Consider the following 57,671-nt stretch of genomic DNA (forward strand, 5'->3'; position numbering starts at 1 on the left):
AGATATTTAGCTCTTTTGATTTTGTGTATTCGCCGTTTTTGAAATATACTGCGCGCATATTTTTCTCTTCGATTAAGAAAAATCTCCTATCTTTGTCGCAAAAAACAAACGCCAAATTCTCGCCCTTTAATGCGTCTTTGACCGCGATTGCAGAGATTATGCTAATCTCGTGTTCGTAACTTTGACCACCAAAAACTATACCGTATTTCATTATTTCTCCTTGTAAATTTTAAATTTATGCTAGTTTTTTCAATGCCTCTTTGATCAAATCAGCCGTATTTGTGCTGACGCAATCAAGCAAAATTTTACTGATTCTATCGCGTTTAAAGCCTAGACTTTCAAGCGCGCTCATCGCCTCTGATTTATATACCTCGCTCTCGCCAAACTCCATTAGTTTCGCGTCCCCTAGCTCGGCGATTATGCGCCTAGCTGTCTTTGGGCCGATCCCTGGCACGCTCGTTAGTAGCGCGCTATCGCCTGTGATAATCGCGCGAGAAAAGCTCTCTGCGCTAAGCGATGAGCACACAGCCATTGCCGTGCTAGCCCCTATTCCGCTTAGTTTGATTAGCATTTCAAACATATTTTTCTCTTTTGGCTCCAAAAATCCATAGAGCAAATTTGCGTCCTCTCTGATAATCTGAGTTATCAAAAACTCCACCTTTTCGCCCCGCTCTACCCTAGCGCCACACCCTAGCGAAATCGCCACAGCATAACTTACGCCACTAGCGCACTTTATCACGCATTTAGTGGGCTCTTTGTGCGTGATGATTCCTTCTAATCCTACTATCATTGAATTGCCTTTAAAATTTCATCAATTGCCAAATTTAACGCCGAATTTGTCGCGTTATAAATGCTTTGCGAGCTTGGATCTGGCACAAAAACTCGCTTTGTAATCACGCCAGATTTTATGCTTTGCACAGTGTTTAAAAACTCGTAGCCAATCGTGATTTTAGCATGATCGCCATCGACTTGAAGCGTGATAAGCGTGGTTTTGAGCCTCAAATCTCTCTCTTGTGGCACAAAAATCGGATTTAGCGCACATGTCGAAAACGCCGCGTCGATTAGGGCTTTATAAAGCATTTCGCTTGGCATTGTTATGTATTTAGCGTCGCTTGCGTATCTCGTGCGAGATTTCCAATCCACGATTAAAATATCGCGTCTATCGACCAAATTTGTCGCAGTTACACTCTCGATATAGATATTTTTGCGTGAATTTGACTTCGCGGCGCAGTGTTTGTGGTCGTATTTAAGCTCGTAATAAGTATATGGCTTGACACTCTTTGCCAAACAGCCTCCCAGCAAAGCTCCTGCCAAAACTGCGCTAAATGCGCATAAAATTTTTCTCATTTTCAGTCCTTTTTGGTATCTCTAAAAAAGAATTCATACGGATTTTCTTCTAGCCTAAACATAGCCCCTTGAAACTCTCTTAAAGCCTTGTTAAACTCGGTTAGCGTGGTTTTGGCCTCGTTTAGGGTAGGATCTAGTATGGCTTTGAGATTGTATTCGCCCCGCTCTACGCGCTTTGCCATAATCTGACTTGTTTTTTCGAGCGAATTTGAAAGGCGCGTCGCACTGCTAGCAAAAGCATTAAATTTATCCAAAATTTCGTCTAATTCGTGCTCTCTTTCGTTTAAATTTGTCATTAGGGTGTTGAAATTCGCCATTAATGCGTTTAGTTCGTTAAATTTCTTCTCATCGCTAAGTTCTGCGCTAAATTTGTTAAGCGAAGTTAAAATTTCATCGACTTTTTTCATATTATCTTGCGATAAAAGCGAGTTGATTTTAAATATCATCTGCCCTACACTATCTGTGATAACTTCTGCTTTGGAGCCGATTTTATCGAGCAGGGTTTTATCTAGCTCGATGATTGGCTTTTCTTCATTTTCGCTAAATAGCTCGCCACTTCCCTTTGTGATATTTAAAAACGAAATTCCGCTAATGCCTTGCGTTTCGACCTTGGCGATACTATCTCGCGAGATAGGGAGTTTGCTTTTAAGCGATACTTCGATTTCGATTATTGCATTTTCGATATCGACAAAATCTATTTTTTTGATGATTCCAGCATTTACGCCGATAAATTTGACATCTGAATTCTCGCGAATTCCAGTCGGAAGCTCCTTAGTATGGATATAATACGATCTGTAAGTCTCCCTAGTATCGGTGCGAGTTAGCATCCACCACACGAAAGCTGTAAGCGCAAACACACACGCCATAACAAATGCGCCCACGATTGTATATGAGGTTCTATTTTCCAAATTTTGCTCCTATTTCGCTCTCATTTTAAATAGCTCTTCAAGCGGGTTGTTTTCTAGCTTTTCGATTTCGCTCAAAGCCCCTTCGAAGATGATTTTTTTATTATCGACTATCAAAAATCTATCAAGTATATCAAAAATACTATCCACATCGTGCGTTACCATTACCACGGTTACGCCAAGATTATCTCTTAGCTCGCACACTAGCCTATCAAGGGCGCGTGAGCTAAGCGGATCGAGCCCCGAGTTTGGCTCGTCTAAAAATAAAATCTCAGGGCTTAACGCCAATGCCCTAGCGAGCGCGACACGCTTTTTCATACCGCCACTTAGCTCGTTTGGATTTAGCATTGCGCTCTCTTTTTTCAGACCTACCTTTTGTATCCAAAACATAGCAAGCTCGTTAATCTCTTTGTCGCTAAAATTCGAGTATTCGCGCAGTAGCACGCCTACATTTTCTAGCACATTCATCGAGCTATACAGCGCGCCGAATTGAAACATCACGCCACATTTTAGGCGAATTTCATTGCGTCTATCCTCGCCCACGCTCCAAATATCCTCGCCAAAAATTTTAATCTCGCCGCTTTTTGGCTGATTTAGGTAAATCAGCGTTTTCATTAGAGTGGTTTTTCCACTTCCACTTCCGCCCAAAAAGCCGTAAATTTCAGCCTTTTTCACGCTAAAACTCACATTATCGTGCATTATGCGCGTCCCATACGCTGTGGTTACATTTTTTGCGCTTATTATCTCACTCACAGCCCAATCTCCGAGAAGAGTATCGCAAAAATCGCGTCTATGGCGATGACCCAAAATATCGCATTTACCACGCTGATTGTGGTGTATTCACCGATACTTTGGGTATTTCCCTTGACCTCAAAGCCTCTCATACAGCCAATTATTGCGATAAATGCGCCAAAAAACGGAGCCTTTATCATACCGGCGAAAAAGTGGCGAATTTCGACATTTGATTTAAATCTATCCAAATAATCCAAAAATCCTATCTCCAAATACGCCTCGCAAACTATCATTTGAGCGAAAATACATATCGAATTTGCGATAAAAATGATAAATGGCATACAAATCACCATAGCCAAAATTCGTGGCATTGAGAGGAAATAAAACGGATCAAAGCCCATTGTTTTCATCGCGTCGATCTCTTCTGTGATTTTCATAACGCCAATTTGCGCCGTAAAACTCGACGCAGAACGCCCAGCAATGACAATCGCTGCGATTAGCGGGGCAATCTCGCGCATGGTTAGAGCGCCCATAATATCTATAATATAAATACTAGCCCCAAACTGCGATAGCATATCTGCGCCAATGTAAGCTAGCACCACGCCAATTAAAAACGCGGTCAAAGCCACGATAAAAAGCGAGTCAATGCCGTTGTCTTTGATAAAATTTACGGTCTCTTTGAGGCGAAATTTGCGCGGGTGCAAAAATAGCGAAAATACCTTGCAAAAAAACTCCCCCAAAAATGCGGCTAGATTTACAATCCCAGCCCAGCCTGTGCAAAAATACAGCCCGATTTGAGCCAAAACCCCCATACCATGCACTTTTGGCATAAAATTATGGTCTATGCTCTCATCGCTAATAAATTCGAAAATTTTCTCTATTTTTGGATTTTGGCTCCTAAATTCCACGCTTTTGCCACGCATTAAATTTTTAATGCTATAAGCCATGAAATAATCCAGCTTTTCGACATTTGTAAAATCTGCTACGAAATTGTCTAAATTTGATAGTGTTTTTTTAAGTAAATCAAGCTGTTTTTTTCCGCTTCGATATGTCCAGCTACCCTCAAATTTTAGGGTTTTGATGAAGTTTTGCGTATCGAGCGAAAATGGCAAATTTTGCAAAATATCCTCTTTCAAAATCAAAAAATAGGCGAAATTATATTATAATCTATCTTTTTATTTTATAAAATTTAACGAGGAATTATGTTTAGAGGGTTTTTTACAAACAGCGTCGGAACGCTAGCTTCTCGCATTTTGGGCTTTGTGCGCGATTTGCTGACGGCTTCAATTTTGGGCGCTGGTGTGTATAGCGATATATTTTTTGTGGCGTTTAAACTGCCAAATTTATTTAGACGACTTTTTGGCGAGGGTGCCTTTACACAGGCGTTTTTGCCAAATTTTACCGCTTCGAAAAAAAAGGGGATTTTCGCAGCTTCCGTGCTGATTAGATTTTTTCTTTTTATTGTGTTTTTAACTGCGGTTGTGTGGGTGTTCGCGCCGTTTTTTACTAAAATTTTAGCTTATGGTTTTTCGGACGAGCAAATCACGCTAGCAACGCCATTTGTGCGCATAAATTTCATATATCTAGCTTTTATTTTTATCGTTACGCTTTTTGCCTCTATGCTTCAATACCGCGATCATTTCGCCACTACGGCGTTTTCGACCGCTTTATTAAATTTAGCTATGATTGCTGCCTTGCTTTTGGCTCGCGGCAAAGATGAGCGAAGTATCGTTTTGTATCTATCTTGTGGCGTCGTAGCGGGCGGGTTTTTGCAGTTTTTGGTGCATGTGTATGCGCTGAAATTTACCGGTATGCTAAGAGTGCTATTGGGCGGATTTGCTAGGCTAAAAAACGGCGCAAAAGCGCAAACTAAGGGCTTTTATAACAACTTTTTTGCCGGGGTTGTAGGGGCTAGCGCTTTGCAACTTAGCTCATTTATAGATACATTTTTTGCTAGCTTTTTAGCCAGCGGAAGTATCAGCTATCTATACTACGCAAACCGCATTTTTCAGCTTCCGCTCGCACTTTTTGCGATCGCGCTTAGCACGGCGATTTTCCCGCGACTAACCAAACAAATCAAAACAAACAACCAAAAAGAGGCACTAAATTTAATCGAGCGCGGATTTTACATGCTTTTGGCACTTTTGGCGCTTTCTACAATCGGCGGAATCATGCTCTCGCACGAAATCACCAAAATTTTATTTGAGCGCGGAAATTTCACCGCCACTAACACAGCCCAATGCGCGGCTGTTTTGGCAGCATATATGGTGGGACTGCTACCGTTTGGGCTATCGCGCATTTTTTCGCACTGGCTGTATGCGCACATGAAACAAAAGCTAAGTGCCAAAATTTCGCTTTGGTGCGTGTTTATAAATGTAGTTTTGTGCGCACTATTCTTTAAACCATTTGGGGCTGTGGGTTTGGCGCTTGCTAGCTCGATTACAGGGGGATTTTTGTTTGTTTTCAATCTCTATTTTTTTGGATTTAATAACTTTTTAGCTATAATCAAGGCTAAAAAAATCCTTCTAATTCTAGGGCTTTGCGCGCTTGAAATAGGAATTTTATATGTTTTAAAAGGTTTATATTATGGTAATTTATGATACTGCAAGTAAAAAAAAGGTCGAATTTATCCCGCTTAACGAAGACGAGATTAAAATTTATGTCTGCGGGCCGACTGTGTATGATGACGCGCATTTGGGGCACGCTAAAAGCGCGATTAGCTTTGATTTGCTTAGGCGCGCGCTAGAAGCGCAGGGCAAAAATGTGAAATTTGCTAGAAATTTCACCGATATCGACGATAAAATTTTAAAAAAAATGAGCGAGAGCGGAAAAACTCTAAGCGAGATTACAGAATTTTACACCAAGCGATATTTGGACGATATGAGTGCGCTAAATGTCCGTGACGCCGACATTTCGCCCAAAGCGACCGAAAATATTAATGAAATTTGCGCCCTTGTTTCAAATTTGCTAAATTTGGGCTATGCGTATGAAATTTCAGGCGATGGGATTTACTTTGATACCACCAAAGATAGCGATTATTTAAGCCTTAGTGGCAAAAAAGCAGAGGATCAAAACAGCGAGTTTGCGCGCGTGGTTTCAAACGAGCAGAAAAAAAATGAAAAAGATTTCGCGCTGTGGAAATTCGACGAGGCGTGGTTTGAGGCGCCATTTGGGCGTGGCAGACCTGGCTGGCATAGCGAGTGTGTGGCGATGATTTTAGCCCATTTAGATAGCCATGACGCCGAATTTTGCATTGATATCCACGCTGGCGGGGCTGATTTGCTCTTCCCGCACCACGAAAACGAGGCTGCGCAGTGCAGATGTAGCGAGCATAGAGCCTTGGCTAAATACTGGATGCACAATGGCTTCGTGCAGGTAAATAACGAAAAAATGAGCAAAAGTCTAGGCAATAGCTTTTTTGTCAAAGACGCCCTAGCCCTCGTGCCTGGCGAGGCTTTGAGGTTTTATTTGATGAGTTCGCATTATAGGGCAAATTTCAACTACACAATCGATGATTTGCTCGCCTGCAAAAAACGCCTTGATAAAATTTACCGCCTTAAAAAAAGGGTAAATATGGCGCAAAATTTGCCTTGCGTTGAAGCCAAATTTAGGGGCAAAATTTTAGAGTTTTTAAATGATGATTTAAACACATCTGGCGCGCTTGCCTGTGTCGATGAAATGGTGTCTTGCGCAAATGAAGCACTCGATAAAAGCCCAAAAGATAAGGCTCTAAAAGCGCAAATTTTAGCAAATTTAGAATTTGTCAAAAATACCCTTGGCGTGCTTTATATGGACGAGGTTAGCTATTTTCAATTTGGCGTAAGCGATGATGAAAGAGCCGAAATTTTGCGTCTAATCGAGCAAAGAAGCGAAGCTAAAAAGCAGAAAAATTTCGCCCTAGCCGATGAAATTCGCGCCAAACTTACAGCGATGAAAATCGAGATTATGGATACGCCAAATGGCACGATTTGGGAAAAAAGCGCGCAATAAGTAAATTTAAGGAAGAGTTTTGAACGATTTTAAGACCATTTTGACAAGATTTAAACCATTTTTGATTGATTATAAAATCCAGTTTGCGCTGGCATTTTTAGGTATGATTATGACCTCGCTTGCGACATCTGCGAGCGCATATTTGGTAAAACCGGTGCTTGATTATATCTTTGTCGAGAAAAACACCCTCTATCTCTATCCGCTTGCGTTTGCGATTATAGCGGTGTTTGCGATGAAAAGTGCCGGCACATTTATCCAGACATACTACACTTCATTTATCGGGCAAGATACCGTGCGCAGACTGCGCGATTTGCTCGTATCAAAGCTAATTAGGCTAGATTTAAAATTTTTCAACACTCACAGCACGGGCGAGCTGATTTCTAGGACCATGAACGATATCGAGCGAATCCGCACGGTGGTTTCAAACATGATACCTGATTTTGTGACGCAAATCATCACCATTTTTGGGCTTCTTGGCGTGGTGATTTACAATAGCCCTAAGCTTTCGTTTTTTGCGCTCGTGGTCTTTCCGGCTGCGATTTATCCGCTATCGCGCCTAGCCAAACGCATGAAAAAGGTCTCGCGCCAGTCCCTTGAAAAGACCTCTGATATCACATCGGCTCTAAATCAAATTTTTACAAATATCGAAATCGTAAAGGCTAGCAACGCCCAAAATTTCGAGGTAAAACACTTCGAGGAAGAAAATTCAAAATTTTTCAAGCTAAATTTAAAGGCAATAATTACAAACTCGCTCGTAAGCCCCGTAATGGAGATGCTTGGCGCACTTGGCGTGGCTGTGGTTATCATCGTAGGTGGCAAAGAGGTCATCGAGGGCAAAATGAGCATAGGAAGCTTTTTTAGCTTTTTGACCGCGCTTTTTATGGTCTATACGCCGATAAAAAAGGTCTCATCACTGCATAATAAAATGCAAGACGCCACGGCTGCTACTGAACGGACTTTCGAGTTAATTGATTTAGAGCCAGCCATCATCGGCGGAAGCCTAAAAATGGGCGATATATCCACGCTCTCTTTCGAAAATGTCTCGCTTAGCTATGATGAAAAAATCGCGCTAAAAGATATAAATTTTAGCGTCAAAAAGGGGCAAATTTTAGCCCTTGTGGGAAACAGCGGCGGCGGCAAAAGCTCGGTAGTAAATCTCATAATGCGCTACTACGACGCCAAAAGCGGAAATATACTTTTCGACGGCAATGAGATTAGCGAATTTGACATCGCAAGCCTGAGGGATAATATCGGCTTTGTGAGCCAGCGAATTTATATTTTTAACGATACAATCGCTGCAAATGTCAGCTACGGCGCGGAATTTGACGAAGAGCGCGTCATAAATGCACTGCGCCTTGCCAATGCTTATGAATTTGTCGCCAAGATGGAAGACGGCATAAACACGCTTTTAAGCGAGTTTGGCGCGAATCTCTCAGGCGGACAGCGCCAGCGTATAGCGATTGCGCGCGCGCTGTATAAAAACCCGCAAATTCTCATTTTCGACGAAGCCACGAGTGCGCTAGATAACGCCAGCGAAAAGGAAATCTCATCTGTCATCGAAAAGATAAAGGCCGATAAAATCGTCATTGTCATCGCTCACCGCCTATCCACTATCAAAAACGCCAGCCAAATCGCCGTGGTCAAAAACGGCGAGATTATCGCAATGGGCGATGATGAAACACTAAGCGCGAATTGCGATGAATACAGGATTTTAAAGGGTCTAGCGAAGGATTAAATTTTGCAAAATTTGTCCAAATTTCGCGCCAATTTGTCATTGCGAGAATTTAAAATTCCTTGCGATAAATTCACTGTCATTGCAAGAATTTTGCGCCCAATTTGTCATTGCGAGAATTTTGCGTTAGCAAAATTCGTGGCAATCTACGACTTTAAAATTTAAGGTCAGTATTTTTGTAAATTTATCGTTTATAAATTTCTAATTCTTAGATTGCTTCGTCGCTATCGCTCCTCGCAATGACAAATCAAACAACGCCCACGCTATTGTCATTGCAAAAATTTTGCGCTCGCTTGCTACGCTAAAACAATCGCAAATTTTGCAAATTTAACCTTGAATTTTTCAAAATTCGAGTAAAATACCAGCTTGAATTTCAATTTTTAGGATATTTATGTTTAAAAGCCTGCGTGCGGCAAGGACGCTAAGTGCGCTATTTCTAGCGATTTTTTTTATGTTTATCGGGGACGCGCTAGCCCTATCATCAGCTGGCGTTATACTCAAAATGCGAGGCCAAAGCGACCTAATCATCGGCATTATCTCATCATTTTTCTTCCTAGGCGCCATTTCTAGCGTGTTTTTCACGCCCACGATTATCGGACGCTTCGCCCATGTGCGCTCGTATTATATTTTTAGCGTGGTTTTCGCGCTGTGCGCCCTAGCCCACGATATCAGCGCAAATTTGGCGTTTTGGGCGATACTTCGCTTCGGGCTTGGGTTTTGTTACTACGCACTTTTGATGATAATCGAAAGCTGGATCAACTCCAAAATCACAAACTCTATCCGATCACGCGTCCTAGCCGTGTATGAGATCGTATTTTACGGCGCATTTACCGTGGGTGTGGGGATAATCGCGCTAAATTTAAGCGCAAATTTAATCTTTTTTCTAAGCGGATTTTTCATACTTTTTGGGCTAGTGCCTTTGAAATTTATGCGTTTTAACCCGCCCGCAAAAGCGCAAAAAGCCACAATCTGCATGCCAAAAATCTCGGTTCTACCGCCACTTGCACTTGCGACGGCAGTTTGCGGCGGGATTTTGATAAACGGATTTTTTTCAATGGCGAGCGTGTATGTGCTTGGAAGTGGAAATGTCAGCCAAGTGGGCTGGTTTATGGGGCTAGCCATGGTCGGGGGCTTCATTTCGCAGATTTTTGCCAGCCCTGTGTCTGATTTTTTCGGCAGGCGCAAAGCGATAATGCTAGTGTGCGCAATCGGCGCATGCTCGGCACTGGGGCTATTTGCCACCGGGAATTTCGAGGTCAAATGCGCCCTAGCCTTCTTGCTAGGATTTGGCGTTTTTCCGCTATACTCGCTCGCGATCGCGCGCGCGAACGATTCCTTTACAAACAGCTCCTCAATCTCGCGCGTGCAAATCTCGGCCTCGCTTTTATTTTCGTATTCGCTCTCATCGTTTTTCTCGCCCATAATCATAGGCGGGGCGATGAGAGTTTTCGGCGCAGAGGGATTTAGCGCAGTGTTTTTCGTAGCAATGGTGTTTTTGCTCGTTTTCGCATACTTCCGCCCCGAAATCGCCCCGAAGATTTGAAAAATCCAATCGAGAGAAATGCGAAGCATTTCAGTAAAAATAAAATCAGCTAAATTTTAAAAAGCAACGCTTTTTAAAATTTAGCCACCTCTAAGGTTTTACAGGGGTTGGGGGGGGTTGTAAGGGGGAAGGGGCGCGACCTCGCAATTGGGGCTCCCTTCCCACTTACGAGAAAAGCAAAATTTTGCTTAAAATTTTAAAAATCATTCAATACTAAATTTAGGTTGAATTTTGAATTTAAATTTTTCTGGATTGCCACGCGCGCGCGGTGCGCGCTCGCAATGACAGCAAATTTACATTTAGAAAATTTTTTACTCGTAGATTGCTTCGTCGCTTCGCTCCTCGCAATGACAAATTAGGCAAAATTTGTATAATCTGTCATTGCGAGAATTTTGCGTAGCAAAATTCGTGGCAATCTACGAATTTAAAATTTAAGGTCAGTGTTTTTGCAAAATTTAAGTAGAATTTAGAAATTAAATTTTACTGGATTGCTTCGGCATTATCACGCCTCGCAATGACAGCAAAAAGACAAAATTTTTTAAATTTTACCCGCTAACTCTTTGGCAAGAGCGATAAATGCCTTTTCGATTTTGCTTAATTTTTTGTCTTTTTTATAAGCCAAAACCAAAGTTTTTTTCTCGCTAAATTCTGAAATTTTAAAAAGTTTTATCAAATTTGCCTTATCGCTTTTTATCATTTGCGGTATCGTAAAGCACGCTCCCACGCCGTTTGCGACGATAGTATTAGCTATCTCAAAGGTTTCGATTTCGCACAAAATTTTTGGCTCTATCTCACACTGCGCAAACAGCTCATCATAGCCCTTTCGTGAGCGCAAATTTTGCGTTGGTAGGATAAATTTCTCGTTTTTTACCAAATTTATCGAAATCTCTGGGTATTTTTCGTCCCTAAATTTCAGCGACAAAGGGTGAGTGCTAGGCAGAGCCAAATAGACATTTTGCGTCAAAATTTCAGTGTATTCCAAACCCTGCGTATCGATAGGCAGTATCAGCATGCCTACATCTAATTCGCCATCAAGTATCATCTGCCTAATCCTCAGCGTCGAGCCATACTGCGTGATTTTGGCGTCGATATCTTTGTATTTTTTTACAAAATTTGAAAGCAAATTTGGCAAAAGTATATGGCCGTTTTGCGAAAAACCGAGAGAAATTTTGCCTTTTCTTAAAGAGTTAAAATTTGAAATTTCAGTGTGCAAATCATCTAAAATTCCCAAAATCAACCTTGTTTTTTCGAGATAAATTTCACCTGCTTGGGTCAATCCTATGGGATTTTCTTTGCGATTAAAAATCTCAATCCCTAGCTCTTTTTCAAGTGCCGATATGCTTTGCGAAAGCGATGGTTGCGGGATTTTGAGTGCATTTGCGGCTTTGGTGAAGCTTCTAAGCTCTGCTACTTTTAGCACGAGTTCCATGCGTCTAAATCTCATTTTCTACCCCCTGTGATATAAAAAATCTTATGAGATTATATCATTAATAATATTTGACTTATATTAAATATTAGGCTAAATTTCGCTCATTAGTTTTATTTTTTAAGACTGATTTAAAATTCCCTGTAAGGAGAGATAATGAAAGAGCAAAATTTCAGCAGACGCGATTTTATCAAATCTGCCTGTATCGGCGTTGGTGCGCTTGGTATGGCAAGCAATGGCCTAGCTAGCGACGCACCAAAAGACGAAAATGGCAACCCAAAACCACTTGGCAACGCTAATGGCTTACCAAGCGTCGATGTTTTGGTAATCGGCTCAGGTGGCGCAGGTCTAAGAGCAGCGGTCGCAGTCCGCAAGAAAAACCCAAATCTTGGCGTCGTCGTCGTAAATAAAGGTATGCCTTCTCGCAACGCGACCTGTATGGCTGAGGGCGGAATCAACGGCATTATCGACTTCGAGCACGGCGACAACCACGAACTTCACATGTTTGATACTATCAAAGGTGGCGATTACCTAGGCGATCAAGACGCAATCGAAAATTTCGCTATTAAAGCCACAGAGGCAATCCACGAACTAAACAACGCAGGTATGCCATTTAACCGTATGGCTGATCGCACAGTCGCGCGCCGTTTCGCAGGTGGCGCGAAATACGAGCGCTGCAACTACGCAGCCGATAAAACAGGCGCTAGTATGATGCACACATGCCTAGATCAGGCGATTTCAAGCGGAGTAAAATTTTTGCTCGATCACTATTTACTAGACATTAGCGTGGAAGACGGCAAATGCGAGGGCGTAGTCTTGCTAGATATCAAAACTGGCGATGTAGTCCCAGTGCTAGCCAAAGCCGTAGTTTTGGCTACTGGCGGTTATACTAGGGTGTTTTTCAACCGCACATCTGTGCCATTTAACGCCTCAGGCGATGGCATAGCAGCAGCACTTCGCGCAGGTCTAGCTTTCAAAGATCCTGAAATGCTTCAATTCCACCCAACAGGCGTTAGAAACGGTGGCGCGCTAATCACAGAAGCAGCCCGTGGATTAGGCGGAATTTTGCTAAATAATCAAGGTGAGAGATTTATGGAGCGATATTCGGCTAAAAAAGAGTTAGCCCCACGCGATATCGTAGCGCGTTCAATTGAGACAGAAATCCGTGAAGGTAGAGCATTTGGCGAGGGTATGGGCGCGTATGTATTGCTAGATGTATCCTTCCTAGGCGAAGAAAAGATTATGAACGAACTACCGCAAATTCGCCATGTCGGCATGCTTTTTGAAAACATGGACTTGGTAAAAGAACCAATCAAAATTCGCCCAACCGCGCACTACTCAATGGGTGGAATCGAAACCGCTGATTATAAAGTAATGAGCACTCAAATGCCAGGACTTTTCGCTGTGGGCGAGACAAGTTGTGCTTCGATTCACGGCGCAAATCGCCTAGGCGGCAACAGTCTAACAGACGCAGCCGTAACTGGCAAAATCGGTGGCGAGGGCGCAGCAGCGTATGCAGATGCTAATCCTACATTTGGCTCAGGCAAAAGAGCGCAAGAAATCGCAAACGCTTGGCGAGAAAAAATCAAAGATATCACTAGCGGAAATGGCGACGCAAACGAATTATATGCGCTAAGAGAAGAATTTGGCAAAGCAAACTGGGATAATATGGGAATTTTCAGAACTGGCGAAAAACTAGAAAAACATGTTGAGGATTTGAAAGAATTCCAAAAACGCCACGCAAATTTAAAAATCGCAAACCCAAATTTGAAATTCAACACAGCGCTTATTGATTATTTAGAGCTTGGCAACCTAATCACACTTGCAAGATGTGCTTGTATCGGCGCTCTAAGACGCGAAGAGAGCCGTGGGGCGCACACCAGAGAGGATTTCCCTAAACGAGATGACGCGAATTTCTTAAAACACACATTAGTTACGCTACAAGACGGCGAACCGCAAGTTGATTACACCGAGGTTAGAATAACTAAATTTCAACCACAAGAAAGGAAATACTAATGAAAGTTATCATTTATAGATTTGACGGCACTAAAAAATATGTAAGCACTTACGAAGTAGATAACGAAAAAGCCAAAGAAATGACGCTTTTAATGCTACTTCAATACATTAAACAAAATTTAGACATTACGCTAAATTTCACAGCAGCGTGCCGTATGGCGATATGTGGCGCTTGTGGTGTAAGAGTAAATGGCCATGCGTATCTAGCGTGTGATACCAAAATGACAGAGTTGCTCGAAGAATACGACAACGCAGATGAGTTTAGAATTTCGCCACTTGCAAATTTTACGGTTATTAATGATTTAGTAGTAGATTGGGAGCCTAGCATTGATAATTTGCGCAAGGTTCGCCCAGGAATCAACCCGGGCAGCGAATACAACAGCCAAAAAGGTGTCGAGCAATCCCAAGAGCAGATAAATTTCATCAAAAAATCCTGGGACTGCATTTTATGCGGGTGCTGTGCGTCAGAGTGTAACAAACTAGGCGCGGACGCAAGCGATTATATGCAACCATTTGTCTTTGTCCATGCGTTTCGCTCGGCTTACGATTCACGCGAGTCTAAACCACTCGATCACCTAAAACCAGCCATTACAAACGGCCTTTGGAACTGCGTGCATTGCCAAGAGTGTATGGATAGATGTCCGAAGGGAATCAGCGCATGGCAAGATATCTCAATGCTAAGAGCTATGTCAATGCAAAAAAATGTAATGACAGATGTCAGCGGACCAGGACACGCAGAAGCCTTTTTACTCGATATGGTCGAAGGCGACGGACGCTTAAATGAAATCAAACTCGCCCTTCGCTCAGAAAGCATTTGGGGCAATGTCGGCAAAACAGGTATTGCAGTGGATTTGATGATGGCTGGCAAGATGAATCCACTCCATGTCTTTGGTGGCGAAAAAATCGAAGGACACGACGATTTAGTCAAAATGGTAGAAGCTGCACGCGCGGCGCAAAACAAAAGCAAATAAAAGGATAAATTATGAGTAAAGAATTTGCATTTTTCCCAGGCTGTGTTTTAAGCCAAGCAGCAAAAGAGTCAAAAATTTCAATCGAAGCAATCGCGCCGATTTTAGGATACAAACTAAATGAGATTAAGGGTTGGAGTTGCTGTGGTGCCTCTCAGGCACAATGCGTCGATCCAGAAGCCGCACTCGTAGCAAATGCGCGAAATTTAGCCCTTGCAGAGGGTATGAATATGCCAGTGCTAACTACTTGCTCGACATGTATGCTAACCCTAAGCAAGGCAAAACAATCCCTAGATATGGGGGCAAAAAACCGCATAAACGAGTTTTTGAAAGTCGGAAATATGGAGTATAAAGGCTCGGTCGAAGTTACAAGCCTGCTTTGGGAGCTTTATCAGGATTTAGACAATCTCAAATCAAAGGTGAAAAAACCGCTTTCTGGGCTAAAAGTAGCGCTTTTTTATGGTTGCCACAGCTTGCGCCCAGAGCGAGTGCTTAAAAAAGAGAGCTCAACAAACCCAAAAAGCTTTGAAGCCGTAGTTAGTGCGCTTGGAGCTACAATCGTGCCATTTGAAAAAAGGCTTGATTGCTGCGGTTTCCACGCTAGCTATCCAGCGGTAAAATCAGTGCAAAAAATGTCTAGCGAGATCGTCGGCGACGCCGATAAAAACGGCGCAGATGTCGTGGTAACCCCATGTCCATTGTGTCAAATGCAGCTTGATATCTACCAAGACCGCTATCAAGACGCGCAAGGTAGCAAAATCCGCAAGCCGATTATCCACCTATCTCAGCTTGTTGGCCTTGCACTCGGACTTAGCGATAAAGAGCTTGGTCTTGATATAAATATCCAAGACGCGACAAAATTAGTGTCGTAAATGTGAAATTTGGGGCGAATTTGACTAAAATTTGCCCTGAATTTGGCTAAATTTCACCCTGAATTTTGCCAAAATTTAAAATTTGATAAATTTTGGCAACCTCCCGCTAACGCGGGAGAGTTCAAAGTATCCTTCCTTTCAATTTACTTTTTCTCGCAATGCTTACAACCCGCATTGCGAAAAATGTTTTTTATTGTCATTGCAAGCAAAATTTGCATAATCTATCATTGCGAGAATTTTGCGTAGCAAAATTCGTGGCAATCTACGACTTCAAAATTTAAGGTCAGTGTTTTTGCAAAATTTAAGTAGAATTTTGAATTTAAATTTTACTGGATTGCTTCGCTTTCTGCGAAAGCTCGCAATGACACGAAATTTGCGTTTGGATTATTTATACTCGTAGATTGCTTCGACCACTTCGTGGTCTCGCAATGACAAATTAGGCAAATTTGCTCGCTATTGTCATTGCGAGCGAAGCGAAGCAATCTACGAGTATAAAATTCCAAATTTGCAAATTTGCTGTCATTGCGAGGAGCTGTTTTAACAGCGACAAAGCAATCCAGGGAAATTCAAATAAATTTTAATAAATTCTCTATAAATTTCCCTGTATTGCCACGCTCATTACACTCGCTCGCAATGACAGCAAAATTAGTAAATTTTACGCCAAACCTCACTCCTTGCTTAGATACCTATCATACACGATAAATTTATAATACACCGCAGCGATTATAAACATAAATCCCATTAGAAATGTTATCTGCCACAGCGCCAGCCCTAGCGAATACAGCGCACCGATAGCCGCTGAGGTCAGAGTTGCGACGATGAAATACGCCATATCGTTATACGCAATCACCCGCCCGAAAAACTCCCTATCGACATGGCTTTGGAGTTGCGTGAAAGAATACGACCACACCGTCGTGATAAAAAATCCAGCCATCACGATACCGATAAACGAAAGCCAGTAATTAAACTCCAACGCCGCCCAAAGCATGATTCCACCGCCCTGCCCTAGCAAAAGCCAAAAATACCGCTTCAAATTTACAATTCGCGTCAGCCACATCTGCCCAAAAAACGCCGCGGCTGAGCGCGCCATATTCATCAGCCCAATCACCAGCGACGCGCTTAGGATTTCCTTGTATTCAAATTTGGCTAATAGCGCGATGAGATTATCATAAGTCGTAACCGCCACAAAGGCGTGAATTACGATTAAATGCACCACCAAAGGGCGCGAGCGTATGTAAGCAAAGCCCTCTTTTAGCATTTTTATCGCGCCTTGCGTGCTACTTCCTGCAATATCTTTAAAATTTAGGCGAATTAGGATAAAAAACGAAAAAACATACAAACAAAAATCCAAAATAAACGCCGCTCTAACCCCAAAATAGTGTATAAACACCCCAGCTAGCGCCATACCAAGGGTATAAGTAATCGTCCAGCTAATGCTAGTTAGCTCATTTGCTAGCTTCAAATACGGCTTTGGTAGAAATTTCGGCAGGGTCGAAGACTCGGTTTGATAAAAGAGCGTCCCAGCCACGCTTCGCACCACGACGATACCCAAAAGTAGCCACAAATACGCCAAATCATTGATAAAAATCAGCATGAAAATCGTCGCAATCTCTATGGCGAACATGCTCACCATTAGGGGTTTTGGGCGAAATTTATCCACGATAATGCCATTAATCGGGGCTAAAAATATATTTGGTATAAACGACACCACGCCCACAGCGGTGATCGCCCACACAGGCGCGCCCAGCTCGATCAGTAGCGTAGCGATACCTACGATCGAAAACCACACGCCAAACATGCAGATAAATCCCGCGCTAAATAGTAAGCGATAGTTGCGAAAATTGCGAAGTAAAATATAATATCTAACCATTTTTGCCTTTCAAAAAACCTCGCATTTTAGCCAAATTTGGCTTAATTATGTGTTTTGGATTTGTTAAATAAAACTACCAAAAATCTTAAATTTAGTATTAAACATTAACTTGCTATAATCGCCAAATTTAAATTTTAGAAATTTTAGGAGAAAAAATGGAAGGTTTCGCAGCTACCGTTGTGGTGATTTGTGCGCTAATCGCGCTGGTTTTGAAGCTTGGTGTCAAAATCGTATCGCAATCTGAGATTATGATTATCGAGCGACTTGGTAAATTTCACAAGGTTTTAGACGGCGGATTTCATGTAATTGTGCCGTTTTTTGACAGCGTGCGCGCTAAAATGAGCGTTCGCGAACAGCTAGTAGATATCACAAAACAGCAAGTCATCACCAAAGACAATGTCAATATAATGGTCGATGGAATCGTATTTTTGAAAATCGTAAATGGCAAAATGGCGCTTTATAATGTCGAGGATTATCGCAAAGCAATATCAAATTTGGCTATGACTACACTTCGTTCAGCAATCGGCGAAATGAGCCTAGATCAGACCCTATCAAGCCGCGATCAGTTAAACTCAAAACTCCAAGTCGCCCTTGGCGATGCAGCCGATAACTGGGGCGTAAAAATCATGCGTGTCGAAATTTCAGAAATTTCAGTCCCAAAAGGCATAGAAGATGCGATGAATATGCAAATGAAAGCCGAGCGCGAAAAACGGGCAATCGAGCTAAAAGCCGAAGCCGAAAAAGCCGCTCTAATTCGCACAGCCGAAGCGCAAAAACAAGAAAAAGTGCTAGAAGCTGAGGCTATCGAGCGCATGGCAGACGCGAAAAAATACGAGCAAATCGCCCTAGCAGTGGGTCAAAAACACGCTATGGATAATATCAATATGGCTATGGCTGCGTCGAAATTCGCCGCTGAATACCTGCTCGCGCAAAGTCGCGTAAATGCCTTTAACGAGCTAGCAAAAAGCGCAAGCAAGGACAAGGTCATCATACCGTATGAAACCAGCGAAATCATCGGCTCGCTCTCTGTGCTAAGCGAATTTTTAGGCAAGGCTGGGGATAAAAATTTAATCACGGAAAACAATCAATGAGCCCACTTATTTTTATCATAATTGGCGTTATTTTGGTGATTATCGAGCTTTTGGTGCTTGATTTCACCTTTGTGTTTTTTGGCGCAGGATTTTTGATCGTGGGGCTATTTAGCTTCGCGCTTCCGCTATCATGGGAGGTGCAAATCCTAGCCTCTTTCGTGCTATCTTTCGCGCTTTTGCTCGCCCTAAAAAAGCCACTAAAATCAAAATTTTTCAAGCCAACCGAGGAGATTAAAGACAATTTCTTAGACGAGAGTGGCGAGGGCTATGTCAAAGAGGGCATGGTCTATTTCAAGGGCACGCTATGGCAAAGCGATGAGATAAAAAACATGGCAGAAGGCACGAAAGTGCGCGTGCGTGGCGTCAAAGACGGACAAATCATACTAGAAAAATAAATCAAAAAGAAGGTTAAATTTGAGTAGAATTACTAAAACACAGGCATTAAATTTGATAAAAAACGCCCCACTTCACGAGCTTGGGGCTATGGCGTATGAAAAAAAATTAGAGCTTCACCCAGAAAAAATCACGACTTTTGTAGTCGATCGCAACATTAACTACACAAATATCTGCTTTGTGGATTGCAAATTTTGCGCGTTTTGTCGTAAAATCAATGAAAAAGACGCCTATATTTTGAGCTTCGATGAAATCGACGCGAAAATCGATGAGCTAATCGCAATCGGCGGGACGCAAATCCTTTTCCAAGGCGGCGTTCATCCGAAACTAAAAATCGATTGGTATGAAAATTTAGTCGCTCACATAGCGCAAAAATACCCACAAATCACAATTCACGGCTTTTCTGCAATCGAGATTGATTATATCGCAAAGATTTCAAATTTAACGCACAAAGAAGTCCTACAAAGGCTTCAAGCAAAGGGACTTTACAGCATTCCAGGTGCTGGGGCTGAGATTTTAAGCGATAGAGTTAGAGATATAATCTCGCCTAAAAAAATCGGCGCAGATACTTGGCTAGGCGTGCATAAAGCCGCTCACGAAATCGGTATGAAAACCACAGCCACGATGATGTTTGGCACAGTAGAAACTGACGAAGAAATCATCGAACACTGGGAAAAACTGCGAAATCTGCAAGATATTACGGGCGGATTTAGAGCTTTTATATCATGGAGTTTTCAGTCTGCAAACACAAAACTAATCGCCGAATACCCAGAAATCAAAAAAACAAGCTCAAATCGCTATTTAAGGCTTTTAGCTGTGGCAAGGCTATTTTTGGATAATTTTAAAAATATCCAAAGCTCGTGGGTTACGCAAGGCAGCTACATAGGGCAACTCGCACTTAAATTTGGCGCAAATGATTTGGGTTCAACGATGATGGAAGAAAATGTCGTAAAAGCCGCCGGTGTGTCATTTCGCATGAGCCAAAACGAAATGATAAGCTTAATCAAAGACATCGGCGAAATCCCGGCTAAACGCAACACAAACTATGATATTTTGGAGATTTATAAATGATAAAAAGCGAAATTTTAGCAAAAAACACCAAAGTAGATTTTCTCACACAAATCGAAAATTCCCTGCCAGTGGCGAGTTTTAAGCTCGTTTTCAAAGCTAGTGGCGCAGTGAGCGAAAAGATAAATGGCCTAGCCAAACTCACCGCAAAAATGCTAAATGAGGGCACAAAGAGCCTAGGTGTAAATAAATTTTACGAAAAGCTCGATATCTATGCGATAAATTTCGATATCGACGCAGGGTTTGAGACCTTCGTAATCGAGGTAAATTCGCTCAAAGAACACTTCGAATTTGCCCTAGAAATGCTGGATAATTTGCTAAAAGAGCCAAATTTCACAGATGAAATTTTAGATAAAATCAAAACCCAAATTTTAGGCGAAATCGATATTTTAAAGAGCGAATTTGACTATATCGCAACCCAAGGCTTGCAAAACTGCCTTTATTCGGGCACCAAACTAGCCTCCCCACTAATCGGCGACGAGGATAGTATCGCGCAAATCAGCCTTGACAATGTCAAGGAATTTTTCGCCTCGCTTGATCTTGCAAACGCCTATGTCCTCGTAGTGGGCGACGCGCAGGGCACAAGCGATGAGGCTAGCCTTGTGCGCAAAAATATAACCAAAATTTTAGAAAATTTCGCCGCCACAAGCGCGCGTGAACTACCCGTTTTTGTGACAAATTCTACGCCAAAATCTCAAATCATCGCCCAAAAAAGCGAGCAAGCCTATATCTATTTTGGCGCGCCATTTTACGCCGAGATTGCAGAAAAATATATCGCAAATGTGGCGCTTTTTATCCTTGGTTCGAGCGGATTTGGCTCACGCCTCATGGAAAACATCCGCGTCAAACACGGACTTGCATACTCTGTGTATGCCAGAGCGAATTTCGACCTGTCTAAGCGCGATTTTTGGGGATTTTTGCAGACCAAAAACGAAAATTTAGCCAAAGCCTACGAGCTAATCAAATCCGAAATCGCAAATTTCGTCCAAAACGGTGTCAGCGAGAGCGAGCTAGAAAGTGCGAAAAAATTTATCCTAGGAAGCGCAGTTTTGCAAAAAGAGACTATGTTTAAGCGCGCAAATATCAGCGCCAACGAATACTATCAAGGCTTCGAATTTGGCGAGTTTGAGCGAAATTTAGAGCGCACAAAAAACCTAGATTTGCGCACGCTAAATGAATTTATCGCCTCGCACGCTGAAATTTTGAATTTAAGCTTTTGCGTGGTTTGCTCAGAAGTCGCAAAGTCAAATTTTAAATTATGAAATTTAGCCCCAAAGACAGCGCAACGCTCGCTAAAATCGGCGTTTTTTCACTGCTTGATTTAGCCTTGGCACTTCCAAAAAGCTATGATGATTTAAGCGTCAAAGATGAGCCAAACACCGGTGAAAACACGGTTTTGATCGAGTGCAAAACCGCTAGCCGTCGCGCCAATGGCATGCTCATCATCAGTGCATTTTGCCTAAGCTGGGAGTGCGAGATCAAAATCGTCATCTTCAACGCCAAAAGCTGGCACCACAGCGTCTTTAAAATCGGCAAGCAGATGTTTATCCACGGCAAAAGCGACAACGCTTACGGCGCGTGGCAGTTCGTAAATCCCAAAATCGTCACCAAAGTAGGCGAAATTATCCCCAAATACAAAAACGCCCTCACGGACGCTGCGACGCAAAAGCTCATTTCAAGCTACATTTCCAAGCAGGCCTTGCTTGATGAGGGGCTTAGTGAAAATGAGGCTGAATTTTTAATGCAAATTCACCAAAACGACCAAAACAGCGTGCGTTTGGTGCAAAATTTAGAAGAAAACGAAAACGGGCTTGAAATTTTAAAATTCGTTGAAATTTATAATTATTTAAGAAAATTAAAAGCCAAAAAAATGGATTTCAAGGCGCAAATTTACCCTTTAAACGACATTTCCTCGTGGCTTAGCACCCTACCTTTTACCCCCACAAACGACCAAATAAAGGCACTTGATGATATCAGAGCCGACCTATCTAGCCCGCTTGCAAAGCGCAGAGTGGTAATGGGCGATGTGGGTTCGGGCAAGACGCTAATAATCCTTGGCGCAGCCTTGCTAAACTATCCGCGCACCAGCTATTTAATGGTGCCAACCTCGATTTTAGCCGATCAAATTTACGCAGAAGCGGTGCGACTTTTGCCAGAGTTTATGAATATTTTGGAGGTCAAAGGTGGCGAGAAATCGCTAAATTTAGAGGGCGCGAACCTAGTCATCGGCACGCACGCCCTGCTCTATCATGATTTGACGCCATCAAATCTCATCATGGTCGATGAACAGCACCGCTTCGGCTCAAATCAGCGCGAAAAAATCAATGCCCTCACCCAGTATGGCGAGTATCGCGCGCACTTCGTGCAATTTAGCGCCACGCCGATCCCGCGCACACTCTCGCTAATCCAATCCGAGCTTGTAAATTTTAGCTTTTTAAAGCAAATGCCTTACAAAAAGCATATCCACACGCTAATCTTACAAAACGCAGGATTTGAGGGCTTTATGAGCCATTTAAAGCGCGAAATCGACAAAGGAAATCAAGCAATCATCGTCTATCCGCTCGTCGAACAATCCGAAAAGCTGATTTACCAAAGCGTCGAGGAAGCCGCGCCGTTTTGGCAGGCGAAATTCTCTGGCGTATATGTTACACACGGGCGCGACAAGGAAAAGGAGGAAATTTTGCTGAAATTCCGCGACAATGGCTCACTGCTAATCACCACAACCGTCGTGGAAGTGGGCATTTCGCTACCAAGACTTAGCATAATCTTAATCGTCGGAGCCGAGCGCATGGGGCTAGCCTCGCTTCACCAATTGCGCGGTCGCGTGGGGCGAAACGGCGGCGAGGGCTGGTGCTATCTCTACACGAAATTAAAGCAAGCGCCAGAAAGGCTAAAAGAATTCGCGCAAACGCTAGATGGATTTAAGGTCGCAGGAATTGATCTGAAAAACCGCCAAGGCGGGGATTTGCTCGATGGCTCGGTTCAGCATGGAGCGACATTTTCGTGGTATGATTATGAAGAAGATATAACCGAACGAGCCAAAAGCAGAGCGCAAAATTTCGCCGATACGCAAACAAGTAGCGAGATTAAATTTTAAAATCGCCAAATTTGCCCGATATTGTCATTGCGAGCTAATGGAGTAAAATCGCCCTAATTTGTCATTGCGAGATTTCCGCTACCGCAAGTTTTTCAATACTGCCCCGATTTTGTCATTGCGAGGAGCTGTGAAACAGCGACGAAGCAATCTACGAGTTTAAAATTCCTAACAATAAATTTGCAAAAACACTGACCTTAAATTTTTCACTCGTAGATTGCCACGAAACGGCTTACGCCGTTTCTCGCAATGACAAATTATGCAAAATTCGCCCGCTATTGTCATTGCGAGCATAGCGAAGCAATCCAGGGAAATTCAGATAAATTTTGATAAATTGAAATTTTATCTAAAATTTACTGGATTGCTTCGAAAACTTCGTTTTCTCGCAATGACATATTTTTTTGTCATTGCGAGCGAAGCAAAGCGACGAAGTGTTGTTTTTGTCATTGCGAGGAGCTGTGAAACAGCGACGAAGCAATCTACGACTTTAAAATTCAAAGTGCGTGTTTTTGCTGTCATTGCGAGCCCAGCGTTGCAATCCAGGGAAATTCAGATAAATTTTGATTAATTTTGAAATTCTCTCTAAATTTTACTGGATTGCTTCGAAAACTTCGTTTTATCGCAATGACACGGATTATAGCGTTTTGGTAATTTTAGCTCGTAGATTGCCACGGCGACTGCGTCGCCTCGCAATGACAATAAAAGGCGTAAAATTTTAAATTTTGAAATTCTCTTTAAATTTTACTGGATTGACTTCGCCTATGGCTCGTCCAAACCTGCCCAGCTTCGCACGCCACCGCTACGCTTGTTTTGCTTCGAAAACTTCGTTTTCTCGCAATGACACGAAATTTGCGTTTGGATTATTTATGCTCGTAGATTGCCACGCTCGTTACACTCGCTCGCAATGACAAATTAGAGATTAAAGAATTTTTCTGAATTGCCTCAAAAAACTTAGTTTTCTCGCAATGGCAGATTGGATAGATAAAATTTTTAGCCATAAAAAAAGGCGCCTTAAAAAAGGCGCCCAAGTATAGTATCAAAAAGCACTAATTATAGTAATGCTTCATAAATATCATCTAGAACGAACATTTTCTCTTCTAGCTCACCACGATAGAATAGCTCGAAAGTTTGCTCATACATATCAGCAAAGAAGCCTTCTTGTGATAGAGATAGGATTTTGCTATCTACGATTTCCATTAAATCGCGGTTGCCTTTTTGAGTGCCTACGCAGTTGAAAGCGATAGCTCCTACGCGTTTGATAGCAAGCTCGAATCTATCATCAACAAAAGGAATAGTAGCGATTGCTGTGATTTTTCTAGCATAGCCGTCAGCTTCGCCAGCTCTTAGCTTATCCAAGCACTCTTTTGATGTAGAGCAAGGGACTTGTTGGATTTGTGGTTCTTTGTTAAGAGCGACTTCAGCTGATGTGCCTGGAACAACTAGAACTCTTCTACCTCTTAAATCGCTTAGTCTTTGGACACCTAAATCTTTTTTAGTAACAACAGCATCCGTTGTTGAAAGATAAGGCATAGAAAAGTCCATTGATTTCTCGCGCTCAGGTGTTCTTGAATAATTGTGGATTAGCAAATCAACTCTGTTTTGAGTTACTGCGTCCATACGCTCAGCATCTTTAACAGCGACAAATTCTACCTTACCGCCGTCACCTAAAATGGCTTTTGCTAGTTCTTTCGCCAACTCAATTTCAAAACCTTGAAATTTGCCACTTTTTGAAATAGAACTCATTGGAGCATCGTGCTCACCTACACCAATTCTTAGCGTATTGCTCGCTTTGATTTGTTCTAGTGTGTTAGCACCAGAAAAAGTCACTGCGCCTGCTAATGCCAAAAGACCTAAAAACTTTTTCATTTTAACTCCTTAAAAATAAAACCGAAAAATACCTAAAAAAAGTAAATAAAAAGACAACACGCGCCCATTTACCAAAATTTTAGATAAATTTGGAAACTTTAACCTAAAATTTTCAAGTGATTTTAATCTAATAAAACTTAAATTTTAAGAAAAAAAATCAAAATTTGCATTTTTCAAAAAAAAATTAAATTACACATTAAACCTAAAATGCATTACATCGCCATCATTTACTACATAATCCTTGCCTTCTAGACGCATTTTTCCTGCCTCTTTTGCCCTACTTTCGCCTCCATGCGCCACGAAATCATCGTAACTAATGACCTCTGCACGGATAAAGCCACGCTCAAAATCATTATGTATCACGCTAGCCGCCTTTGGCGCTTTCCAGCCTTTGGTTATCGTCCATGCGCGCACTTCCATAACCCCAGCGGTAAAATAGCTTATCAAATTTAGCTTCGCAAAAGATCTTCTGATGATATTATCTAGTCCGCTTTCTTCTGCGCCTAGGCTTTGAAGCATTTCGTGCGCCTCATCATCACCTAGACCGATTAACTCCTCTTCGATTTTAGCGCAAAGCTTGATAACTTCGGCATTTCTCGCATTTGCATACTCTTTTACAGCTTTTACATACTCATTATCCTGCGCTATGCCGTCCTCATCGACATTTGCACCATAAATCACCTCTTTTGCAGAAAGCAGGCGCAACTCTTTGTTTAAGCTCGCAAAGACTTCGCTGTCTTTATCTGCGAAATTTGAAGCAGGTTTGCCTAAATTTAAATGTTCTAAGAGCTCATTTGCGAGTGCTAAGGCCTCTTTGGCGCCTTTGGCGTTTGCTTTGGCCTCTTTGTTTAGTCGCTCGATTTTTCTGCCTAGCTGCTCGATATCGGCTAAAACAAGCTCAGTTTCGATGATTTCGATATCGCGGATAGGGTCGATACTGCCCTCGACATGGGTAATATTGCCGTCTTCGAAGCAACGCACTATATGCAAAATAATCTCAGCTTCACGGATATTTGAGAGAAATTTATTTCCCAAACCCTCGCCCTTGCTAGCACCCTTTACAAGACCTGCGATATCGACAAATTCGATTGTCGAGTGCATAATGCGCTCTGGATTTACAATTTTGGCTAACTCATCAAGCCTAGTATCAGGCACCGGCACGATAGCCTTGTTTGGCTCGATTGTGCAAAATGGATAGTTTTGCGCCTGGGCATTTTGCGCCTTTGTTAGCGCATTAAAAGTGGTAGATTTGCCCACATTTGGCAAACCTACGATTCCAACAGAAAGCCCCATTAGCCCCTCTTTTCTAGCTCTTTTTGCAGAGCCATTAGGTAGTATAGATTTGCTCTAACTGCCGCACCTGTCGCGCCGAATTGGTTATATCCCCACGCTTTTTCGACATAGGCTGGGCCTGCGATATCGAGATGGAGCCATTTGTCTTTAAATTCAGGTTTGATAAATTTATCGAGGAAAAGTCCTGCTGTGGTCGTGCCACCGTATCTGCTAGACGCTGTATTTGAGACATCTGCGATATTTGATTTGATAAGTTCTCGCAAATAATCGTTAAATTCTAAAATTGTAAAAAGCTCACCACTAGCTTTGGTTAAATTTTTAAATTTTAGCTTTAACTCTTCGTTATTTCCTAAAATTCCGCTTGTGTATTCGCCAAGTCCCACTACGCAAGCCCCTGTAAGCGTCGCCATATCGATTAGCAAATCAGGGTTTAAATCCTGAGCGTAGCTTAGACAATCAGCCAGCACCAGCCTGCCCTCTGCGTCTGTGTTTCGCACCTCGATACTCACGCCAGAGCGAGAGATTAACACATCGTCTGGTTTGTAGGCGTTGCCACCTATCATGTTTTCGGTAGCGCCGATTATAGCGTGTATTTCAAAAGGCAAATCAAGCTCGGCAGCGCCTTTGATAATCGCCATAGCTGCAAGCGCGCCACTTTTGTCAGCTTTCATTGTCAGCATATAATCGCTCGGTTTTAGGCTAAGTCCGCCACTATCATAAGTCAAACCCTTGCCCACGAAAACGACCTTTTGAAGGCATTTTTCAGGTTTGTAGGTAAGGTGGATTAGGCGCGGGCGATGAGCTGAGGCGCGATTGACAGCCAAAAACGCATTCATTTTCTCTTCTTCTAAAAATCTCTCATCATACACAGCTACGCTGACATCATCATAGTTTGAAGCCAAAATTTCAGCCTCGTCCGCCATTTTGTGCGGAGTGTAAATTTCAGGGATTTCATTGACGCCGTTTTTGGCGAAATTCGCCGCGTCCGCCATAATAGTGCCAAATTTCACGCCACGACCAGCTTTATCGGCTTCTAGCGTTGAGCCTGTATATGTGTCGCTAGCGATAAAAATTTCATTTAGAGTGTAGGATTTTTTTTCGCTTTTGTATTTGTTAAATTCATACGCGCCCAGCACTGCGCCCTCAGCCATAGCCATTGCGCTTTTTTTCGTGCAACCGCAATCATAAAATGCGATTTTAAAATTTGAAATTTTAAGATTTTTTAGCGTATTGTATGCCTGTGCCACGCCCACTCTCACGCGGTCATATTCTAGGGCTTTTATGCCTATATATAGCCTTTTTTGCTCGCTTAAAAGCAAATTTCCCTCGCCTTTGTAATCAAAAAAATCAAATTTATCGCCGTCTTTGACAAAGCGGTGAGCCGTGTCGCCACCGACGATAAAAATCACTTCAAAATCCGCATTTATCGCGTCAAAATTTTGATTCAATAATGTTACTTTCATCTCTATCCTTTCTTAAATTTATAAAATGATTTTCTAATCTTGCAAAAATTTTATAAAACCCAAAGACAATTCCGGCAATCAGCGGTATCGCAAAATACCAGTATTGCTCGATCAAATTTATCGCTTGCCAAATTTGCTTGCCGAAATACCACGCAGGTATCATCGTCATACTCGCCCACGCAACCGCGCTTATAAAATTTATAAATGCAAATTTTTTGGCACTATAACGGGTAATGCCGATACTCATCGGAATTATCATACGCAAACCATACATATATCGCTGGATAAATATCAAAATCCAACCCCAACGCTGTAAAAGCAGGTGCGCGATAGCAAATTTACGGCGTTGGGTGGCGAGCTTTTTGCTAATGTAGTTTTTATTATACCTGCCGATATAAAAATAAAATTGATCGCCCGCAAACGCCCCACACGCCGCGACAAAAATACCAAGTGGTAAATTTATATGCCCCTCATGCGCCAAAATCCCGCCCAAAACTAGCGCGATTTCGCCCTCTAATGCGCACCACGCAAAAAGCACAATATAAGCGTATTGATGATACTGGGTTAGAATTTCTTTGAGCGTTTCTTCCAAACTAAGCCTCTAAAACACAATAAACTTTCGTTCTTGCTTCAAATTCGCCCAGATCGTTTAATGCGCGCAAATTTAGCAAAAAGCATGCTTCCACGCAATCGGCATTTGTTTGCGCAATCAAATCAAGCGCGGCTTTGGCAGTGCCACCAGTAGCGATTAAATCGTCGATTAAAAGCACTCTGGCTTTGCGGTTTTGCGTATTTGCGACTGCGTCAAAGGCATCGACATGCATTTCAACTTGATCGAAGCCGTATTCGAGAGAGTATTTTTGCGAAATGGTGATATATGGAAGTTTTTTTGGTTTGCGAATCGGCACGAAAGCCAAATTTAGCCTAGCCGCAAGTGCCGCACCAAAGATAAATCCCCTGCTCTCAATCCCTACGATATAATCAAGCTCGTAATCCTTGTAGCGATCTACGAGATGATCTAGCAAAAAGCTAAATGCTTTTTTATCGCCCAAAAGCGTCGTTACATCGTAAAACAAAATCCCAGGTTTAGGGAAATCCTCGATAGTCCTTAATGATTTAAAAAGATAAGCTTTATCATCATTGCTTAAAGTTTTCATCCTCTATCCTTTAATAATTTTGCATTTTGCAATCTTAAATTTAACTTTTCTGCTTCGTCGCTTTGCAAGGCTTGTATGCTAAGCTCCAACGCAGATTTTAGCTTTTCTTGATTTTCTTTTAGTTTTGAAATTTCATCTTCGCATTTTGCCAATTTATCGTAAATTTTCATATTTTTACGGATCGAAAGCACCAACAATACAGCCAAAACAAAGCTTAAAATTTCAAAAACCACTATCATATCTCGCCCTATTTTGCGCTCATATCGCAGGCAATCACGCCTAGCTTATTCACGCGTCTTTCGTGTCTGCCGCCGCTAAATTTTGTGCTAAAAAATGTCTTTATCATATCCTCAATCTCTGCGATTCCTAGCACTCTTGCGCCAAATGCAAGCACATTTGCGTTATTATGCTCCCTGCAAAGCCTAGCAGTGAGGCTATCGTGGCAAAGCGCGCAACGAATATGTGTGTGGCGGTTTGCCGCAATCGAAATCCCAATGCCTGTGCCACAAATTAAAATTCCATAAATTCCAAATTTTGTGCTATCTTCGCCGTTTTGCTCGCCGTTTGCGCTAGCTAAATTTTTGCTTTCAACCAAAATTTTATCAGCCAAAATTTTCGCGAAATCAGGATAATCCACGCTGATATTTTCGTCATTTGTGCCTAAATCCTCGAACTCATAGCCCAAATTTGCGATTATTTTTTTGACCTCTTCCTTCACAGCCGGCGAAGCGTGATCGCCCGCAATAAAAACCTTTTTTATCTGCATATTTTCCCTTTATTTTTGCTCATAAATCAAGCTCTCATCGCTTTGAAGCGTGTAGATGAAGCGCCCTATTCTCTCCCAGCGGATTTTTTTATCTGGGTCGATACTAAAATAAGTAAACCACGGCTTGCCTACGATTAGGCGATACGGCACGGTGCCCCAATACCTGCTATCGCCTGAGTTGTTGCGGTTATCGCCAATCATAAAAAACTCATCTTGCGGAACTTTGATATAAAATGCGTTAAATTTCACACTGCCGTATTCATAGACCTTCTCGCTCTCAGCCACCATTATAGGGCGCATTGCTAAGCTTTTGCGCTCTAAATTTCCAAGCATGCTTGCCCGCATGGCGTTTCTAAAATGCGGATTATAATTTATGCCTTTGAATTTATACGGCTCTTTGACATATTTTTGTCCGTTTAAGATGACAATGTCGCTTTTATCGTAGTTTTGCTCTATAAATTCATCGCCCTCGTTTGGTCTGAGGTAGAAATTATCTAAATCAAAAATAACTTCATCTCCACCAACGGCGAAATTTCGCTTGACATAGTGAATTTTCTCATCTTTTGGATAGCGAAATACCACGATATCCCCACGAGCTGGGCGTTTGCCTTGGATTAAATGTCCGTCTCCGTCGCTATCAGGGGCAACTGGAACCTCGATAAATGGGATATGAGGAGTTGGTATTCCGTAGCTAAATTTTTTCACAAACAAAAAATCGCCCTCTAAAAGAGTAACTCTCATCGATCCGCTTGGAATCACAAAAGCTTGCGCCACAAAAAGTATGATAAAAAGCACAATGCAAATCGTGCCAACCCAGCTAGATGAAAAGCGATAAAGCGAACCTAAAAATTTCATTTATTTGCTTCTTTTTAGGCGGTTGCGCGCCGATGTGATTGTGTTTTGAAGTAACATTGCGATCGTCATAGGACCCACGCCACCAGGAACTGGCGTGATAAACGAGCATTTAGGTGCGACTGCGTCGAAATCCACATCGCCAGTTAGTTTGCCGTTTTCTAGGCGGTTTATGCCTACATCAATGACCACCGCGCCATCTTTTACCATATCAGGGGTTACGAAATTTGGCTTTCCAATCGCTGCGACTAGGATATCAGCCTGCGAGCAAATTTCGGCTAAATTTTTGGTGCGAGAGTGTGTGATAGTAACGGTAGAATTCGCGTTTAAAAGCAAATTTGCCATAGGTTTGCCGACTATATTGCTTCTGCCAATTACCACAGCGTTTGCGCCATTTGTCGCTATGCCGTATTCAGCCAAAAGTCGCATAATGCCAAGTGGCGTGCATGGCACAAAAGCCTCTAATCCGCTAACTAGCCTGCCGACATTTACAGCGTGAAATCCATCGACATCTTTGCTAGGATCGATTTTTTCTAAAATTTTATTTGTATCAATGTGTTTTGGAAGCGGAAGTTGGACAAGTATGCCATCGACATTTTCATCAGCATTAAGCTCAGAAATTAGCTCTAATAGCGCAGTTTCGGTAGTTTGCGCGCTTAGATGATATGGGTAAGAATTTATCCCGCACGCTACGCACGCCTTTTCTTTGCTAGCCACATAAGTAGCACTAGCCTTGTCCTCGCCCACTAAAATCACCGCAAGCCCCGGAGTTACACCCTTCGCACTAAGCCCTGTGGCTGCGATTTTTACCTCTTCTTTGACCTTTGCGCTTATCGCTTTTCCGTCGATTAAAGTCATAAAAAACCTTTAAATAAAAATTTAAGCTTCAATTTTACCTTAAATTTAATAAAAATCAGATTTATTTTTGGGCTAAATTTGGGAATTTTAAGTAGAAATGGTAGTTAAAAAACTACCATTGAAATTTATCTTTTTATATTTTTGTTTGCTTCTTGGGCTTTGATTACAGCGTCCATACAGCCTGTGGTGCAACCAGCGCTATTTTGGTTGAAATTTGGCTCGATTTTTTTCTGCTCGATTGGCGCGCTCTCGCTCACGCCCGGCTCTTTTGTGCCACCACAACCGATAAAAAACCCAGCCACTAGGGCGCATAAAATTAACTTTTTCATAAATTCTCCTTTATTAAATTTAAATTATTCATTACGCAAAGTTTGCAAAACATCGACTTCGGTGGCCTTTTTGGCTGGATACCACGATGAGAGTGCTACTATTATCACAGCTCCTACCACGGTAGAAATCAAATCGCTAAATGAGAGCTCCATAGGCAGTTTGCTACTTCCATAAACATCGGCTGGCAGGTCGATGATATCGAAATTTCCAAGCAACCAAACCCCAAAAAGCCCCAAAATAAGACCAAAGATTATTCCGCTTCCGCCAATCGTCGCCCCAAGCGAGAAAAATGTCTTTTTCACCTCTTTTTTGCTCGCTCCAAGGCTAAGCAAAAGCGCGATTTCTTGGCGACGATTCATCACGGTCATCAAAAGCGAACTAACGATATTTAAGCTAGCCACTAAGATTATTAGCAAAAGCACCAAAAAAAGCGCCCGTTTTTCAAGCGCAAGGGCTGAGAAAAAGTTGCCGTTTTGTTGCCACCAGCCAACAGCGCGCGCGCTCGGCGGGAGATTTTCTTTTATGATTTCTAAGTCCTTAAATGGATCGTCCGAGAAAACATGCACCCCGTCATATCGCCCCTCGTCATAGCCCAAAATTTTCGCCAAATCGCCCACGCTAGCGTAAGAATACGCCTTGTCATAAGCAATCAAACCAGAATCAAAGCTAGCGCGCACCTCAAATCGCTTCATTTTTGGAATCAGCGCAAATCCGCCTGGGTCGTTTTTGGTAAAAATCATTGTGATTTTATCGCCCATATCCAGCATAAATTCGTCCTTTATCCCCTTACCGACCATAATGCCAAATTCGCTCAAATTCGCGTCTTTTGCCCCCTGTGCGACGACTGAGTTTATTTGAATTTCATCAGCCAAATTTACGCCAAAGATTATTCCACCCTCTAATCTATCGCCGTTTTTGGCGATGACTTGCGAGCTGATATATGGGCTAAATTTTAAATTTGGGAAATCACCCTTTAAAATTTCGACATCATCGTTTGTGATACCACCGCGAAACTGGCTGTGTATCGTGATAGGATAATTCATCGTAAAGAGTTTGCGTTGAAATTCTTTATCGAAACCGTTCATTATCGCCATTGCGATGATTAGCACCATTAGTCCAATACTCACGCCCAAAAACGCCAAAATCGCAGAAAGCGTGATAAATGGCTGTGATTTGTCGAAACGCAAATATTTAAAAAGTAGATATTTTATCAAAGTCTGCCCTGTGAATTTTGAAATTAGGCGTTTGCAAGTTACCTTGCAAAACCGCCTTTTTTAGGGCCACCTTTACCGTGGCAGTCTTTGTATTTTTTACCGCTTCCACATGGACATGGGTCGTTTCGTTTAGGTTTTTTCGCGCCTAGCGAAAATTCGTTATTTTCTGTGCTTGGATTTTCACTCGAATTTGAATTTTCGCTTGAATTTGAAATTTCGTCCTCATTTGTGTTAGCTTCGTTTATTTCGTCCTGCGCTTCGCTACGCATTTGCTCTTGCATAGCCTCTCTTTCGGCGTCGATTTCCTCTTGGGTTTTGAAGCGAATTAGTTGCAAGGTGCGGATACTATCGCTTTTTAGGCGCAAAACAAGCTCCATAAAGAGATTGTAGCTTTCTTTTTTATACTCGGTTAGCGGGTCTTTGTGATTGTATCCTCTTAGTCCAATGCCCGTTTTTAGGGTATCCATTTGGTATAAATGCTCACGCCAGTCGCGATCAACGATTTGCAAATAAAGCATTTTTTCAATCTCTTTGCGCTGAGCCTGATCGATTTGGCTCATTTTTTCCTCGTAAGAGCTTTGAAGTTGCTCTACAATCACGCTTTTTAGCTCGCCATAATCATTAGCATTTTTCAAATTCGCCTCATCTAGCGTTTCGCCAGTATCATTTAAAATGCGGTTTATTATCGCCTCATAATCGAATTTTTCCTTCTCATCTCCGTCGAAAATCTCCAAATCATCTAGCACGCTTGCGATATACTCTTCGCGGTTTTGCAAAATTTTGTCTTTTAGGTCAAATTCTTTATCCAAAAGCTCGTTTCGGTATTTATAAATCGTCTTTCTCTGCTCGTTTGCGACATCATCGTATTCTAGGATATGTTTTCTAGCCTCGAAATGCAGGCTCTCGACCTTTTTTTGCGCATTTTCTACGGCACGAGAGACCATTTTAGACTCGATATGTTCGCCATCTTTTAATCCCAAACGCTCCATGATATTTTTAATCTTATCGCTACCAAAAATTCGAAGCAAATTATCCTCTAAGCTTAGATAAAATCTACTCTCGCCTGGATCTCCCTGACGGCCTGAGCGACCGCGGAGCTGGTTGTCGATACGGCGGCTTTCGTGGCGTTCTGTGCCTAAGATATAAAGCCCGCCAAGCTCTCTGACTTCATCATTTATGCGAATATCTACACCACGACCCGCCATATTTGTGGCGATTGTTACAGCGCCCTTCGCACCGGCTTCGGCGATGATTTGCGCCTCTTTTTCGTGGTTTTTGGCATTTAGCACAGAGTGAGCGATTTTTTCTTTAACCAAAAGCTCGTGCAGTAGCTCTGATTTTTCGATCGACGCGGTGCCGACTAAGACTGGCTGACCTTTTTTGTTTAGCTTTTTTACTTCCTCGATTACTGCGTTAAATTTCTCACGCTCTGTTTTGTAAATCAAATCGTTTTGATCTAGTCTTTGCACAGGGATATTTGTAGGGATTGAAACGACCTCTAATTTATAAATTTGAGAAAATTCAGTCGCCTCGGTTTGGGCTGTGCCGGTCATGCCTGCTAGTTTTTCATACATTCTAAAATAGTTTTGAAATGTAATATCGGCTAGGGTTTGGCTCTCTTCTTGGATTTGCACACCCTCTTTGGCTTCTAATGCTTGGTGCAAGCCCTCGCTAAAACGGCGTCCCTCGCTTAGTCTGCCTGTAAATTCATCTACGATGATAATCTGTCCGTCGCGCACGACATAATTGACATCTTTTTTAAATATATAATTTGCCTTTAATGCTTGATCCAAATAGTGGCTAAGCACGGCATTTTCAAGCTTGTATAGGTTATCTACACCAAAGAGTTTTTCAGCCTTTGCAATACCTGCTTCGGTAATTAGCACACTTTTGTTTTTTTCATCTAGGATAAAATCGCCAGTTGGTTTTCCTTTTGGATCGTCTGGTGCCTCGCCTTGCACCATTTGTTTGGCTACTTCATTTGCTTTGACATAGCCATCAAGTGTGCGGTTTGTAGGACCTGAGATGATTAGTGGAGTTCTAGCCTCGTCGATTAAAATACTATCGACTTCATCGACGATTACGAAATGATGACCTCTTTGCACTTTGTCATCTGCACTAAATTTCATATTATCACGCAAATAATCAAAGCCAAATTCGTTATTTGTGCCGTAAGTTATGTCGCAAGCGTAAGCCTCTTTGCGCTTAGTATCGTTATACTCGCCACCGACTACTACGCCAACGCTAAGTCCTAAGAAATTATACAAAACCCCCATTTGCTCGGCGTCGCGTTTGGCTAGGTAGTCATTGACCGTCACGACATGCACGCCCTTGCCACTCATAGCATTTAAAACCACAGGAAGAGTTGCGACCAGCGTCTTTCCCTCGCCTGTTTTCATCTCAGCTATCGCGCCGTCGTTTAAAACCATACCGCCGATTAGCTGGACATCGAAATGGCGCATATTTAGCACCCTTTTTGAGGCCTCTCTGACGATAGCAAAAACATCATACAAAATTTTATCAGTCGTTGTTTCGCCATTTTGGATTTGCTCTTTAAGCGCGTTAAATTCAGCTTTTAACGCCTCGTCATCGAGTGCTTCGTATTTTTTTTCTAGCGCGTTTATCTCTTTTGCGCGTTTTGCGTATTGTTTGACCACACGATTGTTTTTCGTGCCAAAAATCCCTCTAACTACTCTTTTAAACATTTCAAACCTTCATTTTAAAATTTTAACCGAACATATTACCATATTTTTAGTTTTTATTTAATTAAACTTAATAAAAACAGCTATAATAACGCAAAATTTTAAATTTAAAGAGGTTTGAGATATGAAAAAATCTGTTTTTGCATTGGCACTTTGCGCTTCGTTTTCGCTCGCAAATCCGCTCGAATTCGACACTCTAAGCGCAAATTTCACCCAAAGCGTCCAAAGCGAAGACGCCAAAATCAACTACACAGGCGATTTTAGTGCGACCAAAGAGCATGCTGTGTGGCACTACACAAGCCCTACGAAAAAAAATATATTTTTTAGCTTCACAAAGGTTACGGTCATCGAGCCTGATTTGAAGCAAGCTATCATCACAAATATCAAAGAAACGCCGAATTTAGTGGCGATTTTATCTGGCGCGAAACAAAACAAATCAGGCACTTACGAAGCCGAGCTTGACGGCGTGAAATACTTCATCACTACCCAAAACGACGCCCCTAGCCAGATCTCATACACCGACAAACTCGATAATAAAGTCGTGATAAATCTGCAAAGCGTGCGCAAAAACGAGAAAATAGACGAGAAAATTTTCGCGCCAAATATCCCTAATCACTACGACATAATCACGCAATAAAGGGCAGAAATGAGAATTTTATTCGTTTGTCACGGAAATATTTGTCGCTCGCCAATGGCGCAGGCCGTCATGGAAAATTTAGTAAAAATTCGCGGTTTGCAAGATAAAATTCATTGCGATTCCAAAGCCACTCACACCGATGAAATCGGCTCTGCGCCCTACTACGAAACCAAGCGAGTATTACGCGAAAAGGCCGTGCCTCTCATGGCTCATGTTGCCACGCAAATCACAAAAGCTGATCTTGAAAAATTTGATTTGATTTTGTGTATGGACGAAGAAAACATGCACTCATTAGCCCGAATTTTTGGGCTAAATTCGCCAAAAGTAAAATTCTTGCTCGAATTTGCGGTAGGCCAAAACGCGCCAAAATCGCAAAAAATCATCACAGATCCATACTACACGCGCGATTTTGAGAGCTGTTATGACGATATCGCCAAATCGTGCGAAGCGCTAATGCAAAAAATAGAAAATTTAGAAAGCTTTTGATAAAATTGGCGCTTTAAATTTCAGCAAGGATAGAAATGTTTAGGTTTTTGATACTTCCGTATTTGGTGCTAGAAATGGTAATCACATACCATTTTTTGCACGCAAACGGATTTGTGATTTTTGTCATCGAAGTCCTTGCCAGCACGATTTTGGGGCTATTTTTGATGACAAAACGCCCAATGGTAAATTTGGCAAATTTCGCTCGTATCACGCCAAAATATATTTTAAGTGAATTTGGCTTTGTCGCAGCTGGTTTTGCGCTATGTGTGCCACTCATACTTAGCGATATTTTGGGCGTTTGCTTGCTCGTAGCGGCAGTAATTTTATACCTGAAAAACCCCGCTTTCAAAAACGACACATTTTATCGAAACAGCAGCGATTATAGCGCGCAAAACAGCACCTATTACAGACCCAAAAACCACGCAAACGACGATATAATCGACGCTGAAATCATCGAAGAGAAAAAAGGAGAATAAATGCAAAATTTAATCATAGCCACCCGCGGAAGCGTGCTAGCTCTGTGGCAAAGCGAACACATAAAATCGCTAATCGAGCAAAAACACGGCGTTAAGGTCGAACTAAAAAGCATGAAAACCAAGGGCGATAAAATTTTAGACACACCGCTTGCAAAAATCGGTGGCAAGGGGCTATTTACCAAAGAGCTAGAAGAGTGTATGCTCCGAGGCGAAGCCCACCTAGCTGTGCATAGCCTAAAAGATGTGCCAGTTGTGTTTCCCGAGGGTCTAGTTTTGGCTGCAATCGGCGCTAGGGAGGACGAAAGGGACGCGATGATTAGCGAAAAATACGCTAAATTTAGCGACCTGCCAAAGGGTGCAAAAATTGGCACCACGAGCCTTCGCCGCAAAATGCAACTTCTAAAAATGCGCCCTGATTTAGAGATTATTTCGCTTCGTGGAAATGTCCAAACACGCCTCAAAAAGCTAAAAGACGGCGAATTTGACGCGATAATTTTAGCAATGGCTGGGATAAATAGGCTAAATTTAAGAGCCGAAGTGGCGCATGTTTATACCTTCGAGCTCGATGAAATGGTGCCTGCAATGGGTCAAGGCGCACTTGGGATTGAGTGTGCCGACAAAAAAAAGTTGCTCGAAATTTTAAATTTCATAAACGACGAAAACAGCGTGCTTGCGACAAATTTAGAAAGGGCGTTTGTGGCGAGATTGGAGGGCGGTTGCCAAGTGCCAATCGGCGTAAATGCGCAAATCTCAGATGATAGCGTAATCGTGCGCGCAGTCGTAGGACTGCCTGATGGAAGCGAGTTTATCGAGGACAAACTCTGCCTTGCACGCGCAGGAATCGATGCGAAAATGGCGCAAAAAATCGGTGCAGATTTTGCCGATAAATTTATCGCCAAAGGGGCAAAAGAGCTTTTAAAACGCGCTGAAGCAATGGTGTAAGTCGAACCACGCAAATTTGGCATATTAAGAAATATGAAAAATATTTTATTGTTTTTGTTGTTTTTGGTGGCTTGTATATTTCTTATAAAGGGGATAAATTTGCCTATGAGCCTAAAAGGCACAACTTTGCATCAAGGCAAATTTGTCAATTATTACCAACCACAGCAATCTAGCAAAAGTTCAAATAGGGGAATTATTTGTGAAATAACTTTGGATAACGAAACTATTTACGCAAGCAATTGTCCCATTTCGCCTGAGTTGTTTAAAAGTTACGGCAAAACAATGAAGATATATACACACAAAGATTTTTTCAAAGACAGAGAAAGAATTTACAAAATTTCAATTTTGGAAAATAACAAAGAGCATACCATTGGCGAATTTCCGAAAATTTTTATTGTTTTTGAAACAATTATAATTTTTATGCTATTTGCTATATTTTTTAAAATCATTTTTAAACATTATAAATTTACATTTTCAAATTTCACAAAATACTAAGTTTAAATTTTGTTTTTTGGATAATTTGCACTTATTTTGAAGAATTCATCGAATTTTACTCGCTACAACCGCCCAAAAGAGCCAAAAAGCCTAAAATCGACCAGCCAGTCGGCAAATCAAAAAACCTTTTTCCCACCCATGAAATTAAGCCGATTATGATAAACGCATATAAAAGTCCTAGCGCGACATTTTCCATAAATTTGCCTTTGTATCATAAATTTGCTCTGCTTTGGCTACGCCTTTGCTTTGCTTATTTAGATTATATAAAATTTAAATCTAAGAGCGGTAGGACTCGCACCTACAATACGCAATCTTATCCTGCTTTTAAAGGGATTGCCCGGACTACTATGTTACTGCCATCAACTCTTAGATTTTAAAAGAGCTAGCCAAGCTCTTGGCATTTATGTTTGCGGTAAAGACCTATACCCGCGACCCTAACAAAAGGGCTGAACTTACCCAAAGTGGCTACTTTTGGGTGGCAATCGCAGTCTTAATTCAACATAAAGCTTTAATAAAAATTTCAAAGGTAATAAATGGTGACGAGAGTTGAACTCGCGATGGCACTATTTAAACGGCACAACACGACCACATGGTATATCTGCCACTTATTACGCTTATATTGTATCAAAAAAGTGAAATTTTACCAAAATAAAGAATTTAAAAACAACTCACAAGAGCGAGAGCTTAACGCATAGTATGATTAAAAGTCTGTATCATACTCTCCACCAAAAATGGCTAAAAACAACGCAAAAACCAAAGAGCCATATTTTTTTATCAAAAAAATAAGATGATAGAAAACAAAATGACCAAAAACATTTCAACTCCCATTTTCTGCGGTTTTACAAAGATTATAGCAAGAAAATAGCAAAGATTAAAGATAAAAAAATATATAAAAGCCAAAATATCGCTTTTGCAATGATAAATTTGTAAAATTCTACGCTAAATTTTGCGTAGAATTCAAATTTCACCCTTTATCTTTTTAAGCCACTCATCTAGCGTTTTTTCAAATCCGATTTGTTTGCTGTGGTAAAATTTCACTCTCGCGCTAGTGTATTCTTGCTCCACCCAGCCACCGAAATCATGCGGATAAAGGTAGTTTGCAATCTCTTTGTCCGAGTTTATCAAATGCCTTGGCGTAGGCAAAATTTCCCCCTCTCGCACGAATTTCAAAGCCTCGTTTATGGCGTTGTAAGCGGAGTTTGATTTTGGCGAGTGTGCCAAATACACCGCGCATTGTCCTAGTATTATGCGAGCTTCTGGGTAGCCGATTTTGCTGACTGCCAAAAGTGTATTAACCGCCATATTTAGGGCATTTGGATTGGCGTTGCCGATATCTTCACTAGCTAAAATCACCATGCGCCTAGCGATGAAATCCGCACTCTCGCCAGCCTCGATTAGGCGCGCCACATAGTATAGGGCGGCGTCCGCGTCGCTTCCACGCAGGCTTTTTATCATCGCGCTTGCTAGCTCGTAGTGCGTATCGTCCGAGCTTACCCCCTGTGCTACGGCACTCGCGCGCAGTGTTTTTAGAGTATCGAGAGAAATTTTACTATCAGCCAAAATCGCAAATTCGAGCAAATTTAAAAGACTTCGCCCGTCCCCTGCGCTAGTGTGTATGAGATACTCTCTGGCATCATCATCGCACACGAAGCCCAGCTCGCCCTGCACCCGCTCAAAAAGCTCGCTCATTTCCTGCGCTCCCAAAGGCTCAAACTCAAAAATCATCGAGCGAGAGCGAATCCCAGAGCTTATGACAAACTGCGGATTTTCCGTGGTCGCGCCGATTATTATCGCTTCGTAATTTTCCATTGGAATTAGCAAAACCTCTTGCTGGGTTTTGCTTAGGCGGTGGATTTCGTCGATGAAAATCAGCGGTTTGGCTAGCACGCCAGAGTGCGCAGATAGGATTTTGCGGATATCTTCGACTTTTAGGCTCGTGGCGTCAAGCTCGTAAAAATCGTAGTTCAGCTCGCTTGCGAGCACGCGCGCCATAGTGGTTTTGCCACACCCTGCCGCGCCGAAAAATATACTATGCGGAATTTTGCCAGAGGCGATAAATTTTTTAAAAAGCTCCACGATTTTTTTCTGACCTAGAATTTCATTTAAGCTTTTGGGACGAAATTTTAGCGCTAGACTTTGCATAACCTGCCTTTGAAATTTGATGCGTGATTGTAGCGAAGTAAGGATAAATTTTAAGTTACACGCCAAATTTACGAAGCGCAAAGGCTTCGTAAGCTAGCGTTTAATGAGCTTAAAAATAAATGAAATTGCAAAAAGCACAAGAAATACAAAAAACAGGATTTTCGCAATACCTGCACTTGTGCCTGCAATCCCGCCAAAGCCGAAAATTCCAGCCACGATTGCGATGATTAGGAAGATTATGGCGTATCTTAGCATTTTAGCCTCCATTAAAAATTTCGCCAAAGCGATTGGGGAAATTTTAACTCTATTTGGTAATGAAATGATAAATTTTTGTGAAATTTTGACAAATTTAGGTAAATTTTAAAATTCGCTACCGCAAGCGAGGCAGTATTTCGGGCTTGCGGCAGCGTGGAATTTCAAGTAAATTTCGCAAAATTTTGCGCTAAATTTTACGCAAAATTATTTCACAGGCAAGACATCATCGACATCGATTTCTACGCCGACTAAATCCTTATCCACCTCGCCAACTATGCGGATTTTGGTATCAGGGCTCACGACTAGGCCGTTCCAGTCATCATCGTCGATATCGACGGTGATAGAGGCGCCACTTTTATCCACGAATAGATATTTATCGTCGTTATTTAGGCGTTTTTTGATATTTCCCACTAGGGTTACCTTCGTATCATCGCGCAAAGATTTCGCCTCTTTGACGCTAGTTACGCGGTATGATTTGGCGCCGTATTCGACGAACTCACCCTTGCTACTGCCATCACCTCCGACAAAACCGCCCTTTGCGAAAGCAAATGCACAAACTGCGCTAAGGATTAGAAATTTTTTTACCATAATTTGCTCCTTTTAAGAAATTTTTTGTGTGATTTTACAATATTTGAATTAAATCTAAATTTAACGAATTTTTTTAATTTTAAAATTTGAAATTTTATACATTTTCGACGCAGCGCGCTCACTAAATTTCTCATCTACGATGATATCTGCGATATCTCTGGCATACTCTTCATCGAATTTCTCCCCGTGCAAATTCGCCGAGCTCGAATACATCGCGCCAAATTGACGCAAAAATTTCGCATGCTCACAGCCTTGCACATAGCGAAGTGAAATTTGATTTGGGTAGATGAAGGTCGATTTTTTCGCCCTTCGCACGAGATTTTTAAATTTTTCTGGCACGCGCGCTAAGGTTTTTAGCTCGTTTAAATTCGCCGTGGTTAGCACGCATGGAGTGTTTTCAGGGCGCATTTTCGCGCGGTTAATCTGCGTAAAGTCCTTGCTTAAAAATCCGGCTGTGGTGTCTGTCTGGGCTAGGTAAATCATAGCGGAAGTGAAATTTCGCCCGAAATTTGGGCGAAATTATTATTTGTAGTTTGTGATTGCGCGAGATAGGATTGCCTCGGCCTTGCTAGCGTCCTCGAAATCCTTGACCTTCACCCATTTACCCGGCTCTAATGCTTTGTAAGTTTCAAAGAAATTTTTGATTCTATCAAGGGTGATTTTTGGCAAATCGCTTAGAGATTTGATATTGTCATATCTAGGGTCGATTTTGCTAACCGGCACGGCTAGGAGTTTTTCATCCATTCCGCTCTCATCTTCCATAACCAAAACGCCGATTAAGCGGCATGGGATAACTGAGCCTGCTTGAAGCGGATATTCATTTAGCACCAAAATATCAGCCGGATCGCCGTCATCTGCTAGTGTATTTGGCACGAAGCCGTAGTTTGCAGGGTAAAACATCGCCGAATACATCACGCGATCGACGCAAACCGCACCGCTTTCTTTGTCGATTTCATATTTTATGTTTGAGCCGTAAGGGATTTCGATTACAGCGTTGATTTTATCAGGGTTTGAACCTACTTTGATTTTAGAAATATCCATTTTTTATCCTTTGTTTAAATTTTAAATTTACCACGCATTTATAGAAAATCCCGTGAAAACTCCCCCGCCGCCGCTGTTTCCCGCCGCAGTAACTGATTTTTTGGCTTCACAACCAGCACAAAAAACCAAAACAGCAAAAATAGCGCAAATTCTAAGGCTAAATTTCAAGCCAAATTTGGGGCTAAATTTCACAGGAATTCCCTAAATTTCACTCTTAGCCGATGATTTTTTTCGCGATTATATCGTTAATATCTTCGACGATTTCTTCGATTGTGCGTTCGCCATCAACTGAGTAAAAAATCTCTTTTTTGCCGTAAAATTCGCGGATTGCGCCGATTGGTTCGTTGAAGACTTTCATGCGGTTATAAAAGACTTGCTCGTTATCATCAGCTCCCCTTGCACGACCCAAAACGCGCTCTTTGGCTGTGTTTTCGCTGACAGCTACTTCGATTACTGCGCTAAGCTCGATCTCATCATCGCTTTTTAAAACTTCGTCGAGTTTTGTCATTTGCTCCACGCTTCGTGGGTAGCCGTCGATGATGATAAAATCTTTTGGCGAGCTTTTAATCGCAGAAGTTATCGTGCCTACAACCACTTCAAGCGGGACTAAATTTCCAGCTGAAATAAAGCTGTCGATTGTTTTGCCTAGTTCGCTACCGCTTGCTACCTCTGCGCGAAGCAAATCGCCAGTAGAGTAGTGAGCGATACTCTCGTTGTTTTGCGCAATCAAGCTAGCGTCTGTGGTTTTGCCGCTGCCCGGTGCGCCGATGATTAAAAATAGATTTTTCATTTTTTATCCTTTAAATTTATTCTAAGTCCTAATTCTTGGAGCTGTTCGCTACTAACCTCGCTTGGAGCCTTTGTCATAGGGCATTGCGCTCTTTGAGTTTTAGGGAAGGCAATGACATCTCTAATGCTACTTGATTTGGTTACTAGCATCATAAGTCTGTCAAAACCAATCGCGATACCACCGTGTGGTGGCGCACCAAAGCTAAGCGCGTCAAGCAAGAAGCCAAATTTTTCTCTTTGCTCGTCTGGCTCGATTTTAAGCAGTTTGAAAACCTTTTCTTGGATATCAGCTTTATGTATTCTGATACTTCCACCACCAAGTTCCACGCCATTTAGCACGACATCGTAAGCGATAGAGGTGATTTCTTCCATATCTGGCTCATCGACATTGTTTGGCATAGTAAATGGGTGATGCATTGCAGAGTAGCTTCCGTCGTCGTTTTGCTCGAACATTGGGAAATTTACAACCCACAAAAATTCGAGTTTGTTCTCGTCGATAATGCCAAGCTCGTTTGCAAGGAAAAGTCTAAATCTACCCATATAATCAAGCACGATTTTTTTCTTTCCAGCACCGAAAAATACAACATCACCGACTTTTAAATCGCAGCGTTTGACTAGCTCAGCCACATCTGCTTCATCGAAAAATTTAACCAAAGGTCCTTTTAGTCCGTCTTCTTTGACTTGGATAAATGCTAGTCCTTGTGCGCCAAATTTACGCACATATTCTTCAAATCTTTGCATTTGGCGTTTGCTAAATTTCAAATCTCCACCCTCGACGACAAGGGCTTTTACGCGGTTTTTCTTAGTGTCTTTTGCGATATTAGCGAAAATTTCATTATTTGAACGCGCGAAAATATCAGCCACATCGATAAATGGCATACCAAAGCGAAGATCTGGCTTATCGCTACCGTAATTCTCCATAGCGTCTTTATACTCCATTACGCGAAATGGAGTTGGAATATCGTGACCACAAGCAGCGAAAATATCTTTCAAAAATGTTTCAGCGACCTTCATTACATCGTTTTGATCGCAAAAGCTCATCTCGACATCTATCTGGGTAAATTCTGGCTGACGATCTGCGCGCAAATCCTCATCGCGAAAGCATTTTGCCACTTGGAAATATCTATCAAATCCAGAGCACATTAAAAGCTGTTTAAAAAGCTGTGGGCTTTGCGGAAGCGCATAAAAACTACCCGGATAAACACGACTTGGCACCAAATAATCCCTCGCACCCTCTGGCGTAGCGCGAGTTAGCACAGGGGTTTCAACCTCGACAAAACCAAGTCTATCAAGCGCATTTCGTGCCGCAATGGCTGCTTTTGAACGCATTGCAAAGCGCTCAAATTTATCGCTCGTCCTTAAATCCAAAAATCTGTATTTTAGGCGAATTTCCTCATTTACACTTTCATCTCCGATGACAAATGGCAATGCACGGCTTGGATTTTCGATGATTAGCTCATCGACTACGATTTCAATCTCTCCGGTTTTTAAATTTGGATTTTCCAAACCCTCGCCTCTGGCGCGCACTTTTCCGTTTGCGCGCAAAACATATTCGTTTCTGACATCGTTTGCTATTTCGTAAGCACTTTTGCTATCTTTTGGATCGCATACTAGCTGTAAAAGTCCGCTTCTATCGCGCAAATCGATGAAAATAACGCCACCATGGTCGCGGTAAGAATTCACCCAACCACAAACGCTAACATTTTCGCCGATATTTGCTTTGCTTAGATCGGTGCAATAATGACTTCGCAATGTGTTCTCCTTAAAAAAAATAATTAAAACCAATGATTATATTTAAATTTTGCTTTTACAAAGCTAATTTTTTATAAAATCGCGCCATGGAAAATTTAATCGCATTACAAAAAAATTTAAAATTTGTCGGAATCATCGCCAAAACAGAGGCGGGAATTTTGCCTATTATGGAGGAAATTTCTAAAATTTTGTGCTTGGGGGGCATTGAAATTTTATGCGAAAAAACCTGCGCGCAGTATTTTGGCAAAACTGGATTTAGCATAGATGAGATTTTATCTCGCACCAAAGTTTTAATCAGCCTTGGAGGGGACGGCACGCTAATTGGCGTAGCTAGAAGCGTGCTAAAAAAAGGGGCATATATAATAGGTGTGAATGCTGGCACACTTGGCTTTCTAACAGACATTAAAAATAGCGAATTTAGCGCATTTTGGCGCGAATTTATGGCTGGGAAATTTAGGCTAGATAAACTGCCTGTTTTGAGCGTGAGTTTGGAGCGCAAAAATGGCGAGAAGCTCGAAATCAGCGCATTTAACGATATGGTTATCACGCGCTCTCATATCTCGTCAATGGCGAAAATCGACGCGTTTTTGGACGATACGCACTTTAACACATACTATGGAGACGGCGTCATAATCAGCTCGCCAGCGGGTTCGACAGCGTATAATATGAGCGCAAACGGCGCGATAATCTACCCGCTTTGCGAAGTTTTCGCTATAACGCCGATTTGCTCTCACAGCCTGACCCAACGCCCACTAATTTTGCCAAAAAGATACAAACTAGGCTTCAAAAACAGCGGAAATTCCGAGCTTTGCGTAGTCATCGACGGGCAAAATTTTTACAATATGGACGAATTCAAAAGCGTGGAAGTGAAAATTTCAAAACACAAATCCCAAATAATCCGCGCTAGCTCATACGATTATTTCGCGGTTTTGAAGGAAAAATTGCGCTGGGGACATGCTGGATGTTAGAGAGAGTGTATATCAAAAATCACCTTAGCTTCAACGAAATCGAGCTAAATTTCGCCCCAGGACTAAGTGTATTTACCGGTGTGAGCGGTGCTGGAAAATCTGTGCTAATGAACGCTATTTTGGCTGTGTTTGGGCTAAGGGAGGCAGAAGCGAAGATCATAGAAGCCGACATTAGCCACGAATTTGGGCTTGATGAGTTTGGCATAGAAAACGAAACGCCGAATAATTTCCGCATTTTGCGGGATAAATCCGTGCGGTATTTCATAAACTCGCAACTAATTTCAAAGAAAAATTTGACCAAAATCGCGGGCGAATATGTGAAATTTCTAGGCGCAAAAAATGCCGATGAGATAAACTCTGACTCGCTTTTGGAGTTGCTTGATTTTATGATTTGCAAAAATGATAGCGCTCATGGCGCAAATTTGGCGAATTTTAGGGCTAAATTTAGCGAATTTTTAAGAGTGCAAAAAGAGCTTAGAAAAATCGAAGAAGAAGAAAACAAAATCGAAGAACTTAAAGAATTTGCCAAATTTGAAATCGAAAAAATCGAGCAAATTTCGCCTAAAATCGGCGAATATGAAGAGCTTTTAGCAGTCAAAAAAAAGCTTAGCAAAAAGGATAAAATCGAAGAACTTTGGGGGAGAGCCGAAGGGATTTTCGAATTTGAGCGAAGCGTGATAGAAGCGCTAAATCTAAGCGAAATGGATAGCGCATTTTTCGAAGATAGCATGAACGAACTGCGCGTAAAAATGGAAAGCTTAAATCTCGACGAACTAGATGAAATCGATATCGAGGCAGTGTTAAACAGACTAGAAGCGCTTTCTAGCCTAAACAAACGCTACGGCGACATTGCCGGCGCGCTTGACACGCTTGAAAGGCGCAAAATAGAGCTAGCGCACTACGAGCAAATCAGCTTCGAAAAAAGGGATTTGACCGCGAAATTTGGCGCGCTAAATTTGGAAATTTCAAATTTAGCTACTCTTATCAGCGCAAAACGAAAAACAAATAAAAACGCGCTAGAAAGCCTGATAAATCGCTATTTGGGCGATTTGTATATGCCTAGCGTGAGGCTGGAATTTTTAGAGCAGAGCTTGGAAGCAAACGGCAGCGACGAAGTGCGCGTAATGCTAAATAATACCGAATTTAAAAATTTAAGCTCAGGCGAGACAAACCGCCTGCGCCTCGCCTTCATCGGGGCAAATTTGGAGATTACAAACCAAGGAAGCGGGATTTTAATCCTCGATGAGATTGATTCGAATTTAAGCGGAAAAGAGGCGATGAGTATCGCAACCGTGCTAGAAAAAATCTCGAAATACTACCAAATTTTCGCTATCTCGCACCAGCCACAGCTCAGCTCCAAAGCTCACTCGCACTTTTTAATCACCAAAAATGGCGAAATTTCGAGCGTAAAACTGCTAAATGAGAGCGAAAAAATCACAGAACTAGCCAGAATGATTAGCGGCGAGACGATAAGCAAGGAAGCATTAGAATTCGCCAAAAAGCTAAAAAATTAGCTAAATTTAAGCCAAAAATGAAACTAATTTGGTATATTTAATCTTTGTTTAATTTTAATTTGGCTATTTTGGCGTAAAATGTTTTGTTTATAAATTTTTAAGTGAGTTTTATGATTATTGATACACATTGCCATTTAGATGATAGTAGCTATTTTAGCGACCTTGACGCCGTAGTTCAAAGAGCAGGCGAGCACGATGTCGGCACTATCGTCATCCCTGGTGCTAGTATGTCGGATTTAGCGCGCGCTAGGGAGATTTCTCACACTTATACAAATGTATTCTTCGCTGTGGGCGTGCATCCTTATGAAATAGATGAATTTGACATTAATACGCTAAAAGAGTTCGCAAACGACTCAAAATGCGTGGGTGTGGGCGAGTGCGGTTTGGATTATTATCGCTTAAATGGCCTTAGCGACGAGCAAAAATCTAGCGAAAAAGCACGCCAAAAAGAGATTTTTTTGGCGCAAATTGAGCTTGCCAAAGAGCTAAATTTACCACTAATCGTGCATATTAGAGATGCAAACGAAGATGCTTATCAAATTTTAAAAACTCACGCAAACGGGCTAAATGGCGGTGTTTTGCACTGCTACAATGCAAGCCCACTACTCGCAAATTTAAGCGAATTTGGATTTTATTTTGGAATCGGCGGTGTTTTGACATTTAAAAACGCAAAAAATTTAGTCGAAATTTTACCAAAACTTCCACTTGATAAAATCGTCGTCGAAACAGACGCGCCATATCTTACTCCGCACCCTCACAGAGGCGAGCGCAACGAGCCAGCCTTCACGAGCCTTGTCGTGGATAAGATAGCCGAAATTTTGGATAAAGATGTAGAATTGATTAAAAGTATCACTACGCAAAATGCTTACAGACTTTTTGCAAATCAAATTAAAGGAGATTAATGAGAGTCATTAAAATCATTTTTTTGATGCTAATTTTCGCAGGTTTTGCGCACGCTAGCCAGTCAAAAATTTCACGGGTAAATCACGACTACATTATGAACGAATTTGGCATAGAAAACAACCTTTCAAGCCAAAAAGTCGTCGCTGATATTTACCGCTCTATCGATTCTTCGGATAAAAAATTATTCAAAGACATCATCACTTCACAAGCTCACAATGCCTTTTTGGTAAAAACTGAAATCGAAAGCATTGAAGCGCCTGAGTTTTTGCTCTACCTTGCCATGGTAGAATCTCACCTCAAAAACACCGTTACTTCGCACGCCAAAGCAGGCGGTATGTGGCAACTCATGCCTACAACTGCCAAAAATTTCGGCCTGCGTATAGATACACATGTAGATGAGCGCAGAGATCCCGCAGCCTCGACGGACGCTGCGTTTTCGTATATTTTGCATTTAAGACAAAATTTTGGCAAATGGTACACTGCCCTCATGGCGTATAATTGTGGCGAAGGCTGTATGAATAGAGCCATAAAAGCGGCTGGAAACGATGATTTAGGCACTCTACTTTCTAGCAATGCAGTGCCAAAAGAGACCAAAAATTTCATCAAGCGCATTATCAAATTCGCCTACATCGCCCAAAGCGATAGTATGCAAAAGGTGCTAAGATTCGAAAACGAGCCGTGGGCGCTAAAACGCATTGCCGTAGCCCCAGGCACGAAGCTAAGCGCGATCGCCAAACAAATCGGCATTTCGCAAACCCAAATGAATAGCTACAATGCACACATTACAAACGGCGTCTCACCGAGCAATGGCAAGTATTTTTTCTATATCCCAGAGAGCAAATATACAGAATTTGTCCTAAGCAGAGGCGATTTTCAGGCGTATGAACCAAACCTTATCAAAAATCGTCCAAAGCTAAGTTTTTCGAAATTTAAGCCTCAGCACGAACACATCGTCAAGGTCGAACAGATCGAAAAAACCACTCCGACATTTGCCTCTAAAACTGATGAAAAAATCCGCACAGTTGCAATGGCGTTTGATCTCAAATTTTAAATTCGGAGTAAATTTTGCATTTTAAAAAATCAATAATTTTTAGCGCGCTTGTCGCGCTAATTTTTGCTGGGTGTTTTTCATCACACAGAAATTATCCGTCATCTAGTTCAGGCTCAAAAGCCCCTAAAATCGGCAAAAACTCGCCTGCAACCATGCGCCCTTACAAGATAAATGGCAAAACCTACTACCCCGAGCAAGTCAGTATCGGCGATACACAAAGTGGCATTGCTAGCTGGTATGGACCGGGCTTTAACGGCAAAAAGACAAGCAATGGCGAGATTTACGATATGAACGCCATGACCGCCGCACACAAAACCTACCCGATGAACACCATGGTCAAGGTCACCAACCGCGACACTGGCGCAAGTGCGACCGTGCGCATAAACGACCGCGGACCATTTGTGAGCGGGCGCGTAATCGACCTTAGCAAAAGCGCAGCCAATAAAGTCGGCGTCTTCGCCAAAGGCACGGCTCCTGTGAAGCTCGAAGTCGTGGGATTTTATGGTCAAACTATCAAAAAAGGCGCGCCAAATGCGACGATTGTGGGCGGAAATTTTATGGTGCAAATCGGAGCGTTTAGAAACCAATCTGGCGCAGCACGCTTCACGCGAGAAAACGACGCTCTGCACGGATATCCTAGCGTAATGCGCGAGTTCGACCTAGACGGCGCGCCGATTTATAGGGTATTTTTAAGCGGATTTAAAAGCGAGAGCGAGGCGCGCGATTTCATCGCCAGCGGCTCACTTCAAAACGCATTTTTCGTGCGTGAGTAAAATTTATGGCTAAATTTAGGCGAAATTTCGCCTAAATTTGGTTAAATTTATCCAAATTTTTGATTTCATTTTTTCACACGCTAACGCAATTTTTAAACACTGCCTCGAAAGGAAAAGAAATTTTGGCGCAGTGTTTTGGTGAAATTTCATAAAATTTAAATTCTGCGAATTTAGCTAAATTTGCGCTTTAAATTTTTAGTGAATTTTTTATTCGCGCACAGATAGACGCCGTATCCTAGGAAAATGCAAATCGCCATTACCACAGCTAGCGAAAATGGGTGATTTGCGCCGGCAGCTCCCACAATCGCAGCGATTAGCCCAGCTACCGCCATTTGCACCGCGCCTAGCACAGCCGAGGCAGAGCCTGATTTGCCCTTGAAGCGCGCCATGGCAAGCACCACGGCATTTGGGATTATGAGCCCCTTCATACCCAGCGTGAAAAAAAGGCAAACCTCAAACGCCCAAAATCCAAGCCCCAAAAGCCCGCACCCAAGCAAACACAAAGCCCCCACAATCATCGCTAAAAAGGCAAATTGCAAAATCACAAAAGGCGAGATTTTTTGCACGATTTTGGCATTTATCGCCGAAAAAATCGTCATTGACAGCGCATTTATGCCAAAAATCAACCCAAATTCCTTGCTACTTAGCCCAAAATGCTCCTTAAAAACAAACGCAGAGCCCGTGATATAAGCAAACATCGCCGCCATTGTAAGCGCAGACGAAAGCGTAAAAATGAAAAATTTGCGATTTTGCAAAATTCTAGCGTAGTTTATAAAAACGGGCTTGAAGCCCAGTTTTAGGCTCTTGTCGATAATCGCGCTCTCCCTAAGCCCTAAAAATATCATACAAAATAAAATTATTCCAAGCACAAAAAGCGTGCCAAATATCACTCTCCACCCGCCAAAATCTAGTATAAACGCCCCAAATGTGGGCGCTAGCATAGGCGCTATGGAGCCTACTATCATCATCAGCGCCAAAACCGACGCGCCCTGGGCGGTGTCAAATTTATCATTTATCACAGCGCGCGCAATCACCACGCCAGCGCACCCGCCAAGGGCTTGGACAAACCTAAAAAATATAAAAGCGTAGATATTCTGGGTATTAGTGCATAAAATACTCGCCACGATAAATAGCGCAACGCCCACTAGCAGAGGCTTTCTGCGACCATAAATATCGCTTAGTGGGCCATAGATTAACTGACCTAACGCAAATGCCACAAAAAACGCGCTGATTGAGAGCTGAGTATAAAATTCGCTCGTCTCAAAGCTGGTTTGAACATTTTTGAGCGCTGGCAGATACATATCCGTCGAAAGTGGCGCCACAGCCGACATATAGGCCAAAACTATGATTAAATATGGTTTTGCGATTTTGGGCGAATTTAAAAATTCGCCGATTTTTTCAAACATCAAATTCCTTAAATTTCAAAATTTAGCTAAATTTTACCCCTAAATATCCACAGGGTTTTCGTCGTTTTCGCTCGCATTTTCATCGCCAAAAAGCTCTTCGCCTTGACTTTGGTCTTGCGTATATGCGCCCTGTTTTAGGACATTTGCCATATTTGTATCAGGGATTGCGAAGCTTTCGATATCTACGCTTTGGCTTGGCACATCTACGCTTTGCATAATCTCATCTGCGCCAGTTTCGATAAATTCCCCGCTCTCGCTTTCTTGCGCAAAATTTGGCGCAGTATCTCCCACGCCCTGATTTGCAAAATTTGGCGCAAATTCCGGCGCAGTATTTGGCGCACCTGCCCCATTTTCTAGCGAAATTTCGCCCACCATTGGCATTGCTTCGGCAAAATCCGGCGTCATATCAGGCGTCATTTCAAACTCGCTACTCTCCATTGGCGCACCGCCGAAGCTTACCAAATCCACAAAACGCGTATAAGGCCCCTGAAATGCGACCTCTATCGTGCGCCCTGCTTCGCCTGAGCGGTTTTTACCGATGATGATTTCAGCCTTTTCTTCTAGCTCATTTCGCTTAAATTCCTCGATCTCGCTCGGATCTTTGCCTGCCATTTCCAGCGCAGCTTTTTTCTCGCGATACGCCCTTTCTTTATAGACCTCATCGCGATAAACAAAAAGTATAATATCCGCGTCCTGCTCTATCGCCCCACTCTCGCGCAAATCCGCCATTTGCGGGCGTTTATCTGATCTAAGCTCCACGCCACGATTGAGCTGCGAAAGCGCGATAATCGGTATATTTAGTTCGCGCGCAAGTAGCTTTAATCCGCGCGAAATTTCGGCGATTTGCAAATGCCTCTCGCTAAAATTGCTCGTGCTTGTCATCAAACCGATATAATCCACCACGCAAAGCTCGATATTTTCGTGCGCGGCTTTGAGTTTGCGCATTTGGGTGCGCACCTGCTGGATATTGACATGGCCACTATCATAGACGAAAAGTGGCAAATCCATCATGCGCTCACACTCGGCATTAAACCTGCTCCAATCATCATCGCTTAGAGTCGCACTTAAAATCGAATTTAGTGGCACAGAGCTTCCGATACTTAGCATTCTATACATAATCTGCACGGCTGGCATTTCCAGCGAGAAAAACACCACGCCCTTGCCCTTTTCGAGCGTTTTTAGCATGGAATTTAGCACGAAGGCTGTCTTTCCCATACCTGGGCGCGCAGCGATGATGATAAGCTCGCCCGGTTTGTAGCCTTTGGTGAATTTATTAAGGTATGTAAAGCCCGTATCAAGCCCCACTAGCTCAGAGCCTGCTTGTTCTTTTTGTTTGCGTAGCTCACTGACGACTTCGGTGATGATTTCGGGGCTGGTTTTGACACCGCCGTGCTTTTCCTCGTCGATTAGTTTGTAGATTTCTGCGCTGATTTTATCGGCAGCTTCTTTGGCTTTTTGGGTTTCATTTACGATAGTAGGTGTCCTGTGCGCGATAGAATTTAGCCCGCGTTTGATAGATTTTTCTTTTAGCTCGTTTGCGTATTTTCGCGCGTCGATTAGTCCGCTCGTGGCTAAAATTTCAGCAAAAATTTGCTCATTATACCTGCCTTCTAGCCATTTTTTGATAAAACTAGGCGCGATAGGCTCATCATGCGCCACGCACTTCGTGATAGCCTCATAAACATCGGCGTGTGGTTTGAAATAAAAGTCCCCCACGCCAATCATATCGCCGATTTCGCTGTATGCCTCGTCGTCTTGTATGAGTGCGCTTAAAATCGCTCTTTCCATATCCAAATCATATAAATTTGCAGCTACTTCCATAAATTTGCCTTGATTAAATTTGATTAAATTTCATTAAATTTGCCAAAATTTAGCGCTCTTCGTAGCGCTTCACTTCATCCTCTACTTCGCTTAAAAATCTCTCTACGAGTTCGCTCTCTTTTAGCTTTGCTACTATTTCGCCATGCCTAATAACTAGTCCGTTTCCCTTGCCAAAGGCGATTGCGACATCTGCGCCTTTGGCTTCGCCAAGTGCATTTACCACGCAGCCCATGACTGAGATATTTAAAGGTGCTTTTATGTGTTTTGTTCGCTCTTCTACGATTTTAATCGCACGGACTAAATCGCTCTGCAATCTCCCGCAAGTAGGACACGAGATGATATTTATGCCGCTTTTTTGCACTCCGGCGTCTTGAAGTATGGCTTTGGCGACTTTGATTTCTTCTTCGAGTTCGCCCGTGATCGAAACTCTCATCGTATCGCCTATGCCCTCCAATAAAAGCGTTCCAAGTGCGATTGCGCTTTTTATCGTCGCGTGGAAGGTCGTCCCAGCCTCTGTAACGCCTAAGTGAAACGGATACTCGCAAAGCGGACGAAGTGTGCGGTAGGCTTCAACCGTGCGGGGCACATCGGAGCTTTTAAGCGAAATCGCAATGTCGGTGAAATCGAAGTCTTCGAGCAATTTGAAATTATAAAGCGCACTTTGGATCATGCCTTGTGGAGTTCTGCCAAATTTGGCTTCAAACTGCTCTTCGAGCGAACCTGAATTTACACCTATGCGAATCGGCAAATTTCGCTCCCTGCACGCTTTAACGACTTCTTTTATGCGTTCTTTTCCGCCGATATTGCCCGGATTTATGCGAATCGCATCGACGAATTGGGCTACTTCCAACGCCAAGCGATAGTTAAAATGAATATCCGCAACTATCGGCAAGGGCGAGTTTTTCTTTATCTCTGCCAAAGCCTTTGCGTCGTCGTGATCTAGCACGGCACATCGCACCAAATCAGCCCCCGCAAAATAAAGGCGATTGATTTGCGCAAGAGTGCCATTTATATCTTTTGTCTTCGAAAATGTCATCGACTGCACCGAAATCGGCGCGTCCCCACCGATAGCAACATTTCCTACTTTTATCTGTTTTGTTTTGTATCTCATTTGTAAATTTGCCTTGAATTTTAAAATTTAGCGTGCGAGATTGTATCAAAATGTGGTTTAAATTTTGCAAATTTATAAAATCTGTCATTGCAGAGCAAGTATTACCGCACCCAAAATTTGCAAAAAACAAAATGAAATTTTATTTCACCCAAATTTGCCAAATTTAAAACAAATCTGGGCTTTAATATGATAAAATGCAAGTGTTTTTTTAATTTTTTTATAAGGATTGCTTATGAACGCATTTTTTGTTTTAGGCGACGATGTGCGCGATATCACAGCCAAATTTGACGGCGCTGTGGCGCTAAATATCGTCCCAGATGTGGCGAGCGAGAGCGAAATCATATCGCTTTTAGAAAAAGGCGAGATTGCACAAATCTCAAAAATGGCAATAGCCAAATTTGACGCAGTCTCAAAAAACGCAAAATGCGTAATCGTCTATGGCGCAAAAGGCTTCGATGAGGTGCTAAATTTCGGCCTTAGCAAAGATTTGGCTCTACCTGTGGTGGGGCTATATACGAGCGAGAGCAAGGCGAAAATCGCCGAGAATTTCGCCAAAAAATGTGGCGCACAAGTTTTGCGCTTCACCACAAAAGATGTCTGCGCTGATTGCCTAGGCGAGGCGCTAAAAGGCGCGAAATGCGAAATTCTAACCCCAGTGAGATTTGAAAGCACACTTTATGCCAAAGCAGCTGCAAACAAAAAATCAGTCGTCCTACCCGAGGCCGATGATGAGAGAATTTTGCGTGCTAGTGAAATTTTACTAAAAAGTGGCGCGGTAAATTTAGTCTTGCTTGGTGATAAGGCAGAAATCAAGGCAAAAGCTGGAAATTTAGGGCTAAATTTAGACGGCGTCAAAATCATAAACCCAGCAAACAACGAATTCTCTGATGAGTTTGCAAACACCCTTTACGAGCTTCGTAAAGCCAAAGGTATGGAATTAGAAAAAGCGCAAAAACTAGTGCGAGATCGCACATTTTTCGGCACTATGCTAGTGTATAGTGGCAAGGCCGACGCTATGGTTAGTGGCGCTAGCACGACCACAGCCGAGACTATTCGCCCAGCACTGCAAACAATCAAAACAATGCCGGGCGTTAGCACAGTTAGCGGCTCATTTATCATGTGCCTAGATAGCCAAATCGTGATTTTCGCAGACTGCGCCGTCGTGCCAAACCCTGATGCAAACGCCCTTGCAAGTATCGCGATTAGCTCGGCAAATACTGCGCGCGCATTTGGACTCGAACCACGAGTGGCAATGCTAAGCTATTCAACAAAAGGAAGTGGAACAGGACCAAGCGTAGAAATCGTAGAAGAAGCCACCAAGCTAGTTGGCGAGCTAGCCCCTGATTTAGCAGTCGATGGACCATTGCAATTCGACGCAGCGTTCGACCCTACAACCGCAAGCAAAAAGGCCCCAGGCTCAGCAGTAGCTGGCAAGGCAAATGTCTTTGTTTTCCCTGATTTAAATGCAGGAAATATCGGCTACAAGGCAGTCCAACGCACATCTGGCGCAGTGGCAATCGGCCCAATCTTGCAAGGTCTTAAAAAGCCAGTTAATGATTTAAGCAGGGGTTGCAAGGTCGAGGATATCGTAAATACAGTGCTTATTAGCGCAATTCAAGCAGGAGTAAATTAATGGAAATTTTAGTCATAAACTCAGGTAGCAGTTCAATCAAATTTAAATTCCAAGATATGGACACTAAAACTTGCCTTGCAAGCGGTGTTATCGAGGAAATCGGCTCAGAGCATTCAAAAGCCAAAATCGAGGCAGGCGAATTTGAAAAAGAGGTCAAAGAGCCGATTAAATCGCACGAAGAGGGCATTGAGATAATGTATCGCTTGCTAAAAGAAAGTGGCACGCTAAAAGACATCAACGATATCGAGGGTATCGGACACAGAATCGTCCAAGGCGCTGATTATTTCGACAAAGCAGCCTTCGTAGATAGCGATGTGCTAGCTAAAATCGAAGAGCTTTGCCCGCTTGCCCCTCTTCATAACCCAGCAGCAGTTGCTGGAATCAAATCATGTATGAGCGCGTCAAAAACCCCAAATGTGGCTGTTTTTGACACTACATTTCACCAAAGCATGCCGAAAGAAGCATATATGTATGCGCTTCCGTATGAATTCTACGAGAAAAACAAAGTCCGCAGATACGGCGCACACGGCACTTCTCACTGGTATGTATCGCGCACAGCGGCTGAATTTTTAGGCGTGGATTATGATAAATTTAACTGCATTACGCTTCACCTTGGAAACGGTTCTAGTATCACCGCTATCAAAAATGGCAAATGTGTCGATACTTCAATGGGTATGACTCCACTCGAAGGCCTTATGATGGGCACTAGGTGTGGTTCGATAGATCCTGCGATTATCGCGTATATGGAGCGCGTGGCAGGTCATGGCGCACAAGAAATGGACGCGATAATGAACAAAAAAAGCGGACTTTTGGGCGTTTGTGGCACTAGCGATTTGCGCAAAGTCGAGGAAATGATGGAAGCAGGCGACGAAAAGGCAAAACTCGCCTATGATATGCTAGTCTATCAAATCGTCAAACTCGTAGGCGCATACTACGCAGTGCTTGGCAAAATCGACGCTATCGTCTTTACCGGCGGTATCGGCGAGAACGCAAATATCTTGCGCGAGAGAGTTTGCGAGAAGCTAGCGCATTTTGGTATCGCAATCGACAAGGCCGAAAACAATATCCGCAGGAAAATCAACCGCGATCTAAGCACGAGCGAAGCAAAAATCAAAACTCTAATTATCCCTACAAACGAAGAGTTAGCGATCGCCGAGCAAGTAGTCGAAGTGCTAAAAGCTAAAAATTTAGCCTAAATTCCGTAAATTTTAGGCGAGAAATCGCCTAAAATTTGCCTATTTTTCAAAATTTACGCTACAATACGCGCTTAAATTTTAAAATTTCACTTCCACACAAAATTTAAAATTTCACCGAATTTAAGGGTTTAAAATGAGTAAAAT

Annotated in this window: 57 protein-coding genes and 1 pseudogene (2 of these 58 only partly in view); 26 read left to right on the top strand and 32 right to left on the bottom strand. The window is 42.4% G+C overall.

What is annotated here, in order from left to right:
- The 6 genes in view from OFN67_RS01700 to OFN67_RS01725 are tightly spaced (at most 24 nt apart) and all read right to left on the bottom strand, a layout consistent with a single transcriptional unit that may run on beyond the window.
- On the bottom strand, positions 1-211 hold the 5' portion of the coding sequence (locus OFN67_RS01700; RefSeq protein ID WP_270867936.1) for a D-alanine--D-alanine ligase. Its footprint begins 827 nt before the window's first position; the window shows 211 of its 1,038 coding nt (coding positions 1-211); its start codon is at positions 209-211; the stop codon falls past the left edge of the window.
- A 24-nt stretch (positions 212-235) separates the two neighbouring features.
- Positions 236-790, bottom strand: a complete 555-nt coding sequence (ruvA, locus tag OFN67_RS01705) for a Holliday junction branch migration protein RuvA (RefSeq protein WP_270861682.1) — start codon at positions 788-790, stop codon at positions 236-238.
- On the bottom strand, positions 787-1,347 hold the full coding sequence (locus OFN67_RS01710) for a hypothetical protein (protein WP_270867937.1): 561 nt from the start codon (positions 1,345-1,347) through the stop codon (positions 787-789). The genes ruvA and OFN67_RS01710 overlap by 4 nt, the downstream gene beginning before the upstream one ends.
- A 2-nt stretch (positions 1,348-1,349) precedes the next feature.
- Complete coding sequence (locus OFN67_RS01715) at positions 1,350-2,255, bottom strand: MlaD family protein (RefSeq protein WP_270867938.1); 906 nt, start codon at positions 2,253-2,255, stop codon at positions 1,350-1,352.
- 9 nt (positions 2,256-2,264) lie between these two features.
- Positions 2,265-3,005: an ABC transporter ATP-binding protein gene (locus tag OFN67_RS01720; RefSeq protein ID WP_270866320.1), complete on the bottom strand. Its 741-nt coding sequence runs from the start codon at positions 3,003-3,005 to the stop codon at positions 2,265-2,267.
- Positions 3,002-4,105, bottom strand: a complete 1,104-nt coding sequence (locus OFN67_RS01725) for an MlaE family ABC transporter permease (RefSeq protein ID WP_270867939.1) — start codon at positions 4,103-4,105, stop codon at positions 3,002-3,004. Before OFN67_RS01725 ends, OFN67_RS01720 begins: the two co-directional genes overlap by 4 nt.
- An 81-nt stretch (positions 4,106-4,186) precedes the next feature.
- On the opposite strand from OFN67_RS01725, the gene murJ reads away from it, so the two are divergent.
- The 4 genes from murJ (at position 4,187) to OFN67_RS01745 (ending at position 10,249) form a co-directional block, all read left to right on the top strand.
- Positions 4,187-5,584 carry a murein biosynthesis integral membrane protein MurJ gene (murJ, locus tag OFN67_RS01730; RefSeq protein WP_270867940.1) on the top strand — a complete coding sequence of 466 codons (1,398 nt, stop codon included), beginning with the start codon at positions 4,187-4,189 and terminating at the stop codon, positions 5,582-5,584.
- Positions 5,571-6,974 carry a cysteine--tRNA ligase gene (cysS, locus tag OFN67_RS01735; RefSeq protein WP_270867941.1) on the top strand — a complete coding sequence of 468 codons (1,404 nt, stop codon included), beginning with the start codon at positions 5,571-5,573 and terminating at the stop codon, positions 6,972-6,974. Before murJ ends, cysS begins: the two co-directional genes overlap by 14 nt.
- Before the next feature lie 19 nt (positions 6,975-6,993).
- The gene (locus tag OFN67_RS01740; protein ID WP_270867942.1) at positions 6,994-8,709 is read left to right on the top strand and encodes an ABC transporter ATP-binding protein; all 1,716 of its coding nucleotides are present in this window, start codon (positions 6,994-6,996) and stop codon (positions 8,707-8,709) included.
- 388 nt (positions 8,710-9,097) lie between these two features.
- Positions 9,098-10,249, top strand: coding sequence for an MFS transporter (locus OFN67_RS01745; RefSeq protein WP_270867943.1), 1,152 nt, complete (start codon positions 9,098-9,100; stop codon positions 10,247-10,249).
- A 538-nt stretch (positions 10,250-10,787) separates the two neighbouring features.
- Here the strand turns inward: OFN67_RS01745 and OFN67_RS01750 are convergent.
- The gene (locus OFN67_RS01750) at positions 10,788-11,693 is read right to left on the bottom strand and encodes a LysR family transcriptional regulator (RefSeq protein WP_270867944.1); all 906 of its coding nucleotides are present in this window, start codon (positions 11,691-11,693) and stop codon (positions 10,788-10,790) included.
- Between the two features lie 138 nt (positions 11,694-11,831).
- Here OFN67_RS01750 and OFN67_RS01755 point away from each other — a divergent pair, with 138 nt between their 5' ends.
- From OFN67_RS01755 to sdhE, 3 genes are read left to right on the top strand one after another with little or no spacing between them, the layout of a single operon-like run.
- On the top strand, positions 11,832-13,691 hold the full coding sequence (locus OFN67_RS01755; RefSeq protein WP_270867945.1) for an FAD-dependent oxidoreductase: 1,860 nt from the start codon (positions 11,832-11,834) through the stop codon (positions 13,689-13,691).
- Positions 13,691-14,662, top strand: a complete 972-nt coding sequence (locus tag OFN67_RS01760; protein WP_270867946.1) for a succinate dehydrogenase/fumarate reductase iron-sulfur subunit — start codon at positions 13,691-13,693, stop codon at positions 14,660-14,662. The genes OFN67_RS01755 and OFN67_RS01760 overlap by 1 nt, the downstream gene beginning before the upstream one ends.
- An 11-nt stretch (positions 14,663-14,673) precedes the next feature.
- Positions 14,674-15,531: an 8-methylmenaquinol:fumarate reductase membrane anchor subunit gene (sdhE, locus tag OFN67_RS01765; protein ID WP_270867947.1), complete on the top strand. Its 858-nt coding sequence runs from the start codon at positions 14,674-14,676 to the stop codon at positions 15,529-15,531.
- Between the two features lie 667 nt (positions 15,532-16,198).
- Here sdhE and OFN67_RS01770 read toward each other — a convergent pair.
- Positions 16,199-17,401: an MFS transporter gene (locus OFN67_RS01770; protein ID WP_270867948.1), complete on the bottom strand. Its 1,203-nt coding sequence runs from the start codon at positions 17,399-17,401 to the stop codon at positions 16,199-16,201.
- Positions 17,402-17,556: 155 nt separating this feature from the next.
- Between OFN67_RS01770 and OFN67_RS01775 the strand changes: the two genes are divergently transcribed.
- Genes OFN67_RS01775 through recG form a run of 5 tightly spaced genes read left to right on the top strand, consistent with a single transcriptional unit; the run spans position 17,557 to position 23,050 of the window.
- A complete protein-coding gene (locus OFN67_RS01775) occupies positions 17,557-18,492 on the top strand; it encodes an SPFH domain-containing protein (protein ID WP_270858837.1) in 936 nt (311 codons plus the stop codon).
- On the top strand, positions 18,489-18,887 hold the full coding sequence (locus tag OFN67_RS01780; protein ID WP_270867949.1) for an NfeD family protein: 399 nt from the start codon (positions 18,489-18,491) through the stop codon (positions 18,885-18,887). Before OFN67_RS01775 ends, OFN67_RS01780 begins: the two co-directional genes overlap by 4 nt.
- A 19-nt stretch (positions 18,888-18,906) precedes the next feature.
- Entirely contained in the window at positions 18,907-19,956 is a 1,050-nt protein-coding gene (locus tag OFN67_RS01785) for a dehypoxanthine futalosine cyclase (protein ID WP_270867950.1), read from the top strand.
- Entirely contained in the window at positions 19,953-21,215 is a 1,263-nt protein-coding gene (locus OFN67_RS01790; RefSeq protein ID WP_270867951.1) for a M16 family metallopeptidase, read from the top strand. The genes OFN67_RS01785 and OFN67_RS01790 overlap by 4 nt, the downstream gene beginning before the upstream one ends.
- Positions 21,212-23,050: an ATP-dependent DNA helicase RecG gene (gene recG / locus OFN67_RS01795; protein WP_270867952.1), complete on the top strand. Its 1,839-nt coding sequence runs from the start codon at positions 21,212-21,214 to the stop codon at positions 23,048-23,050. Before OFN67_RS01790 ends, recG begins: the two co-directional genes overlap by 4 nt.
- Before the next feature lie 1,047 nt (positions 23,051-24,097).
- On the opposite strand, the gene OFN67_RS01800 is transcribed toward recG, so the two are convergent.
- The 12 genes from OFN67_RS01800 to secA all read right to left on the bottom strand — a co-directional run bounded on the left by OFN67_RS01800 (position 24,098) and on the right by secA (position 35,551).
- A complete protein-coding gene (locus tag OFN67_RS01800) occupies positions 24,098-24,874 on the bottom strand; it encodes a transporter substrate-binding domain-containing protein (protein ID WP_270867953.1) in 777 nt (258 codons plus the stop codon).
- A gap of 228 nt (positions 24,875-25,102) precedes the next feature.
- Positions 25,103-26,206: a redox-regulated ATPase YchF gene (ychF, locus tag OFN67_RS01805; protein ID WP_270858831.1), complete on the bottom strand. Its 1,104-nt coding sequence runs from the start codon at positions 26,204-26,206 to the stop codon at positions 25,103-25,105.
- A complete protein-coding gene (locus OFN67_RS01810; RefSeq protein WP_270867954.1) occupies positions 26,206-27,669 on the bottom strand; it encodes a leucyl aminopeptidase in 1,464 nt (487 codons plus the stop codon). Before OFN67_RS01810 ends, ychF begins: the two co-directional genes overlap by 1 nt.
- Positions 27,638-28,261: a DedA family protein gene (locus OFN67_RS01815; protein ID WP_270867955.1), complete on the bottom strand. Its 624-nt coding sequence runs from the start codon at positions 28,259-28,261 to the stop codon at positions 27,638-27,640. Before OFN67_RS01815 ends, OFN67_RS01810 begins: the two co-directional genes overlap by 32 nt.
- A 1-nt stretch (position 28,262) precedes the next feature.
- Complete coding sequence (gene apt / locus OFN67_RS01820) at positions 28,263-28,826, bottom strand: adenine phosphoribosyltransferase (protein WP_270867956.1); 564 nt, start codon at positions 28,824-28,826, stop codon at positions 28,263-28,265.
- Complete coding sequence (locus OFN67_RS01825) at positions 28,823-29,065, bottom strand: hypothetical protein (RefSeq protein WP_270858827.1); 243 nt, start codon at positions 29,063-29,065, stop codon at positions 28,823-28,825. Before OFN67_RS01825 ends, apt begins: the two co-directional genes overlap by 4 nt.
- 8 nt (positions 29,066-29,073) lie before the next feature.
- Positions 29,074-29,592 (bottom strand): RpiB/LacA/LacB family sugar-phosphate isomerase, encoded by a 519-nt coding sequence (locus OFN67_RS01830; RefSeq protein ID WP_270867957.1) that lies wholly within the window; start codon positions 29,590-29,592, stop codon positions 29,074-29,076.
- A 9-nt stretch (positions 29,593-29,601) separates the two neighbouring features.
- Positions 29,602-30,447 carry a signal peptidase I gene (lepB, locus tag OFN67_RS01835; RefSeq protein WP_270867958.1) on the bottom strand — a complete coding sequence of 282 codons (846 nt, stop codon included), beginning with the start codon at positions 30,445-30,447 and terminating at the stop codon, positions 29,602-29,604.
- The gene (gene folD, locus OFN67_RS01840) at positions 30,448-31,302 is read right to left on the bottom strand and encodes a bifunctional methylenetetrahydrofolate dehydrogenase/methenyltetrahydrofolate cyclohydrolase FolD (RefSeq protein ID WP_270867959.1); all 855 of its coding nucleotides are present in this window, start codon (positions 31,300-31,302) and stop codon (positions 30,448-30,450) included.
- Positions 31,303-31,427: 125 nt separating this feature from the next.
- Positions 31,428-31,631, bottom strand: a complete 204-nt coding sequence (locus OFN67_RS01845) for a hypothetical protein (protein WP_270866334.1) — start codon at positions 31,629-31,631, stop codon at positions 31,428-31,430.
- A 24-nt stretch (positions 31,632-31,655) separates the two neighbouring features.
- Entirely contained in the window at positions 31,656-32,846 is a 1,191-nt protein-coding gene (locus OFN67_RS01850; RefSeq protein ID WP_270858822.1) for an ABC transporter permease, read from the bottom strand.
- 38 nt (positions 32,847-32,884) lie between these two features.
- Positions 32,885-35,551: a preprotein translocase subunit SecA gene (gene secA, locus OFN67_RS01855; RefSeq protein WP_270867960.1), complete on the bottom strand. Its 2,667-nt coding sequence runs from the start codon at positions 35,549-35,551 to the stop codon at positions 32,885-32,887.
- A 121-nt stretch (positions 35,552-35,672) separates the two neighbouring features.
- Between secA and lolA the strand changes: the two genes are divergently transcribed.
- From lolA to OFN67_RS01880, 5 genes are all read left to right on the top strand, one after another.
- Complete coding sequence (gene lolA, locus OFN67_RS01860; protein ID WP_270867961.1) at positions 35,673-36,185, top strand: LolA-like outer membrane lipoprotein chaperone; 513 nt, start codon at positions 35,673-35,675, stop codon at positions 36,183-36,185.
- Between the two features lie 9 nt (positions 36,186-36,194).
- The gene (locus OFN67_RS01865; RefSeq protein WP_270867962.1) at positions 36,195-36,671 is read left to right on the top strand and encodes a low molecular weight protein-tyrosine-phosphatase; all 477 of its coding nucleotides are present in this window, start codon (positions 36,195-36,197) and stop codon (positions 36,669-36,671) included.
- A 35-nt stretch (positions 36,672-36,706) separates the two neighbouring features.
- On the top strand, positions 36,707-37,147 hold the full coding sequence (locus OFN67_RS01870; RefSeq protein WP_270867963.1) for an FxsA family protein: 441 nt from the start codon (positions 36,707-36,709) through the stop codon (positions 37,145-37,147).
- Complete coding sequence (gene hemC / locus OFN67_RS01875; RefSeq protein WP_270867964.1) at positions 37,148-38,089, top strand: hydroxymethylbilane synthase; 942 nt, start codon at positions 37,148-37,150, stop codon at positions 38,087-38,089.
- 105 nt (positions 38,090-38,194) lie between these two features.
- A complete protein-coding gene (locus tag OFN67_RS01880; protein ID WP_270867965.1) occupies positions 38,195-38,584 on the top strand; it encodes a hypothetical protein in 390 nt (129 codons plus the stop codon).
- Between the two features lie 55 nt (positions 38,585-38,639).
- On the opposite strand, the gene OFN67_RS01885 is transcribed toward OFN67_RS01880, so the two are convergent.
- A complete protein-coding gene (locus OFN67_RS01885) occupies positions 38,640-38,780 on the bottom strand; it encodes a hypothetical protein (protein WP_270867966.1) in 141 nt (46 codons plus the stop codon).
- Positions 38,781-39,117: 337 nt separating this feature from the next.
- Between OFN67_RS01885 and OFN67_RS01890 the strand changes: the two genes are divergently transcribed.
- A complete protein-coding gene (locus tag OFN67_RS01890) occupies positions 39,118-39,279 on the top strand; it encodes a hypothetical protein (RefSeq protein WP_270873937.1) in 162 nt (53 codons plus the stop codon).
- Positions 39,280-39,541: 262 nt separating this feature from the next.
- Here OFN67_RS01890 and OFN67_RS01895 read toward each other — a convergent pair whose 3' ends face one another.
- The 8 genes from OFN67_RS01895 to aspS all read right to left on the bottom strand — a co-directional run bounded on the left by OFN67_RS01895 (position 39,542) and on the right by aspS (position 45,151).
- On the bottom strand, positions 39,542-40,726 hold the full coding sequence (locus OFN67_RS01895) for a replication-associated recombination protein A (protein ID WP_270867967.1): 1,185 nt from the start codon (positions 40,724-40,726) through the stop codon (positions 39,542-39,544).
- Between the two features lie 93 nt (positions 40,727-40,819).
- A complete protein-coding gene (locus tag OFN67_RS01900) occupies positions 40,820-40,993 on the bottom strand; it encodes a DUF1328 domain-containing protein (protein WP_442867994.1) in 174 nt (57 codons plus the stop codon).
- 192 nt (positions 40,994-41,185) lie between these two features.
- A complete protein-coding gene (locus OFN67_RS01905) occupies positions 41,186-41,569 on the bottom strand; it encodes a YgiW/YdeI family stress tolerance OB fold protein (RefSeq protein ID WP_270867968.1) in 384 nt (127 codons plus the stop codon).
- Between the two features lie 60 nt (positions 41,570-41,629).
- The gene (locus tag OFN67_RS01910; protein WP_270867969.1) at positions 41,630-42,052 is read right to left on the bottom strand and encodes a Sua5 YciO YrdC YwlC family protein; all 423 of its coding nucleotides are present in this window, start codon (positions 42,050-42,052) and stop codon (positions 41,630-41,632) included.
- A gap of 39 nt (positions 42,053-42,091) precedes the next feature.
- The gene (gene ppa / locus OFN67_RS01915) at positions 42,092-42,610 is read right to left on the bottom strand and encodes an inorganic diphosphatase (protein ID WP_270858808.1); all 519 of its coding nucleotides are present in this window, start codon (positions 42,608-42,610) and stop codon (positions 42,092-42,094) included.
- 27 nt (positions 42,611-42,637) lie between these two features.
- Positions 42,638-42,802: a hypothetical protein gene (locus OFN67_RS01920; protein WP_270867970.1), complete on the bottom strand. Its 165-nt coding sequence runs from the start codon at positions 42,800-42,802 to the stop codon at positions 42,638-42,640.
- Between the two features lie 22 nt (positions 42,803-42,824).
- Positions 42,825-43,400: an adenylate kinase gene (locus tag OFN67_RS01925; protein WP_270858806.1), complete on the bottom strand. Its 576-nt coding sequence runs from the start codon at positions 43,398-43,400 to the stop codon at positions 42,825-42,827.
- Positions 43,397-45,151: an aspartate--tRNA ligase gene (gene aspS / locus OFN67_RS01930; protein WP_270867971.1), complete on the bottom strand. Its 1,755-nt coding sequence runs from the start codon at positions 45,149-45,151 to the stop codon at positions 43,397-43,399. The genes OFN67_RS01925 and aspS overlap by 4 nt, the downstream gene beginning before the upstream one ends.
- 86 nt (positions 45,152-45,237) lie before the next feature.
- On the opposite strand from aspS, the gene OFN67_RS01935 reads away from it, so the two are divergent.
- From OFN67_RS01935 to OFN67_RS01955, 5 genes are all read left to right on the top strand, one after another.
- The gene (locus OFN67_RS01935) at positions 45,238-46,119 is read left to right on the top strand and encodes an NAD(+) kinase (RefSeq protein ID WP_270864952.1); all 882 of its coding nucleotides are present in this window, start codon (positions 45,238-45,240) and stop codon (positions 46,117-46,119) included.
- Complete coding sequence (locus OFN67_RS01940; protein WP_270867972.1) at positions 46,113-47,633, top strand: AAA family ATPase; 1,521 nt, start codon at positions 46,113-46,115, stop codon at positions 47,631-47,633. The genes OFN67_RS01935 and OFN67_RS01940 overlap by 7 nt, the downstream gene beginning before the upstream one ends.
- 110 nt (positions 47,634-47,743) lie before the next feature.
- Positions 47,744-48,535 (top strand): TatD family hydrolase, encoded by a 792-nt coding sequence (locus OFN67_RS01945; protein WP_270864950.1) that lies wholly within the window; start codon positions 47,744-47,746, stop codon positions 48,533-48,535.
- The gene (locus OFN67_RS01950) at positions 48,535-49,587 is read left to right on the top strand and encodes a lytic transglycosylase domain-containing protein (protein WP_270867973.1); all 1,053 of its coding nucleotides are present in this window, start codon (positions 48,535-48,537) and stop codon (positions 49,585-49,587) included. The genes OFN67_RS01945 and OFN67_RS01950 overlap by 1 nt, the downstream gene beginning before the upstream one ends.
- Before the next feature lie 14 nt (positions 49,588-49,601).
- Positions 49,602-50,360 (top strand): septal ring lytic transglycosylase RlpA family protein, encoded by a 759-nt coding sequence (locus tag OFN67_RS01955; RefSeq protein ID WP_270867974.1) that lies wholly within the window; start codon positions 49,602-49,604, stop codon positions 50,358-50,360.
- A gap of 170 nt (positions 50,361-50,530) precedes the next feature.
- Here the strand turns inward: OFN67_RS01955 and OFN67_RS01960 are convergent, their stop codons facing one another.
- The 3 genes and pseudogenes from OFN67_RS01960 to ispG all read right to left on the bottom strand — a co-directional run bounded on the left by OFN67_RS01960 (position 50,531) and on the right by ispG (position 54,698).
- Positions 50,531-51,766, bottom strand: a complete 1,236-nt coding sequence (locus tag OFN67_RS01960; protein WP_270867975.1) for a multidrug effflux MFS transporter — start codon at positions 51,764-51,766, stop codon at positions 50,531-50,533.
- A gap of 462 nt (positions 51,767-52,228) precedes the next feature.
- Positions 52,229-53,587 (bottom strand): annotated as a pseudogene (locus tag OFN67_RS01965) (replicative DNA helicase); the annotation flags it as partial.
- Between the two features lie 49 nt (positions 53,588-53,636).
- On the bottom strand, positions 53,637-54,698 hold the full coding sequence (ispG, locus tag OFN67_RS01970; protein WP_270867977.1) for a flavodoxin-dependent (E)-4-hydroxy-3-methylbut-2-enyl-diphosphate synthase: 1,062 nt from the start codon (positions 54,696-54,698) through the stop codon (positions 53,637-53,639).
- Positions 54,699-54,930: 232 nt separating this feature from the next.
- On the opposite strand from ispG, the gene pta reads away from it, so the two are divergent.
- The 3 genes from pta to OFN67_RS01985 form a co-directional block, all read left to right on the top strand.
- Entirely contained in the window at positions 54,931-56,331 is a 1,401-nt protein-coding gene (pta, locus tag OFN67_RS01975; RefSeq protein WP_270867978.1) for a phosphate acetyltransferase, read from the top strand.
- Complete coding sequence (locus OFN67_RS01980) at positions 56,331-57,527, top strand: acetate kinase (protein ID WP_270862465.1); 1,197 nt, start codon at positions 56,331-56,333, stop codon at positions 57,525-57,527. Before pta ends, OFN67_RS01980 begins: the two co-directional genes overlap by 1 nt.
- Before the next feature lie 133 nt (positions 57,528-57,660).
- Positions 57,661-57,671, top strand: the beginning of a protein-coding gene (locus OFN67_RS01985; RefSeq protein WP_270864978.1) for a metallophosphoesterase. 565 nt of this gene lie beyond the right edge of the window; only the first 11 of its 576 coding nucleotides appear in the window; the start codon lies at positions 57,661-57,663; its stop codon lies beyond the right edge, outside the window.

Source organism: Campylobacter sp. JMF_11 EL3, assembly GCF_027736965.1.
In the GTDB taxonomy this organism is placed as follows: domain Bacteria; phylum Campylobacterota; class Campylobacteria; order Campylobacterales; family Campylobacteraceae; genus Campylobacter_B.

Bases quoted from the DNA above. Each gene is read 5' to 3' on its own strand.
- ruvA (WP_270861682.1), bottom strand. From the start codon at position 790: ATGATAGTAGGATTAGAAGGAATCATCACGCACAAAGAGCCCACTAAA.
- OFN67_RS01710 (WP_270867937.1), bottom strand. From the start codon at position 1,347: ATGAGAAAAATTTTATGCGCATTTAGCGCAGTTTTGGCAGGAGCTTTG.
- murJ (WP_270867940.1), top strand. From the start codon at position 4,187: ATGTTTAGAGGGTTTTTTACAAACAGCGTCGGAACGCTAGCTTCTCGC.
- cysS (WP_270867941.1), top strand. From the start codon at position 5,571: ATGGTAATTTATGATACTGCAAGTAAAAAAAAGGTCGAATTTATCCCG.
- OFN67_RS01745 (WP_270867943.1), top strand. From the start codon at position 9,098: ATGTTTAAAAGCCTGCGTGCGGCAAGGACGCTAAGTGCGCTATTTCTA.
- OFN67_RS01750 (WP_270867944.1), bottom strand. From the start codon at position 11,693: ATGAGATTTAGACGCATGGAACTCGTGCTAAAAGTAGCAGAGCTTAGA.
- OFN67_RS01755 (WP_270867945.1), top strand. From the start codon at position 11,832: ATGAAAGAGCAAAATTTCAGCAGACGCGATTTTATCAAATCTGCCTGT.
- OFN67_RS01760 (WP_270867946.1), top strand. From the start codon at position 13,691: ATGAAAGTTATCATTTATAGATTTGACGGCACTAAAAAATATGTAAGC.
- sdhE (WP_270867947.1), top strand. From the start codon at position 14,674: ATGAGTAAAGAATTTGCATTTTTCCCAGGCTGTGTTTTAAGCCAAGCA.
- OFN67_RS01770 (WP_270867948.1), bottom strand. From the start codon at position 17,401: ATGGTTAGATATTATATTTTACTTCGCAATTTTCGCAACTATCGCTTA.
- OFN67_RS01775 (WP_270858837.1), top strand. From the start codon at position 17,557: ATGGAAGGTTTCGCAGCTACCGTTGTGGTGATTTGTGCGCTAATCGCG.
- OFN67_RS01780 (WP_270867949.1), top strand. From the start codon at position 18,489: ATGAGCCCACTTATTTTTATCATAATTGGCGTTATTTTGGTGATTATC.
- OFN67_RS01790 (WP_270867951.1), top strand. From the start codon at position 19,953: ATGATAAAAAGCGAAATTTTAGCAAAAAACACCAAAGTAGATTTTCTC.
- recG (WP_270867952.1), top strand. From the start codon at position 21,212: ATGAAATTTAGCCCCAAAGACAGCGCAACGCTCGCTAAAATCGGCGTT.
- ychF (WP_270858831.1), bottom strand. From the start codon at position 26,206: ATGGGGCTTTCTGTTGGAATCGTAGGTTTGCCAAATGTGGGCAAATCT.
- OFN67_RS01810 (WP_270867954.1), bottom strand. From the start codon at position 27,669: ATGAAAGTAACATTATTGAATCAAAATTTTGACGCGATAAATGCGGAT.
- apt (WP_270867956.1), bottom strand. From the start codon at position 28,826: ATGAAAACTTTAAGCAATGATGATAAAGCTTATCTTTTTAAATCATTA.
- OFN67_RS01825 (WP_270858827.1), bottom strand. From the start codon at position 29,065: ATGATAGTGGTTTTTGAAATTTTAAGCTTTGTTTTGGCTGTATTGTTG.
- OFN67_RS01830 (WP_270867957.1), bottom strand. From the start codon at position 29,592: ATGCAGATAAAAAAGGTTTTTATTGCGGGCGATCACGCTTCGCCGGCT.
- lepB (WP_270867958.1), bottom strand. From the start codon at position 30,447: ATGAAATTTTTAGGTTCGCTTTATCGCTTTTCATCTAGCTGGGTTGGC.
- folD (WP_270867959.1), bottom strand. From the start codon at position 31,302: ATGACTTTAATCGACGGAAAAGCGATAAGCGCAAAGGTCAAAGAAGAG.
- OFN67_RS01845 (WP_270866334.1), bottom strand. From the start codon at position 31,631: ATGAAAAAGTTAATTTTATGCGCCCTAGTGGCTGGGTTTTTTATCGGT.
- secA (WP_270867960.1), bottom strand. From the start codon at position 35,551: ATGTTTAAAAGAGTAGTTAGAGGGATTTTTGGCACGAAAAACAATCGT.
- lolA (WP_270867961.1), top strand. From the start codon at position 35,673: ATGAAAAAATCTGTTTTTGCATTGGCACTTTGCGCTTCGTTTTCGCTC.
- OFN67_RS01865 (WP_270867962.1), top strand. From the start codon at position 36,195: ATGAGAATTTTATTCGTTTGTCACGGAAATATTTGTCGCTCGCCAATG.
- OFN67_RS01870 (WP_270867963.1), top strand. From the start codon at position 36,707: ATGTTTAGGTTTTTGATACTTCCGTATTTGGTGCTAGAAATGGTAATC.
- hemC (WP_270867964.1), top strand. From the start codon at position 37,148: ATGCAAAATTTAATCATAGCCACCCGCGGAAGCGTGCTAGCTCTGTGG.
- OFN67_RS01880 (WP_270867965.1), top strand. From the start codon at position 38,195: ATGAGCCTAAAAGGCACAACTTTGCATCAAGGCAAATTTGTCAATTAT.
- OFN67_RS01885 (WP_270867966.1), bottom strand. From the start codon at position 38,780: ATGGAAAATGTCGCGCTAGGACTTTTATATGCGTTTATCATAATCGGC.
- OFN67_RS01890 (WP_270873937.1), top strand. From the start codon at position 39,118: ATGGTGACGAGAGTTGAACTCGCGATGGCACTATTTAAACGGCACAAC.
- OFN67_RS01895 (WP_270867967.1), bottom strand. From the start codon at position 40,726: ATGCAAAGTCTAGCGCTAAAATTTCGTCCCAAAAGCTTAAATGAAATT.
- OFN67_RS01900 (WP_442867994.1), bottom strand. From the start codon at position 40,993: ATGGAGGCTAAAATGCTAAGATACGCCATAATCTTCCTAATCATCGCA.
- OFN67_RS01905 (WP_270867968.1), bottom strand. From the start codon at position 41,569: ATGGTAAAAAAATTTCTAATCCTTAGCGCAGTTTGTGCATTTGCTTTC.
- OFN67_RS01910 (WP_270867969.1), bottom strand. From the start codon at position 42,052: ATGATTTACCTAGCCCAGACAGACACCACAGCCGGATTTTTAAGCAAG.
- ppa (WP_270858808.1), bottom strand. From the start codon at position 42,610: ATGGATATTTCTAAAATCAAAGTAGGTTCAAACCCTGATAAAATCAAC.
- OFN67_RS01925 (WP_270858806.1), bottom strand. From the start codon at position 43,400: ATGAAAAATCTATTTTTAATCATCGGCGCACCGGGCAGCGGCAAAACC.
- OFN67_RS01935 (WP_270864952.1), top strand. From the start codon at position 45,238: ATGGAAAATTTAATCGCATTACAAAAAAATTTAAAATTTGTCGGAATC.
- OFN67_RS01940 (WP_270867972.1), top strand. From the start codon at position 46,113: ATGTTAGAGAGAGTGTATATCAAAAATCACCTTAGCTTCAACGAAATC.
- OFN67_RS01945 (WP_270864950.1), top strand. From the start codon at position 47,744: ATGATTATTGATACACATTGCCATTTAGATGATAGTAGCTATTTTAGC.
- OFN67_RS01950 (WP_270867973.1), top strand. From the start codon at position 48,535: ATGAGAGTCATTAAAATCATTTTTTTGATGCTAATTTTCGCAGGTTTT.
- OFN67_RS01960 (WP_270867975.1), bottom strand. From the start codon at position 51,766: ATGTTTGAAAAAATCGGCGAATTTTTAAATTCGCCCAAAATCGCAAAA.
- ispG (WP_270867977.1), bottom strand. From the start codon at position 54,698: ATGAGATACAAAACAAAACAGATAAAAGTAGGAAATGTTGCTATCGGT.
- pta (WP_270867978.1), top strand. From the start codon at position 54,931: ATGAACGCATTTTTTGTTTTAGGCGACGATGTGCGCGATATCACAGCC.
- OFN67_RS01980 (WP_270862465.1), top strand. From the start codon at position 56,331: ATGGAAATTTTAGTCATAAACTCAGGTAGCAGTTCAATCAAATTTAAA.